This window comes from Paenibacillus sp. UNC499MF (assembly GCF_900107975.1).
In the GTDB taxonomy this organism is placed as follows: Bacteria; Bacillota; Bacilli; order Paenibacillales; family NBRC-103111; genus Paenibacillus_F.
This window is the reverse complement of the sequence record NZ_FNVF01000014.1, coordinates 57,672-114,994: the sequence shown is the minus strand read 5'-3', so window position 1 is coordinate 114,994 and position 57,323 is coordinate 57,672. Positions and strand designations below refer to the sequence as shown.

At 47.8% G+C, this 57,323-nt stretch carries 57 protein-coding genes and 1 tRNA gene (1 of these 58 only partly in view); 9 read left to right on the top strand and 49 right to left on the bottom strand.

Annotated features, from left to right (window positions below; all coding sequences use genetic code 11):
• Both C4S74_RS22010 and C4S74_RS22005 read right to left on the bottom strand, forming a co-directional pair.
• Nucleotides 1–76: transfer RNA gene (locus C4S74_RS22010), tRNA-Asn, on the bottom strand.
• Between the two features lie 18 nt (nucleotides 77–94).
• Nucleotides 95–568, bottom strand: coding sequence for a SprT family protein (locus C4S74_RS22005; RefSeq protein WP_103997485.1), 474 nt, complete (start codon nucleotides 566–568; stop codon nucleotides 95–97).
• 142 nt (nucleotides 569–710) lie between these two features.
• Between C4S74_RS22005 and C4S74_RS22000 the strand changes: the two genes are divergently transcribed.
• Together C4S74_RS22000 and cmpA are read left to right on the top strand one after the other, a co-directional pair.
• A complete protein-coding gene (locus C4S74_RS22000) occupies nucleotides 711–1,076 on the top strand; it encodes a hydrolase/acyltransferase (RefSeq protein ID WP_103997484.1) in 366 nt (121 codons plus the stop codon).
• Between the two features lie 97 nt (nucleotides 1,077–1,173).
• A complete protein-coding gene (gene cmpA, locus C4S74_RS21995; RefSeq protein WP_085981306.1) occupies nucleotides 1,174–1,320 on the top strand; it encodes a cortex morphogenetic protein CmpA in 147 nt (48 codons plus the stop codon).
• Between the two features lie 47 nt (nucleotides 1,321–1,367).
• On the opposite strand, the gene nagZ is transcribed toward cmpA, so the two are convergent.
• From nagZ to C4S74_RS21960, 7 genes are all read right to left on the bottom strand, one after another.
• On the bottom strand, nucleotides 1,368–2,627 hold the full coding sequence (nagZ, locus tag C4S74_RS21990) for a beta-N-acetylhexosaminidase (RefSeq protein WP_103997483.1): 1,260 nt from the start codon (nucleotides 2,625–2,627) through the stop codon (nucleotides 1,368–1,370).
• Between the two features lie 207 nt (nucleotides 2,628–2,834).
• Nucleotides 2,835–5,066: a Tex family protein gene (locus C4S74_RS21985; protein WP_103997482.1), complete on the bottom strand. Its 2,232-nt coding sequence runs from the start codon at nucleotides 5,064–5,066 to the stop codon at nucleotides 2,835–2,837.
• A gap of 179 nt (nucleotides 5,067–5,245) precedes the next feature.
• Nucleotides 5,246–5,596 (bottom strand): type II toxin-antitoxin system PemK/MazF family toxin, encoded by a 351-nt coding sequence (locus C4S74_RS21980; protein WP_009675190.1) that lies wholly within the window; start codon nucleotides 5,594–5,596, stop codon nucleotides 5,246–5,248.
• 4 nt (nucleotides 5,597–5,600) lie between these two features.
• Nucleotides 5,601–5,882, bottom strand: coding sequence for a CopG family ribbon-helix-helix protein (locus C4S74_RS21975; protein WP_036740450.1), 282 nt, complete (start codon nucleotides 5,880–5,882; stop codon nucleotides 5,601–5,603).
• 215 nt (nucleotides 5,883–6,097) lie between these two features.
• Nucleotides 6,098–7,297: an alanine racemase gene (alr, locus tag C4S74_RS21970; RefSeq protein ID WP_103997481.1), complete on the bottom strand. Its 1,200-nt coding sequence runs from the start codon at nucleotides 7,295–7,297 to the stop codon at nucleotides 6,098–6,100.
• Between the two features lie 182 nt (nucleotides 7,298–7,479).
• Entirely contained in the window at nucleotides 7,480–8,913 is a 1,434-nt protein-coding gene (locus C4S74_RS21965) for an outer membrane lipoprotein-sorting protein (RefSeq protein WP_103997480.1), read from the bottom strand.
• A gap of 296 nt (nucleotides 8,914–9,209) precedes the next feature.
• Nucleotides 9,210–10,214 carry a serine hydrolase gene (locus C4S74_RS21960; RefSeq protein WP_103997479.1) on the bottom strand — a complete coding sequence of 335 codons (1,005 nt, stop codon included), beginning with the start codon at nucleotides 10,212–10,214 and terminating at the stop codon, nucleotides 9,210–9,212.
• A 259-nt stretch (nucleotides 10,215–10,473) separates the two neighbouring features.
• Here C4S74_RS21960 and C4S74_RS21955 point away from each other — a divergent pair, with 259 nt between their 5' ends.
• The gene (locus C4S74_RS21955; RefSeq protein ID WP_181024503.1) at nucleotides 10,474–10,935 is read left to right on the top strand and encodes a MarR family winged helix-turn-helix transcriptional regulator; all 462 of its coding nucleotides are present in this window, start codon (nucleotides 10,474–10,476) and stop codon (nucleotides 10,933–10,935) included.
• 52 nt (nucleotides 10,936–10,987) lie between these two features.
• Here C4S74_RS21955 and C4S74_RS21950 read toward each other — a convergent pair whose 3' ends face one another.
• Complete coding sequence (locus C4S74_RS21950) at nucleotides 10,988–11,608, bottom strand: TetR/AcrR family transcriptional regulator (RefSeq protein WP_103997477.1); 621 nt, start codon at nucleotides 11,606–11,608, stop codon at nucleotides 10,988–10,990.
• Between the two features lie 229 nt (nucleotides 11,609–11,837).
• Between C4S74_RS21950 and C4S74_RS21945 the strand changes: the two genes are divergently transcribed.
• Entirely contained in the window at nucleotides 11,838–12,587 is a 750-nt protein-coding gene (locus C4S74_RS21945; RefSeq protein ID WP_103997476.1) for a glucose 1-dehydrogenase, read from the top strand.
• Between the two features lie 181 nt (nucleotides 12,588–12,768).
• Here the strand turns inward: C4S74_RS21945 and C4S74_RS27105 are convergent, their stop codons facing one another.
• The 17 genes from C4S74_RS27105 to C4S74_RS21865 all read right to left on the bottom strand — a co-directional run bounded on the left by C4S74_RS27105 (nucleotide 12,769) and on the right by C4S74_RS21865 (nucleotide 31,119).
• Nucleotides 12,769–12,897: a hypothetical protein gene (locus C4S74_RS27105; RefSeq protein WP_009675220.1), complete on the bottom strand. Its 129-nt coding sequence runs from the start codon at nucleotides 12,895–12,897 to the stop codon at nucleotides 12,769–12,771.
• Nucleotides 12,898–12,960: 63 nt separating this feature from the next.
• Nucleotides 12,961–14,376: an undecaprenyl-phosphate glucose phosphotransferase gene (locus tag C4S74_RS21940; RefSeq protein ID WP_103997475.1), complete on the bottom strand. Its 1,416-nt coding sequence runs from the start codon at nucleotides 14,374–14,376 to the stop codon at nucleotides 12,961–12,963.
• Between the two features lie 134 nt (nucleotides 14,377–14,510).
• Nucleotides 14,511–15,407: a glycosyltransferase family 2 protein gene (locus C4S74_RS21935; protein WP_103997491.1), complete on the bottom strand. Its 897-nt coding sequence runs from the start codon at nucleotides 15,405–15,407 to the stop codon at nucleotides 14,511–14,513.
• A 107-nt stretch (nucleotides 15,408–15,514) separates the two neighbouring features.
• Nucleotides 15,515–16,447 carry a glycosyltransferase family 2 protein gene (locus tag C4S74_RS21930; RefSeq protein ID WP_103997474.1) on the bottom strand — a complete coding sequence of 311 codons (933 nt, stop codon included), beginning with the start codon at nucleotides 16,445–16,447 and terminating at the stop codon, nucleotides 15,515–15,517.
• Nucleotides 16,437–17,288 carry a dTDP-4-dehydrorhamnose reductase gene (gene rfbD, locus C4S74_RS21925; protein ID WP_103997473.1) on the bottom strand — a complete coding sequence of 284 codons (852 nt, stop codon included), beginning with the start codon at nucleotides 17,286–17,288 and terminating at the stop codon, nucleotides 16,437–16,439. The genes C4S74_RS21930 and rfbD overlap by 11 nt, the downstream gene beginning before the upstream one ends.
• A gap of 17 nt (nucleotides 17,289–17,305) precedes the next feature.
• Nucleotides 17,306–18,310 carry a dTDP-glucose 4,6-dehydratase gene (rfbB, locus tag C4S74_RS21920; RefSeq protein ID WP_103997472.1) on the bottom strand — a complete coding sequence of 335 codons (1,005 nt, stop codon included), beginning with the start codon at nucleotides 18,308–18,310 and terminating at the stop codon, nucleotides 17,306–17,308.
• Nucleotides 18,307–18,870: a dTDP-4-dehydrorhamnose 3,5-epimerase gene (gene rfbC, locus C4S74_RS21915; protein ID WP_103997471.1), complete on the bottom strand. Its 564-nt coding sequence runs from the start codon at nucleotides 18,868–18,870 to the stop codon at nucleotides 18,307–18,309. Before rfbC ends, rfbB begins: the two co-directional genes overlap by 4 nt.
• Nucleotides 18,871–18,886: 16 nt before the next feature.
• Entirely contained in the window at nucleotides 18,887–19,630 is a 744-nt protein-coding gene (locus C4S74_RS21910) for a sugar phosphate nucleotidyltransferase (protein WP_103997470.1), read from the bottom strand.
• 33 nt (nucleotides 19,631–19,663) lie between these two features.
• Complete coding sequence (locus C4S74_RS21905; RefSeq protein ID WP_103997469.1) at nucleotides 19,664–21,880, bottom strand: hypothetical protein; 2,217 nt, start codon at nucleotides 21,878–21,880, stop codon at nucleotides 19,664–19,666.
• Complete coding sequence (locus C4S74_RS21900; protein ID WP_181024502.1) at nucleotides 21,877–22,872, bottom strand: acyltransferase family protein; 996 nt, start codon at nucleotides 22,870–22,872, stop codon at nucleotides 21,877–21,879. Before C4S74_RS21900 ends, C4S74_RS21905 begins: the two co-directional genes overlap by 4 nt.
• Before the next feature lie 11 nt (nucleotides 22,873–22,883).
• Nucleotides 22,884–24,257, bottom strand: coding sequence for a sugar phosphate nucleotidyltransferase (locus C4S74_RS21895; protein ID WP_103997467.1), 1,374 nt, complete (start codon nucleotides 24,255–24,257; stop codon nucleotides 22,884–22,886).
• Complete coding sequence (locus C4S74_RS21890) at nucleotides 24,257–25,465, bottom strand: glycosyltransferase family 2 protein (protein WP_103997466.1); 1,209 nt, start codon at nucleotides 25,463–25,465, stop codon at nucleotides 24,257–24,259. The genes C4S74_RS21895 and C4S74_RS21890 overlap by 1 nt, the downstream gene beginning before the upstream one ends.
• Complete coding sequence (locus C4S74_RS21885) at nucleotides 25,455–26,627, bottom strand: glycosyltransferase family 4 protein (protein WP_103997465.1); 1,173 nt, start codon at nucleotides 26,625–26,627, stop codon at nucleotides 25,455–25,457. Before C4S74_RS21885 ends, C4S74_RS21890 begins: the two co-directional genes overlap by 11 nt.
• A 21-nt stretch (nucleotides 26,628–26,648) precedes the next feature.
• The gene (locus tag C4S74_RS21880) at nucleotides 26,649–28,082 is read right to left on the bottom strand and encodes a hypothetical protein (protein WP_103997464.1); all 1,434 of its coding nucleotides are present in this window, start codon (nucleotides 28,080–28,082) and stop codon (nucleotides 26,649–26,651) included.
• Between the two features lie 11 nt (nucleotides 28,083–28,093).
• Nucleotides 28,094–28,996, bottom strand: coding sequence for a bifunctional 2-polyprenyl-6-hydroxyphenol methylase/3-demethylubiquinol 3-O-methyltransferase UbiG (locus tag C4S74_RS21875; protein WP_103997463.1), 903 nt, complete (start codon nucleotides 28,994–28,996; stop codon nucleotides 28,094–28,096).
• A 17-nt stretch (nucleotides 28,997–29,013) separates the two neighbouring features.
• Nucleotides 29,014–30,294, bottom strand: coding sequence for an ABC transporter ATP-binding protein (locus C4S74_RS21870; protein ID WP_103997462.1), 1,281 nt, complete (start codon nucleotides 30,292–30,294; stop codon nucleotides 29,014–29,016).
• A 15-nt stretch (nucleotides 30,295–30,309) separates the two neighbouring features.
• Complete coding sequence (locus tag C4S74_RS21865) at nucleotides 30,310–31,119, bottom strand: ABC transporter permease (RefSeq protein WP_103997461.1); 810 nt, start codon at nucleotides 31,117–31,119, stop codon at nucleotides 30,310–30,312.
• A gap of 154 nt (nucleotides 31,120–31,273) precedes the next feature.
• Here C4S74_RS21865 and C4S74_RS21860 point away from each other — a divergent pair, with 154 nt between their 5' ends.
• Both C4S74_RS21860 and C4S74_RS21855 read left to right on the top strand, forming a co-directional pair.
• Nucleotides 31,274–33,727 carry an O-antigen ligase family protein gene (locus C4S74_RS21860; RefSeq protein WP_103997460.1) on the top strand — a complete coding sequence of 818 codons (2,454 nt, stop codon included), beginning with the start codon at nucleotides 31,274–31,276 and terminating at the stop codon, nucleotides 33,725–33,727.
• 259 nt (nucleotides 33,728–33,986) lie between these two features.
• Nucleotides 33,987–35,684 (top strand): S-layer homology domain-containing protein, encoded by a 1,698-nt coding sequence (locus tag C4S74_RS21855; RefSeq protein ID WP_181024500.1) that lies wholly within the window; start codon nucleotides 33,987–33,989, stop codon nucleotides 35,682–35,684.
• 292 nt (nucleotides 35,685–35,976) lie between these two features.
• Here the strand turns inward: C4S74_RS21855 and C4S74_RS27100 are convergent, their stop codons facing one another.
• The 6 genes from C4S74_RS27100 to C4S74_RS21830 form a co-directional block, all read right to left on the bottom strand.
• On the bottom strand, nucleotides 35,977–36,108 hold the full coding sequence (locus tag C4S74_RS27100) for a hypothetical protein (protein ID WP_258042569.1): 132 nt from the start codon (nucleotides 36,106–36,108) through the stop codon (nucleotides 35,977–35,979).
• A 371-nt stretch (nucleotides 36,109–36,479) separates the two neighbouring features.
• Nucleotides 36,480–37,685 (bottom strand): amidohydrolase family protein, encoded by a 1,206-nt coding sequence (locus C4S74_RS21850; protein ID WP_103997459.1) that lies wholly within the window; start codon nucleotides 37,683–37,685, stop codon nucleotides 36,480–36,482.
• A gap of 1 nt (nucleotide 37,686) precedes the next feature.
• A complete protein-coding gene (locus C4S74_RS21845; protein WP_103997458.1) occupies nucleotides 37,687–39,168 on the bottom strand; it encodes a sodium:solute symporter in 1,482 nt (493 codons plus the stop codon).
• Nucleotides 39,165–39,377, bottom strand: a complete 213-nt coding sequence (locus C4S74_RS21840) for a DUF3311 domain-containing protein (protein ID WP_103997457.1) — start codon at nucleotides 39,375–39,377, stop codon at nucleotides 39,165–39,167. The genes C4S74_RS21845 and C4S74_RS21840 overlap by 4 nt, the downstream gene beginning before the upstream one ends.
• A 35-nt stretch (nucleotides 39,378–39,412) precedes the next feature.
• Nucleotides 39,413–40,654: an amidohydrolase family protein gene (locus C4S74_RS21835; RefSeq protein WP_103997456.1), complete on the bottom strand. Its 1,242-nt coding sequence runs from the start codon at nucleotides 40,652–40,654 to the stop codon at nucleotides 39,413–39,415.
• Nucleotides 40,655–40,716: 62 nt separating this feature from the next.
• Complete coding sequence (locus tag C4S74_RS21830; protein ID WP_103997455.1) at nucleotides 40,717–41,850, bottom strand: aminotransferase class V-fold PLP-dependent enzyme; 1,134 nt, start codon at nucleotides 41,848–41,850, stop codon at nucleotides 40,717–40,719.
• A 41-nt stretch (nucleotides 41,851–41,891) separates the two neighbouring features.
• On the opposite strand from C4S74_RS21830, the gene C4S74_RS21825 reads away from it, so the two are divergent.
• Nucleotides 41,892–42,590, top strand: coding sequence for a Crp/Fnr family transcriptional regulator (locus C4S74_RS21825; RefSeq protein WP_103997454.1), 699 nt, complete (start codon nucleotides 41,892–41,894; stop codon nucleotides 42,588–42,590).
• 227 nt (nucleotides 42,591–42,817) lie between these two features.
• On the opposite strand, the gene C4S74_RS21820 is transcribed toward C4S74_RS21825, so the two are convergent.
• The 8 genes from C4S74_RS21820 to C4S74_RS21790 all read right to left on the bottom strand — a co-directional run bounded on the left by C4S74_RS21820 (nucleotide 42,818) and on the right by C4S74_RS21790 (nucleotide 48,209).
• A complete protein-coding gene (locus C4S74_RS21820) occupies nucleotides 42,818–43,690 on the bottom strand; it encodes a hypothetical protein (RefSeq protein WP_103997453.1) in 873 nt (290 codons plus the stop codon).
• Between the two features lie 90 nt (nucleotides 43,691–43,780).
• On the bottom strand, nucleotides 43,781–44,389 hold the full coding sequence (locus C4S74_RS21815) for a suppressor of fused domain protein (RefSeq protein WP_103997452.1): 609 nt from the start codon (nucleotides 44,387–44,389) through the stop codon (nucleotides 43,781–43,783).
• 729 nt (nucleotides 44,390–45,118) lie between these two features.
• Entirely contained in the window at nucleotides 45,119–46,330 is a 1,212-nt protein-coding gene (locus C4S74_RS21810; protein ID WP_103997451.1) for an acyltransferase, read from the bottom strand.
• Between the two features lie 14 nt (nucleotides 46,331–46,344).
• Nucleotides 46,345–46,509, bottom strand: coding sequence for a hypothetical protein (locus C4S74_RS26705; protein WP_181024499.1), 165 nt, complete (start codon nucleotides 46,507–46,509; stop codon nucleotides 46,345–46,347).
• A 43-nt stretch (nucleotides 46,510–46,552) separates the two neighbouring features.
• Nucleotides 46,553–47,251: an N-acetylmuramoyl-L-alanine amidase gene (locus C4S74_RS21805; protein WP_103997450.1), complete on the bottom strand. Its 699-nt coding sequence runs from the start codon at nucleotides 47,249–47,251 to the stop codon at nucleotides 46,553–46,555.
• A 57-nt stretch (nucleotides 47,252–47,308) separates the two neighbouring features.
• Nucleotides 47,309–47,551 (bottom strand): HK97 gp10 family phage protein, encoded by a 243-nt coding sequence (locus tag C4S74_RS21800; RefSeq protein ID WP_103997449.1) that lies wholly within the window; start codon nucleotides 47,549–47,551, stop codon nucleotides 47,309–47,311.
• Nucleotides 47,551–47,910, bottom strand: coding sequence for an ABC transporter ATP-binding protein (locus C4S74_RS21795; protein ID WP_103997448.1), 360 nt, complete (start codon nucleotides 47,908–47,910; stop codon nucleotides 47,551–47,553). Before C4S74_RS21795 ends, C4S74_RS21800 begins: the two co-directional genes overlap by 1 nt.
• Before the next feature lie 2 nt (nucleotides 47,911–47,912).
• Nucleotides 47,913–48,209: a hypothetical protein gene (locus tag C4S74_RS21790; protein ID WP_103997447.1), complete on the bottom strand. Its 297-nt coding sequence runs from the start codon at nucleotides 48,207–48,209 to the stop codon at nucleotides 47,913–47,915.
• A gap of 1 nt (nucleotide 48,210) precedes the next feature.
• Here C4S74_RS21790 and C4S74_RS21785 point away from each other — a divergent pair, with 1 nt between their 5' ends.
• Nucleotides 48,211–49,152: a site-specific integrase gene (locus C4S74_RS21785; RefSeq protein ID WP_258042568.1), complete on the top strand. Its 942-nt coding sequence runs from the start codon at nucleotides 48,211–48,213 to the stop codon at nucleotides 49,150–49,152.
• A gap of 192 nt (nucleotides 49,153–49,344) precedes the next feature.
• Here the strand turns inward: C4S74_RS21785 and groL are convergent, their stop codons facing one another.
• The 8 genes from groL to C4S74_RS21745 form a co-directional block, all read right to left on the bottom strand.
• On the bottom strand, nucleotides 49,345–50,973 hold the full coding sequence (gene groL / locus C4S74_RS21780; RefSeq protein WP_103997446.1) for a chaperonin GroEL: 1,629 nt from the start codon (nucleotides 50,971–50,973) through the stop codon (nucleotides 49,345–49,347).
• A gap of 143 nt (nucleotides 50,974–51,116) precedes the next feature.
• A complete protein-coding gene (gene groES / locus C4S74_RS21775; RefSeq protein WP_009675186.1) occupies nucleotides 51,117–51,398 on the bottom strand; it encodes a co-chaperone GroES in 282 nt (93 codons plus the stop codon).
• A gap of 415 nt (nucleotides 51,399–51,813) precedes the next feature.
• Nucleotides 51,814–52,569: a twin-arginine translocase subunit TatC gene (tatC, locus tag C4S74_RS21770; protein ID WP_103997445.1), complete on the bottom strand. Its 756-nt coding sequence runs from the start codon at nucleotides 52,567–52,569 to the stop codon at nucleotides 51,814–51,816.
• 43 nt (nucleotides 52,570–52,612) lie between these two features.
• Nucleotides 52,613–52,915, bottom strand: coding sequence for a twin-arginine translocase TatA/TatE family subunit (locus tag C4S74_RS21765; RefSeq protein ID WP_103997444.1), 303 nt, complete (start codon nucleotides 52,913–52,915; stop codon nucleotides 52,613–52,615).
• A gap of 30 nt (nucleotides 52,916–52,945) precedes the next feature.
• Nucleotides 52,946–54,130 (bottom strand): molybdopterin-binding protein, encoded by a 1,185-nt coding sequence (locus C4S74_RS21760; RefSeq protein WP_103997443.1) that lies wholly within the window; start codon nucleotides 54,128–54,130, stop codon nucleotides 52,946–52,948.
• Nucleotides 54,120–54,620 carry a molybdopterin adenylyltransferase gene (gene mog, locus C4S74_RS21755; RefSeq protein ID WP_009675197.1) on the bottom strand — a complete coding sequence of 167 codons (501 nt, stop codon included), beginning with the start codon at nucleotides 54,618–54,620 and terminating at the stop codon, nucleotides 54,120–54,122. Before mog ends, C4S74_RS21760 begins: the two co-directional genes overlap by 11 nt.
• A gap of 36 nt (nucleotides 54,621–54,656) precedes the next feature.
• Nucleotides 54,657–55,151: a cyclic pyranopterin monophosphate synthase MoaC gene (moaC, locus tag C4S74_RS21750; protein ID WP_103997442.1), complete on the bottom strand. Its 495-nt coding sequence runs from the start codon at nucleotides 55,149–55,151 to the stop codon at nucleotides 54,657–54,659.
• The gene (locus C4S74_RS21745; protein ID WP_103997441.1) at nucleotides 55,120–55,959 is read right to left on the bottom strand and encodes a 5-formyltetrahydrofolate cyclo-ligase; all 840 of its coding nucleotides are present in this window, start codon (nucleotides 55,957–55,959) and stop codon (nucleotides 55,120–55,122) included. The genes moaC and C4S74_RS21745 overlap by 32 nt, the downstream gene beginning before the upstream one ends.
• A 329-nt stretch (nucleotides 55,960–56,288) precedes the next feature.
• Between C4S74_RS21745 and C4S74_RS21740 the strand changes: the two genes are divergently transcribed.
• A protein-coding gene (locus tag C4S74_RS21740) for an ABC-F family ATP-binding cassette domain-containing protein (protein ID WP_103997440.1) crosses the window boundary here: on the top strand, nucleotides 56,289–57,323 show its 5' portion. It continues 921 nt past the right edge of the window; 1,035 of the gene's 1,956 nt are visible here — the first part of the coding sequence; the start codon lies at nucleotides 56,289–56,291; its stop codon lies off the right edge, out of view.

Below are 57,323 nucleotides of genomic sequence, written 5' to 3'. Positions count from 1 at the left end.
TGGCTCCCCGAACAGGACTCGAACCTGTGACAACTCGATTAACAGTCGAGTGCTCTACCAACTGAGCTATCAGGGAAAGACAATAATTAATTTATCATGAACGTTTGGGAAAGTCAAGCGTGTAAAGCCGCAGCTTTCCCCGGCATTTTCCGCACGAGTATTTACGCACATCCATCTTTCTTTTCCGGTAGTACTCGGTGCCGCAGGCCACGCACTGGAGCTTGTATTTGTAGGGCGCCGGTTCCTTGCGCTGAGGCAGAGCCCGGCAAAATCGCGTCCCGCCCACTTGCTTGAGCAGCAGCTTGAAATCGGCATCCCGGTGCTGGTACCCTCTTTTCTGCAAATGAAGATGATAGTGGCACAGCTCGTGCTTAATGATTTTTTCGACATCGTCCCTGCCGTAGGTCTCCCATTGGTGCCAGCTGATCTCGATATCGTGAGATTTCGTAAAATAGCGCCCGCCCGTGGCACGAAGCCTGCGGTTAAACCGCGCACGGTGGCGAAACGGCCATCCGAACGCCTGCAGAGAAATCTGTTCCACCCACTCCTGAAGCTGCGCGTCGTCCATAGCGAGCCGCTCCTTTCCCCGCTTGGAAACGGTATTTTCCGTATGTTCCCGCGGATAAGTCTCTCTTGAATTTGTACCTAATGAAGGGCTATACTGTCAAGTAGAAAACGAGAACGTGATGCACGAGAGGAGCACCGCCGCTATGCCGACCAGCGTTATGAAATATGCAATCCTGAAACTGAAGGACCAGCTTGAATTTGTCGAAATGCCCGCTACGCACATGTATCAGCTTACGGCCCTGAACGGCCGGCTGCACAAAGAAATCGAGAAGCTGACCGCCCGCAATGTGCCTGAACTGCCGGTCGTTATCGCCGAGTGCGACAACCTGGAACCGGTGGGTACCGCTTATCCGGTAACCGGAGGTCTGGACTATATCAATAAGCTGGAGGCTTCCTTCGCTTCCATTCAGGAATCCGCCTACCCGCTCGTATCGCTCCTCACCGAAATCCGGGCGCTGCAGGCGCAACTGGAGCAATGGTACGAGGAGTATGAGGAAGACCGCCAGTAAATCTCCGCTTAACCGATAAAAAAAGCCTGCAGGACCTGCACGCCGGGCGCTTCTTCCCCATATGCTGTAAGTAGTCAGTCAGGAAGGGGATGGCGTTATGCCGCAATGGCTCTGCAACCAGCTGATGCGAGCGTTCCAGAACAAAAACCCTCGCCAAATTCGTTTACTTAACGACAGCTGGTTTTTTTACCGGACACGGAGATCGCCCGACGAGCTGTCGGGATCCTTTGAAAAAAGCAGGTAGCTCCGCAACAGCGGAATTACCTGCTTTTTTTGTCGCGTCCGGCGCTTCTATGGAAGACGGGCGTCCAGGACGCGGCCGATCTGCTCGTTAATTTTGCCGACGTCCGGCTGGGGAGCGGGGTGATCGGCTAACGTGTACTTGTATTTCAGCTTCAGAATCCGGTAAACGCTCTCGTCGATTCTGCGCTCCGAGAGAACCCCGGTTTCGGCTGCCTGCTTCAGCGCTTTTACGACACGGACCGTATTGTCGAATTCATGACAGACGAGAGCTACGTCCGTACCGGCCTTCACGGCTTGAACGGCCGCCTCGCCGATTCCGTAGCTCTTGACGATGGCGCCCATCGTCAGGTCGTCCGTGAACACGACACCGCCGAAATTCAGCTCTTTGCGCAGCAAATCGGTAATGACCGCCGGAGACAAGGAAGCCGGATACGTGGCATCCAGCTTCGGAAGCAGGATGTGCGCGACCATGACCGCGTCCGCCCCGCTCTGAAAAGCTTTGACGAACGGGACAAGCTCAAAGGAACGCAGACGGCTCGCGTCGTGCTCCACGACAGGCAGCCCGATATGCGAATCGACGGCGGTATCGCCATGTCCCGGGAAATGTTTCACGACGGGGATCACTTTCTGCGCGGCCATAGCTTTCATCATCTCGACGCCGAGGCTGCCGACAAGCTCGGGTGTCGAGCCGAAAGACCGGTCGCCGATCACCGGATTCTTCGGATTGCTGTTGATATCGAGCACCGGAGCGAAATTCGTGTTAAACCCGAGGGAAACCGCTTCCCGGGCGAGAAGGTCCCCGATCTCCGCAGCGAAGCGCAGGTCCTTCGTATTGCCGATTACCCGGCCCGCGGGTACGTCCGTGTATTCGTCCGGCATACGGCTGACGCGTCCGCCTTCCTCGTCCACGCTCAGCATAAGCGGTATTTTGCTGCCTGTGCGGGCATTCTCTTCTTTGAGCGCATTCAGAAGGGCCACCGCCTGGCCCGCGCTTTTTACGTTCGGCTTAAATAAAATAAAGCCGCCGACCTTATACGTATCGATCAGCTGCCGCGCATGCTCGTCCATTACCAAACCGTCGACGCCGCTGATGACCATCTGCCCGATTTTCTGATCCAGCGTCATCCTAGCGATCTGATCTTTCAGCGGATCCTCGACCGTAGGTGTCGGACTGGGCTGAATATCTTTTCCCCCGCTCTGGCTTGTGTCCGGACCCGCCTGCGGTCCCGGCGTGCCGCATCCGGCCGATATAATCAGCAGAACGGCAAGCGCCAGCGTCCCTCCCTTGCGTAACCATGTGTGAAGCATGGACCTTCCCTCCGCTCTGATCGTCTGCCGGATTCCAGCGGCAGCTATCTTTTCTGTTTTTGCCCATTCGGACAAGAGTTATTCCTGCTCTGCCTTGTCGAGATGCCATGAGGCACCGAGAAGCGGCGCGGAATTCATAAGTAAACATGAGTAAAAAGAAAACCTCAAGCTCTTTGGGATCTTGAGGTTCTTTACGGCAGGTTCCGCTTACTGCGGCTGTTTCATGGTCAGGCCCACACGGCCTTTCTTCACGTCTACGTTCAATACCCAGACCGTTACGTTGTCACCGACGGACACCACGTCCATCGGATGCTTCACGAACTTGTCGCTGAGCTGGGAAATATGAACGAGACCGTCGCTTTTGATGCCGATATCGACAAAAGCGCCGAAATCGATCACGTTGCGCACGGTACCCTGAAGCTCCATGCCCGGCTTCAGATCTTCGATCTGCAGGACGTCGGTCCGGAAGATCGGGGTGCCGAGCTCTTCGCGGGGATCGCGGCCCGGACGCTGCAGGCTGTCCAGAATGTCGCGCAGCGTGGGCACGCCGATACCGAGCTTAGGCGCGAGCTCTTCGGGCTCCTGGCGCTGAAGCAGCTCCTTGAGCTGCTGGGAGCCGATCCCGGCAAGCTCGACTCTCAGCTCGGCCAACAGCTTGTCCACCACACCGTAAGTCTCGGGGTGGATCGGCGTGTTGTCGAGCGGGTTGCCGCTTCCGGGTACCCGAAGGAAGCCGATGCACTGCTCGAACGTTTTCGCGCCGAGGCGGGGCACCTTCTGCAGCTCTTTTCGGCTGCCGAATTTCCCGTTCTCCTCGCGGAACTTCACGATATTCTTCGCGATCGTGCTGTTGATTCCGGAGACGTAGGAAAGCAGCGACGGCGATGCCGTGTTCACGTCGACACCGACATGGTTAACCGCGGATTCGACAACCGCTTTGAGGCTCTCGTCGAGATGCTTCTGCGAGACGTCGTGCTGGTACTGGCCGACGCCGATCGCCTTCGGCTCGATTTTGACAAGCTCCGCGAGCGGGTCCTGCAGGCGGCGCGCGATCGAGATGGCGCTGCGCTCCGCGACGTCGAGGTCCGGGAACTCCGTCTGCGCCAGCTTCGAAGCGGAATACACGCTTGCGCCGGCCTCGTTGACGATAAGGTACTGGAGCTTGCGCGATTTGAGCTCGGCGATCAGATCCGCCACGAACTGCTCGGTTTCGCGCGAAGCGGTACCGTTGCCGATGACGATGAGGCCGACATCGTACGTGTCGATCAGGCGCTTGAAAGCGGCCTTCGCTTCGGCGACTTTGTTGTTCGGCGGCGTCGGATACGTCACCGTGACCTCCAGCATTTTGCCCGTCTCATCCACGACGGCCAGCTTGCAGCCGGTCCGGTAAGCCGGGTCGACGCCGAGCACGGTCTGCCCCTTAACGGGCGCCTGGAGCAGCAGATTCCGCAGATTGCCGGCGAAAATCTGGATCGCGTGCGTTTCCGCCCGTTCCGTCAGCTCTCCGCGGACTTCCCGCTCGATGGACGGCGCGATCAGACGCTTGTAGGCGTCTTCCACGGCCGATTGCAGCGCGTCGCGGGTTACGGACGGCCCCTGGATAACCTGGCGGCCGATGAATTCGTGGATCCGCTCCACGGGAACGTCGAGCGCCACTTTCAGCACATCCTCGCGCTCTCCGCGGTTAATCGCCAGCGTGCGGTGCGGCGGCATTTTTTTCAGCGGTTCCTGGTAGCTGTAATACATCTCGTAAACGGACTCTTCTTCCCGCTTCTTCGCTTCCGTACGCAGAATCCCGTTGTCGTGCGTAAACTTGCGGACCCAGGCCCTGATTTTCGCATCGTCCGCGAGCTGCTCGGCGACGATGTCCTGCGCGCCAAGAAGAGCTTCTTCGGCGGTGGCGACGCCTTTGTCTTCGCGGACATACTTCGCGGCTTCTTCCTGGAGCGAGCCTTTCTGAGGCTGCTTCAGGATGAACTTCGCCAGCGGCTCCAGTCCTTTTTCTTTCGCGACACTCGCGCGTGTTTTGCGCTTCTGGCGGTAAGGACGGTACAAGTCCTCCAGCTCCTGGAGCTTTACCGCTTTTTCAATGGAAGCCTGAAGCTCGCCGGTGAGCTTGTCCTGCTCGTCGATAAGACGCAGCACTTCCAGCTTGCGGTCTTCCAGGCTGCGGAGGTAATTCAGCCGCTCCTCGATATCCCGCAGGAAATTCTCGTCGAGTTCTCCCGTCATTTCTTTCCGGTACCGCGCGATAAACGGGATGGTGTTGCCTTCATCCAGCAGATTTACGGTCGTTTGAACCTGTGAAGCCTTGAGCTGAAGCTCGCCGGCGATTTGTTTGACGATCCGGGCCGCCGTAGCCGCCGTTTTTTCCTCGGTCCGTTCATAGCTCTTAGGTGTTTGCTGCTTGTCTGCGTGCTGGACATCCGTGTTTGCCATCGTTATTCCCCCATGCGTTTTGTAGCTTTCATCCGGGCAGATATGTACTTGGCCCGATCTTGTCACCGAAAATCTCCTAACCATGCCGCCTGGCGCGGCTGATCCCGTTTCCGTATCAACCTTTGTAAAAGAAACGAAAAAACGAGGGCTGTTAGGGCCCCTCGCTCCTCATTTCATCGCTAGAAATCAATCAGTCCCACGCTCACCTGCAGCGCTTCGTCCACCTTGCGCATTGATTCTTCATCCAGATGCGTAATTTTGTCGGTCAGCCGCTGTTTGTCGATCGTACGGATCTGTTCCAGCAAAATGACGGAGTCCCGGTCAAAACCGTGCGTTTCCGCATCGATTTCCACGTGCGTCGGTAGCTTCGCTTTCTGAATCTGCGCCGTAATTGCGGCGACGATGACCGTCGGGCTGAAGCGATTGCCGATGTCGTTCTGGATAATCAGCACCGGACGGACGCCGCCCTGTTCGGAACCGACAACCGGTGAAAGATCTGCGAAGTACACATCGCCACGTTTAACAATCAAATTATTACACCCCGCTTACTAAGCGTACCAGCGTATTGTCCGCCTCTTCCTCCGCTTGAAAAGCTTCGTCCGCTATCGTTAGGTTAATTTTGGCCATCTCCATGTAGCCTTTCTGCATGGATTCGCGAAGACTGCGTTTTTTGCGTTCCAGCAAATACAGCTTCATGGCCTGGCGAATAAACTCGCTTCGGTTGGAGTTCTCTTTCTCCACAATGCCGTCGACCTCCTGTAATAGGTTGTCTGGCAAACTGATCATGATCCTCTTCGTGTTATGAGCATTATTCACCGATTTCGCACCCCCAAGAAACATCCGAAAACACTTTACTACCATTATGTCGATGCAGTAGTAAATTTATACTACTCCAGTATATATGCGTGTGGTATATCATTTATGCCATACGCATCGTCAAGCTCCCTTGTAATCTATTCGAGGGCATACCCTGAAATCCTGTTTTTCCTTCGGGAAAAATTGTGGAATTTTGATTAAGTCCTGTCGATCCGTCAAAAAAGATGTCTGAACAGGGAGTTGACCGCCTTCACTCTGCGGCCGCCGCTTACGTAAACGCGGGGAACCCGGTGAGAGATCATGCAGGTTACTTCGTAATTGATCGTGCCCAGCTTGGCGGCAATTTCTTCCGCTGTTATGCGCTCTTCGCCCTGCTCGCCGAGCAGGACAACCTCGTCCCCGAACGCCGCCTCCGGAATATCGCTTGTATTCAGCATACATTGATCCATGCAGATCCGGCCTACGACCGGAGCTCTTCTGCCGCGGACCAGCCCTTCGGCCTTCCCCGTCAGCAGACGCGAGAAGCCGTCGGCATAGCCGATCGGCAGTGTGGCGATCCGCTCATCGCCCTGGGTGTGATAAATCGTGCCGTAGCTGACTCCCGATCCGGGCGGAAGAGTTTTCAGGTGGACGATTCCCGTTTTGAGGCTCAGTACGGGTTTCAGCCTGATCTGCTCCCGGTTCACCTCTTCCGACGGATAGAGGCCGTACATCGCAATGCCCAGACGTACCATGTTGTAAGTAAGTTCGGGCAAATCAATGGCCGTCGCACTGTTGCCGGCGTGGACAAAAGGAAAACGCGCCCCCGGCAGCTCACCGGCCTTCCGGACGATTCCGGAAAATTTCGCGTGCTGTTCGTACGTATACGTTTTGTCGGTTTCATCCGCATTGGCATAGTGGGTAAAAAGCCCCTCGACCCGGATTCCCGGCGTCTGCAGCGCTTTCGCGATAAACGCGACGGCTTCGTCCTCGTCGTGCAGGCCGATCCGGCCCATGCCGCTGTCGATTTTAATATGAATGTTTAACGGCGGTTTGTTCCCACCCGCTGCGGCGTCACGCTGCGCATAACCGGAAGCCGCTTCAAGAAGCTCTTCCGTATAGACGCTCAGCGTAATATCATGTTCCAGCGCAAGTCCGATCCCTTCCGGCGGCGTGTAGCCCAGAACGAGGATAGGCGCCGTGATGCCGGCGTTCCTCAGCTCCATCGCTTCGTCGAGAAAAGCTACGGCCAGGTAGGTTGCGCCGCATTCCATTGCCACTTTCGAAACCTCTACGGCGCCATGTCCGTAGGCATCGGCTTTCAGAACCGCCATCATGTGTACGCTCCCCGGCAGCACGCGCCTGAAAGTCTCCAGGTTGCTGCGGAGCGCATCCAATGAAATTTCCACGTAAGTCGGACGGTAAAAAGCATCCACGTCAAAGTTCACCTTCTTCAAGACTGTACACGGGACAAGGGAGATCCCGAATAAACAGGGTCTCCCTTCCCTAATTGGCCGGCACTTCCGCCGTCCTCCGTTACACCCATGTTAAAGGCTCCGCTGGATGAAGTCAATGAATTGTTCCGGGCAAAATTCCCCAATCCATGGGGCTTTGCGGGTTATTTGCCCGCTTCTGCGGCAACGGACTGGGCGATTTTGACAAGCTCGTCGTGCGGCAGATCGGCGGTCGCCAGCCGGAATTCGATGCCGTCGTACGTCCACGTCAGCGTCTTCTTCTCGTCGCCGGTGACCACGCCGAGCGTGTAGCCCAGGTCGACGATATCGCCGGGCAGGACCGATACGGTCTGCGTCTGCGGGGCTAACTCCAGCAGCGTGTAGTTGTAGGTCCCCTGGTAGCGGACCATGATGCCCGTGTTCTCGCCGAGCTTCACATCCCGGATGTCCTGCTGCGCGACACCCTTGGGCATGTAGGACGGCTCGATGAGCCCGAAGCCCGCGCTGCTGTTGGCCGCGGCGTTCTTGTCCGCGCCGGCCGCGCCGGCTGCGGGAGTGCCCGCCGCCCCGGGAGCCGGCTGCTTGGCGCCGGTGCCGCCGGCGGAGGCTGTGCCGCCCGCAGCAGGGACGCCTGACGCAGCGGGCGTCTTGCCGGCGTCAGCAGCCGCGCTGCCGGAGCCTGCCGCCGTGGCCGGGGCCTTCGCGGAGCCGTCTGCGGCTTTGCCTGCAGCGGCCGCGTCTTGGCCCGGCGACACGGCCGGGGCCTTGCCGCCGTCGGCGGATGCTCCGGCGCTCGCGCCGGCCGCGGAGGCAGCCGCGTCCTTGCCGGCGGCTGCGCCTGTCTGGGCGGATGCCGGGGCATCTTTACCGGCGGCCGCTTTGCCGTCCGGAGACGCCGCATCCGCGGCCGGATCTTTGAGCGCGCCGGAGACAGGCGCGTCCTTATCCAGCGATTTCAGATCCCAGCTGGTCATGTTGCGCTGCATGTCGAAGCTGTCTTTTTCCAGCTTCTTTCCAAATTCGAACTGCGTGAAATCAAGCTTGACGAGTACGTTCGAGCTGCTGTCGGAAACTTCCACCTTCTGTGGCGCCAGGCTTTTCTGATCCAGCCATATTTTTTGTCTCGCCATTTGTCCGCTGTTGGCATAATTCGCCGCCACGTCGAAGACGAACGAATTGCCGTCTTTCGTAAACTGGCGCTCCGTGTCCAGCAGAATGCTCTGAGCCAGAGACTGGAACAGGTAGACCTGACCCTGATTCTCCGGCCAGTCGCTCTGGAACCGGAAGCTTTTATGCAGATGCGGCGTCAAAACAAACACCCCGTCATCGTTTCGCAGCACAACCTGCGTGATGTCTTTTTTCTCATTGGTCAAGGAAATACGGTAGTAGTGCGGCTGCTGGTACCATACCTCCACCTGGTATTCCTGCGGCTCCTGCCCGGTTTGAAGAACCATGCGTCCCGTGCCCTGATAGCTTTCGAGCTTGCCGATCACATGATCCAAATCTTTTACTACCGATCCTGCATCCTTTTTTCCACAACCGGCCAGAAGCAATGCTGCACTCATCACGATGGCGAGTATCCATGTGACCCGACGCATGTCATCATCCCCTCATCCTTAAGTAAATGTACTGATACATGTCTATGAAAGGACTTGGCCGATTATGCGGACTAGTTTGACAAGCCGTGGTTTTGTCCCTCGTCCGTCTGTTCTTCCGGAACCGGATTGTGTCTGTGCCGGACGGCCGAAAAGCTGCATGCGAAAAAGAGGCCTTCTATATAAGAAAGCCTCTTTTTACTGCCCGGCTGCATCCTGCCATGTGTGTCAGGCGGAGCCTGCCATGTGTGTCAGGCGGAGCCTGCCATGTGTGTCAGGCGGAGCCTGCCGCAATACGGCTAACGGGAACCATCGGCCCGGACGGCAAGCTTGTGAAGCTCACCGGACAGGACGGAAGGAGTTACGGACGCCGTATTGCTGAGCACGATAACCGTAATCCCCCGCTTCAAGTCGCGGACGAATGAAGACGAGAATCCGTTAATTCCGCCGTGATGATACACGGTGCCGTCCGGCTCCGATTGATTGAACCAGCCGTATCCATATCCGGCCGGATTGTGCAGCTGGTACATGTCGGACTGGATATCCTCCGGCAGAAGCCGGTTTTCACGCAGTGCCTTGTCCCACCGGTACAGATCGGCTGCCGTCGAGTACAAACCGCCTGCCGCAAACGCGTTCGACATGTCGATATGGGAAGCGTTGCACAGCATTCCGGAGGCATCGAATTCGTAACCGGCAGCGCGTTTTTGGAGCAGACTCCGGTTATCGTCGAGACCCGAAGCGGACATGCCCGCAGGTTCAAACACATTCTCCTTCATATAGGAGGAGTAAGTGTGCCCGCTTGCCGCTTCAATCACTTTTCCCAGCAGAATATAGCCGGAATTGGAGTACTTGAACCGGGAACCCGGTTCGAATTCGAGCGGCTTTCCGCGGAATAAAGCGATAAGCTCATCCACGCTCCGGCGGGTCTTCGCCTGCTCCGCAAACGAGGGCTGTTCCGTGAGATTCGGGATTCCGGAAGTGTGCATCAGAAGGTGCCGCAGCGTGATCCGGTCCCCTGACGGGAAGCCGGGCACATATTCCGCCACAGGATCCTCGGTGCGGAGCGCTCCTTTTGCCGCAAGCCGCATAACGGCCGCTGCCGTCAGAGGTTTCGTAACGGAACCGATCCGGTACACCGTGTCCGGTCTACTGGCCGCCTCCAGTTCACGATTGGCCCAGCCGTAAGCTTCGTGCAGCACGATATCGCCGTTTACGGCCACCAGCACCGTTCCGTCAAAGCTTCCTCCATCTGCGGATTCCAGTACTTTTTCATCCAACAGCCGGTTCAACCTATTTCTTTTCATTCCAACCACCTCTTATCTTTGATTTCAGCAGACAAAAGGCATACGATTAGGTTGGGTTTCTATCATAAATCATTCACCGCCTAATTAGTAAACAATTATGTACTATTAGTCGAAAATAACATAACCGTTTTGGCCTGTCAAACGAGCGCAGGGCGCCATGACTTGCGGATCGCACTCTCCGCTTTGCGCTTTGCGCTCTGCAACGGCACTGGCTGATCGGCACACGGCCGCATCCGGTAAAGGAGGTTCACACAAGCTTATGAACGACAATCGGCAGGACCGGCAAGAACTCACAGACGAAATGATCGCCACTTGGGCTTTACTGATGCCTTTGCTGGAGAAAAAAATGATGAGGTTGTTTGAACAGCAGGTGAAACAGACTCTCGGTCCCCAGCAGTTCTACGCCCTGGTGATGATAGAAGAAAAAGAGATGCTCCGCATGTCCGGACTCGCCGCCGAGCTGGGCGTTTCCAAACAGCAGCTGACACCTATCGTGGACAAGCTTCTTCAACTGGATTATATCGAACGTGTACCGGATCCGCAGGACAGGCGGGCGTCTCTCCTTCACGCGACGGCGGAGGGTAAGGCTTTTATCAGCGCATACAAGCGGGAGATCGGAAATCTGCTGCGTGTTAAAGCGGACTCTTTCAGCCCTGAACAGCTTGTGCGGTTCAATGGAGCCTTGAAGGATCTCCTTGACGTGCTGGGCACCATAGATTGATCCGGCACTACGGCCGTAGGGATCTGTTATCCCCTTCTGCCGGGAAACCGGCTTATTCTTTTGCCCCGGTAAAAGGATCGTCCACGTAAGGACCGCGGGTCGCCAGGCGCATTAACTTCTCCGCCATATAGGGAGCCGTATACGGCATGCCGCTTTGCAGCCACCACAGGATCACGCCGAGAAAAGCCGAGACTACATAGCTTACGAGCATCTCTCTGGGCACCGCAAGCTGCCGCTCTTCGGGAGCTACCGTTCCGAGCCCTTTGGTCACAAACCCGGTAATCACATCCGTCAATCCGCGGGTAAAATAAGGCATCCGCTGCTCCCCGAGAACCACTTGATAAAACCGCGCATGCCGGGCAATCTCCTCGAACAGCCAGACAAATGTAGGATGCGGCTTCCCGCCGTCAAAACGAAACTCCGACGCATCTTCGAAAAGAGGCTGGAGTCCGTCCACCAGCTCCTTTAATGTATCATCCATGCTTTGTTCCATGAGATCCTGTTTGTCCCGGTAATGGAGGTAAAAGGTCGCCCGGTTTAGCGAGGCGCGGCTGGCGATGTCCCTGACCGTAATTTTCTCGTACCCCTGTTCCCCGATCAAAGCGATCAGCGCGTCCCGCAGCATGAAGCGGGTTCTGATTACCCGCGGGTCCAAGTTATTTTTAATCGACATAAACGCTCTCCTTGTATAAAATCTCAGCCTTCTGCAACAAAGCGCCGGGCATTGTCCATTAAGCGACAAATCCATGAAAGCTGTTGGTTGAGCGTTCCTTGCGGGCTCGGTATTATTATAATTAACGAGATGTCGATTAAACAACATCTTGTCGATAAAATTCACTGGCGCGGGAGCTCGTCGTAATGAATACGCTTCCAAAATTTAGCCGGAAGGATGGTTATTCAAAATGGGACGCTTACAAGATAAAGTCGTGATTATAACGGGAGCCGCTATGGGCCAAGGGGAAACCGAAGCCAAGTTGTTCGCGGCCGAAGGTGCGAAAGTAGTCGCAACCGATCTGCAGGAAGAACAGCTGAACCGTGTTGTGGATGAAATCCGCGGCGCGGGCGGACAGGCTCTCGGCCTTAAGCATAACGTGGCATCGGAAGAAGACTGGAAGCGGGTTGTTGAGAAAGCGGTGGAGCAGTTCGGCAAGGTCGATGTTCTTGTCAATAATGCGGGCATCAGTACGGACAGCACGCTTGATACCTTCACCATGGAGAACTGGGATAAAGTCATGTCGATTAACCTGACGGGCTGCGTCATCGGAATGAAATACGTCGTACCCGAAATGCGGAAAGCCGGCGGAGGCTCCATCGTCAACATTTCATCTATCGCCGGCATTGTCGCCCTCAACTTCACCAACGGTTATACCGCGGCAAAAGGAGCTCTCCGCTCCTTATCGAAAGCATCCGCTGTCGAGCTGGCCCCGGACAAAATCCGCGTGAACTCCGTTCACCCGGGCATCATCGTGACGCCGATGATTCAGGAAGCCCTCGACCAGGGTGCGGGACACATGTTCGAAACGGGTACTCCGCTGCCCCGCCTGGGCAAGCCTGAAGACATCGCGTACGGAGTCCTCTATCTCGCTTCGGACGAGTCTTCGTTCGTCACCGGCACGGAGCTGATCATCGACGGCGGCTGGACGGCGAGATAAATCTTTGATGCCGTCAGGCTGCGACGCGCCGCTTGACGCATCGGTTTAAATCGGCCGTTTCATTACCGCTGAGGCGATTGGGCCGATTAAGCGGAGCGGCCGGGCCGCTTGCCTCCTGCACCAAACGGAAAGACGCCATAACCGGAAAAATCGGTCTGGCGTCTTTTTATTTTTCCCCTCATTAGTTCACCAGGTAAAGAAACCCGCCGATAATGACCGCCCACATGACGGCTCCCATCAGCACTCCGATAATCAGACCGCGCCCCATTGGCATTTGGTCGTCCCGGTAAGCGTCTTCATGATCGATCATAAAAAAAACCTCCCCGTTACCAAGATATGATCCTAGTATCGGGAAGATGCAGGCGGAATATACTTAATAGGCATTTTTGTTTGTAAAGCCGTTGACGATCGTTTTCCAAATAATCTTGATGTCAAAGAGGAACGACCAATTCTCGATATAGAAAATATCGTGCTGAATCCGGTCCGAAATCGAGGTGTCCCCCCGGAGGCCATTGCTCTGCGCCCAGCCTGTAATACCGGGCCGTATATGATGCTTCACCATATATTTCGGAATTTTTTCTTTAAACTGCTCCACGAAAAACGGCCGTTCCGGCCGCGGTCCGACCACACTCATATGCCCGAAAAGCACATTGAAAAACTGCGGTAGCTCATCCAGGCTCGTTTTACGGAGAAAGGCACCCAGTCTCGTTTTACGGGGATCGTCTGCCGTCGTCCAGCCCGTGTCGGACGTGTTCGCCGTCTCCTGGCGCATAGAGCGGAATTTGTACATGTAAAATTTCCGCCGGTTTAACCCTACCCGCTCCTGCTTGAAAATGACCGGCCCGGGCGACGTCAATTTGATTGCCGCGGCAATCACGATCATGACCGGCAGGGTGATCAGAATGGCCGTAAGCGAAAACGCGAGATCGAAGGTCCGTTTGATCATCCGGTTGCTGATCATATCCAGCGGAATATCACGCACATTGATCAAGGGCATTCCCGCAAAGTTATCGAAAAACGGCCGTGCCGGCAAATAGTCGAAGAAGTCGGGAATAATCAGCGTCCGCACGCCCGCCTTCTCGCAAGCCGCAATGATGCGCGGGAATTTGTGATGAACGTCCAGCGGCAGCGCGATAATGACTTCATCGATCAATTTGTCCTGCAAAATTTCTTCCAAATCGTCGAGTGTACCGATAACGGGCTTATAGGGAGCGGCCGGAAGATCCTTGTGCTCCGAATGCTCTCCGTGATCATCAAGAAATCCGATAATTTCATAGCCGAGCTCCGGATGCTGAAGCAGTTTGTCGTGAAAGCGCCGGCCGAGCGTACCCGCGCCCAGAATGAGCACAAACTGCTTGTTGTACCCTTTCTCGCGAAGACGCTTGAGGCTTTCCTTCAAAGCGTAGCGGTACACGGTGATGAGCACAATATCCAGCACAATATACATCCCGAGGAATTCACGGGAAATGTGCACTTCCTTGAAGAAGAAGAGCAAGCTTAGCTGGATGAACAAGCTGATCAGATGCGTCTGTACGATTTTGATCAGCGCATCGGCAAACCGTTTCTTGCGGTTCGGTCCGTACAGTCCGACGAAAAAGCCGACCGCTACGGCTACAGCCCCGTAAACCGCGCTCCAAGCGGCATAAACGGAGATGGGGATCGGCTGGTTGGCATCGAGCCAGCCGCTCTCGAATTTAACCCACCAGGCGATCAGGAAGGCGGTCTGAATCACGGCGAAATCAAAAATCGCATAGACCTGGGTTAGAAATTGTTGATTTCTGCGAAGCATGGAAGATTCACCTCAAAAATCGTTGGTAGGAAACAAGCTAATCGTTGTCTCATCATACATACAATTGAATCCGTGCAGGATAGGGTTAGATTTGCAAGCCCTTAACTACCTGCGCTGTGTGGCCTTCTTGTACGTTACGCTCCGACATCCGTTTGGTTCAAAGACTTCTTGACCGGCAGCGCCTTGTTTTTCAGCAGCGCAAGCCCGAACTTGACCGCCACCCCTATATAAACGGCGGCATTCGTCAGGAACGAGTAATTGCGTTTGTAATGTTTACGATGGAACAAGATCATGGCTCTGTGAAATTCGTAGATGATTTTATATGGCTTGCGCCTGCTGCTTGCGCCTTTATAATGGATAATCTTGGTGCGCGGGTAATAATAAATTTTCCAGCCCGCTTCCTTGATCCGGTAGCACCAGTCCACGTCTTCCCCGTACATAAAAAACTCTTCGTCGAGCATTCCGACTTCCTCGATTGTTTTCCGGCGGACCATCATAAACGCCCCGACCAAGCAATCGATTTCGTATTCCTCATCCGGGTTCAAATACCCGAGCTGATACTGATTAAACCGGGGACGATCCGGGAACAGCTTCGAAAACCCGAACGCATAATAAAAAGACGCCGACGGCGTCGGAAAACCGCGTTTGCACGCTTTATCGAGAGAACCGTCAGGCAGCACCACTTTGCAGCCCGCTGCGCCGACTTCCGGATGCCCGTTCATATAATCCAGCATAATTTGAAACGTATCCGGCTCTACAATCGTGTCCGAATTCAACAATAAAATATATTGGCCCTGCGCCAGTCTTATGCCCTGATTGTTCGCCCGGGAGAAGCCAACGTTTTCCTGGTTCGCAATCAAATCTACCTGCGGAAACTCGTTGCGAATGGACGAAACGGAATCATCCGAAGAGTTGTTATCGATCAAACGTACTTCATATGTATATCCCGTTACGGAAGCATATACCGAATGCAGACAATCCAGCGTCAGCCGGCGGGTATTATAATTAACGATGATAATGCTTAAGTCCATCTGAATCTCCATCCGAATTTACTAGATATTCCTAGTATACCATGCAAAATTGTGAATAGGCCAAAACCGCCTTAAATAAAAAAGACCTCCAATAGAGCTAAAGGTCTTTACGACTTCCAGTTGAGAAATAACCCCAAATTCCGCACAATACCTATTTTTAAAAACCCGTTTTTAAGGAGAGAAGCCCGGCCTCTTAGAAAAGAACTCCTTTCCAGCTTGATAAACTCCCTCAAGTACTGGCGGCTTTCTTCCGGGAGTGCTTCGGAAAACTGTTCCTCAAAAGCCCTCGCTTGCCGTATGTTTTTGTCCAGATATACTGGTTCCAACAGCTTATTTTTGATGTAAGCCGTCCCAAATCGCTTAGCCCCTACGCTGTTTTCACCATGCTGCCGATATAACATCGTCGGCTCCGGCACATGGCCGATCCTGCCGAACGCACTGGCTACGAGACCAATCCACCAATCATGCATAATCGCGTCCCGATGTACGGGAAGGCTGAGCTCGGCCAACCGGCGGTTTATCATCATCGTGCAGCCTGTAATGACATTCTGCATAAGCAGGCGCGGAAAAGCATCCTTAGCAGGATTCAGCTTTTGATAGTTCCAGAAAGACGGGTTAAGCTCCCTCTGCCGTTCATCGACCACTTTTAAATCCGTGTGAATCAATAAGGGCCCCTGCCCGCAAGTCTCTTCCAGCTGCTTCATTCTGGCCAGAGACTTTTCGATTTTGTCCGGAAGCCAGACGTCGTCCTGATCCGCGAACATAAAATAATTCGCCTTTGTTCCCGAGAGGCCTTCCTGAAGCAGCCGGCCGAAGCTTAATTTCGGCCCTTTGTTGTCTTCTTGCGGCATTAGTTGAACACAATCGTACTTCATTTCATACTGCTTCAAAATAAGCAGAGTCGTATCGCTGGACCCGTCATCTCTTACCAAAATGCTCGTATTTGAATGGGTCTGGGCCAATATCGAATTCAGCTGGCTTTCAAGATAGTTAGCCCCGTTATATGTAGATAAAAGAACAACGACCGGGTCATTCCCCATTCCGGTACTCCTTAAGGAAGTCCCTCAATCCGTCCCTCCAGCTTCTTAAATCCTGAAAACCGTTGGAGCGGATACCCATATGATCCATAACGGAATACTTCGGCCGCTCCGCGGGACGCGGAAATTCATCCGTCGTGCAGGGATTCACGGCCACTTTCATATCCGAATCCTCGAATATCGCCTTCGTGAACTCATACCATGTACACGTCCCGCTGTTGGAAGCATGATAAATCCCGAACTTCTCCGTTTGTACAAGTTCCATCAGAAAGGAAGCCAGATCCGCCGCATAAGTCGGGGAGCCCGTTTGATCATGGACTACATTCAAGGAGGCTTTCTCTCCGCCCAGCTTGAGCATGGTCTTTACAAAATTTTGTCCGGTCCGGCCGTACACCCACGATGTCCGCACAATAAAATACCGGCTGCTCAATGTCTGGGCAAGGATTTCTCCGGCCCTTTTGGACTTTCCATAGACCGTCCGGGGGTTCGTGTTGTCATACTCGTTGTAAGGGGTATTACCGCTGCCGTCGAATACGTAATCCGTGCTGACATAACAAAACTTCGCGTTATGTTTCTCCGCTTCCACAGCCAAATTACGCGTCCCGCTTGCATTTACCCGGTATGCCTCGTCGGGTTCGCTTTCCGCTTTGTCTACGGCCGTATAGGCGCCGCAATGAATCAGCACGTCCGGCTTGATTTCCCGAATGATCCGGCCGCATGCCGTCTGATCCGTGAAATCCAGATTTTCTCGACCGAATCCGTAGACGTCATGCCCCTCTGCTTCAAACAGCCTGCAAACTTCGCTTCCAAGCTGTCCCTTTGCTCCGGTAACTAAGATTTTCATAGGAACCTCCGTATTTCTTAAGAACCATACTGCTGTTCATAATAGGATTGGTAAGCTCCCGAACGTATGCGTTCCCACCATTCTTTATTGTCCAGATACCATTGTATGGTCTCCTGGATTCCCGACTCGAAGTTATGCTTAGGCTGCCAGCCCAGCTCTGTCGTTATTTTGCTTGCATCAATTCCATATCTGCGGTCATGTCCCGGACGGTCCTGGATAAACGTAATTAAATCTTCGGATTTGCCGAGTGCGGCCAAGATCGTTTGGATGATGACCAGGTTGGTACGCTCGTTATTTCCTCCGATATTGTACACTTCCCCGTCCCGTCCGCTGTGCAGAACTAGATCGATCGCCGAGCAGTGATCTTCCACGTAAAGCCAGTCCCGTATGTTGAGGCCGTCTCCATAAACGGGAAGAGATTTCCCGTCCAGGGCATTGGCAATCATAAGCGGAATAAGCTTCTCCGGAAACTGATACGGTCCGTAATTGTTGGAACAGCGCGTAATATTAACCGGCAGCCCGAATGTTTCGTGATAAGCGCGAACGAGCAAGTCTCCCCCTGCCTTACTAGCCGAATAAGGACTGTTAGGAGCAAGCGGCGTCGTTTCCGAAAATAGCCCGGTTTCCCCAAGAGAGCCGTACACTTCATCCGTAGAAACCTGTATAAATTTAGTAATCCCATGGGCTTTGGCGGCATCCAGCAGTACCTGAGTCCCCATAACATTGGCTTGAACAAAAATGCCGGGATCCAGAATACTGCGATCCACGTGAGACTCGGCCGCAAAGTTTACGACCACGTCAACGCCAAGCTCAAAAGCCCGCTCTACTGCGTTCCGGTCGGAAATATCCCCTTTCATGAACCGGTAGTTGGGATGGTTTTCGACTGATTTTAAATTCTCCAGATTTCCGGCATAAGTCAAGGCATCCAAATTGATGATTTGGTAATCCGGGTATTTTTTAAGCATATAAAGCACAAAGTTGCTTCCGATAAAACCCGCTCCGCCTGTTACGAGAAGTTTCATGACCCGACCTCCTCTTCAAAGTTGTTATCCGCGTCCGCCAAGCTCGGGTGTTTTTCATCTTTTGCCGAAAGTATAGGACTGGATGTGGGCCAATCGATAGCAAGTGCGGGATCGTTCCACATGATCCCCCTATCATTTTCAGGGGAGTAATACTCGTCTACCTTATACAATACTTCCGTGTTCGGCACCAGCGTGCAAAAACCGTGAGCGAAACCTCGCGGAACAAGAAGCTGGCGCTTATTTTCCGAGCTTAATATAAAACCTTGCCACTGGCCGTACGTCCGTGATTTTTTACGTATGTCAACGATAACGTCGTAAATGGCTCCGGCAAGCACGCGGATAAGCTTGGTCTGCGCTTTAGGATTGAGCTGATAATGAAGCCCCCGGAGAACGCCGGTTTCGGAAGAAAGCGAGTGGTTATCTTGAATAAAGTGATAGGAGATTCCCAGTTTTTCAAACACCTGTTGGTTATAGCTTTCCATGAAGAATCCACGGCTGTCGCCATGGACTGTAGGTTCGATAAGAAACGCTTCAGAAAACTTGGTTTTGATTAGTTTCATTGTCCAAGCTCCTTTATTACAATTTTAATTTCCCGAATTCGTCACCGAACGTAATTTCTTTAGCCAATTCATTCGCCAACGCAAGCGATGAGTGAGTGCCTGCATCCGTCCACCAACCCTGGAGCACATCATACGTCAGTTGCTTCTTTGCAATATAAGCGTTGTTAACATCGGTTATTTCAAGCTCCCCACGTTTAGAAGGGTGCAGCGTTTTAATAATATCGAAAACTTGGCTGTCATACATATAGATTCCCGTAACAGCATAGTCGCTTTTGGGGGTCAACGGTTTTTCTTCGATCGACACAATCCGGTCATCATCCAGCTCAGGCACTCCGTATCTTTGGGGATCATGCACTTTTTGAATTAAAATCTTAGCGCCTTCGGATTGTACCTTGAAATTACTAACATATGCTGAGATATCGTCTTGAAATACATTGTCACCCAAAATGACGGCGATTTGTTCTCCGGCAGCAAATTGTTCGGCCAGACCCAGCGCTTGTGCGATCCCGCCTGCGTCGTCTTGGACTTTATAGGTAAATGAAACTTCCAAGTCTGATCCGCTGCCGAGCAAATTGACCACATCTCCCATATGATCTTTTCCCGTTACAACCAGAATATCTGAAATACCCGCTTTTTTTAACTTCTGTACGGAATAAAAAATCATTGGATATTTACCTACAGGCAGTAAATGTTTATTGGTGACTTTGGTCAACGGATATAGTCTTGATCCCGTTCCTCCAGCTAGAATAACACCTTTCATTTCATGTTCCTCCCTATTGCTTATCTGCTGCTGCTAATACTCATTCATTACAACGTTGTCAAATTCAATATTATACTTCTCATGAGAGTTGATCATAACGACCCCATTGGTCGCCCCTTCCGGAGCAACTTCATACATTTCATAATTATTCCACTGGGGTGTGCTTTGCACAAGTTTTATCGAAGTCGATACCAATTGATTAGAATCATTAAACCAGTTAATTTGAAGCCTGGTCGCAGAATTATTCAGCACCTCTGTTCGGCTGTAAAACGAAAGCTTGTAGATTTTTAAAGCTTCGACTTTTACTCTTTGCATGATAGGGGTTTCAGCAGCCGCTCTTACATATATCTTACCATCTTGCGCATCTTCTTGAACGATAGCACTTTTGCGAAGGTTTTGTGATTCCCAGGAAGTTTTTTCTAAAACAGATTCAAAAGACCCATCCTTCACTAAATTCCCTTCGTTATGAGGAACCCCATTACTTTGTTCAATCCTCATTAGATATATGATTTGTCCTTCTAGTAGATAAGGGTGCTTAATTGGTTTACTGCCGGTAATGCGCAAGTTATATTGGCTTAGTTTTTTTACAATTTCCGTAAGGTTTCCGTTATGCGGGTTATAGACGGTGTATATTTTTTTTGATTGATTTTTAGCAAAAAACTCATTTGTTTTGCTAACAATAGCTTCATTCGCCGTAGCCTTCCACCATTCAAATTGAAGATTAATTGTAGGTATATTCGGCTTTAAAGAAATTGCGTAACCGGACGGTCCGGTTAGCACCCAGGCCTCCACATCCTGGACCGTGTCTTTATCAACTCTGTCGTTAAAAATTAGAGAAAAATTATTTTTCAAAGCCTGTTTGCTGGTTCGGAAAGAAGGCTTATCTCCCAAGTTAAAATCTTTGGCTAAAATCAGATGATAACTTGAAAGCACTTGTCCGATAAGTAAGATAGCAAAAATATAACCTAACATATTTGAAGCGATTTTTTTTGAATGGACACATTTAAATATAACCGTAACAATGAGAATCCCGGATAAAACTTCTAAATATAATCCGTATCTTATGTAGCCTGTACTTATCGTCCATATATAAAGACAGCAGATAAAAAGAATACTTAGAAACAGTTCAGAAAGTTTTCTTGGTTTTTTGAATCTGACCAGTTCAACTATAAGCAGGAATATTGCTGCCATAAATCCTAAACTGATTCTTCCTGTGTAGGCTGCTTTTTCAGAAAGTATTTCAGGATGAAAATACATATAAACGGGCCAAAACAAAATCTGAAGAAAGGAATGAGGCCCCCATCGATCGTCTTTGAAATTGCTATCCATATAAAAATATTCAGATTTAAAGATTTGATTGTAGAAAGGAAATAACGGATTTCCGGTATTCAAATAAGTATATAAGAAATAGGGGATGCATGGTATGCAAGCCAAAAGTACAGAGATTCCGAACTGTTTAAGAGTAATATTTCTTATGTGTTTGATAACATATATAAACAGAAGCACGAAAGAAAAGATAGCAAAAGTTAATTTTAAAGCTACGCAAAATCCAAACAGCGCCGCAAAGTAATAGGACGTGTTTCTGCTATACGATTTCCCATTGGTTAAGAGCTTTAACTGCTCAAGCAGAATGGGGATAGCGATCAAGTCAATCATGTATACGCCAATATTGGCGAGAATAAATTCTGTGGAAACCAAAAATGCAGCTAATAAGCTAAGCAAGGCTACATTCAATTTATGCTGATGCAAGGCCGCTTTTAAAATTCCTTTTAATTGATAAAAAATCACAACAATTAATAAAGTATTTAAAAGGGTTCCTGCACGATATCCGAATAAACTTCGAAACACTTTATAAAGCCCGTCCGGGAAGAACGGAAAAAAGGTTACATATGAGGATGGAAGAAAATTCTCGTTAATATTATCCATGAAACGTAAGTCTTGCATAGGCAAGTGAAAGTTAACGGTATCCCCGCCGTAATCCGGAAAGGGAAGCGCCAAAAATGTGAATGCAATTAATACGCCCATAAATATAAGATCGGAATGTGCATATAAAAAGGGTTCCATGCTAAAAAATCTTTTGAACAACCAAACAATGCCGATCATAAAAACGGGACTGAGCACGACAAAATTAAATGCAATATTCACGTTTAATAAGAATGTAATGAAATTAAGAATATCACCTAAAAAAACAGCACCAAGAAACGAAAAAAATAAGAAAGAGAGAAGGTGTGTATGGATTTGTTTATTCATAGGGAACTCTCTCCTCTACCCAGTAACTGTTTTTTTGAATTTGCTATTCTACTCTTCACAAAATAAAAGATTTCCTGAAGAATAACTGGCAAACACACACCGATCAAAACAAATACATAGACGCTGGTGTATAAACCTATTCTGTACAATTCAATTGCGGTAACCAAATGGAGATACATAATAATTTGTGAATTCCTGCCTATGTAGACCATGAGATTTTTAAAAGGAGAATTCACAAACATTCGCCCTATAGTAAAAATTACAACTGTTCCTAAAAGAGGAATTAAAATATCTAGCAGAATATTCCCGTACTTATGCTGTTTCATATCGAGGAAATACTCGAAATACCCTTTTCTTACTAAGTAAATAACGAGTAAAAGCAGAGGAAAAGCGGCAAATTGAATGCTTTCTTTCTTAATAAGATGCTTTGTATAGAAACCCATTGCATAAAAAAACAGAGCAAAAAAGGCAACATCTATGTTCATTGGTATCTTTAAGCCGGGAAATAAATAAGACTCCAGATGGGCCGCCATGAAGAACAGAAAAATAATAGAAAATTGAAGAAACTTGCTTTTTATAAACATTGAAAGCAAACAGAAAATTAATTGGCAAAAGAAGAGACAAGTTATAAACCAAATAGGCGCATAATAACCATCTATGTACCTTCCGCCAGCTAAAATATGAAGCAGTTCATTTCCAAATTGCTGCTGGTTGATTGGAGTAAACAGATATCGGTAAACTGTGATCAGAGTGATGATAAAAAAATACGGAACAAAAAACCGGGTTGCAGTTTTTCTTATCCATGCCCCTAGATGTTCTCTTTCAACGGGTTTAAAAAAGTAACCGCTCATATAGATAAAAGCAGGCATATGAAACCAATAAATAAGAGTATGCAAATTAGAATAATACTGGATAAAAGCCGAGTGCCCAAATACGACTAAAATAATTAATAAACCTTTCGTAATGTCAGCTACATCATCTCTGTTTTTCAATGTTTTTCTCCTTATAGCTTGCTTACCTGGATATTATTTATGATTTCTTCCCACTCCATTAATAAACGATAAACATCGTCTTCCCTAATGAATGGGCCTTTTTGTATTTCTATGAATTCCAATTCTTCTTCACTGTATATACTATGTACGGCTCCAGCGGGAATATTAATTATATCACCGGCCTGTATCGTACTGTATACACCATCCAGAATAAGGTGCCCTTTGCCGGAAAGAACACTCCAAACTTCGGTTCTGCACTTATGATAATGATAAGATAAGTTTTTCCCCTTATTTATGTGAACTCTTTTTGTAAGCACTTCTTTTCCATCCGGATAACTCACGTAATCCAAAACACGGTACCATCCCCATCGCCTTTCTACAAACATGGGTCTTCCGTCTATTTCTTTAATAATTTCCTTTAGCTTCGGACTCGCCGACTTTTCTGTTACGAGTACACCGTCAGGACTGACTGCAACCACCAGATTACTGCAGCCTAACACAACTACCGGAATCTCCAGTTCATTTACAATATGAGTGTTTTTTGACTCTTCATCCATCAAGCCTTGGCCTAATATGGAGTTCCCCATTTCTTCGGATAAGGTATTCCAGGTGCCCAGGTCTTTCCATGTACCTTTATACTCCGTTACGATAACTTGGCTTAACTTCTCCACTACTTCATAATCTAAAGATATTTTGGGTAGTTCCGAATAGTTTTTTTTCATCAAATCGAAATCCGCTACAATTCCTTTGCTTTCCAATATTTCCATAAAAGTTCCAAGTTTAAATGAAAATATGCCGCAGTTCCAAAGTGCATTTTGGGAGATTAGCTGCTCAGCTTTTTGCATGTTTGGCTTTTCGACGAATGAATCTACCCAAGAATAGGGGCCTTCCTGACCAAGGCTAGGTACAATATAACCGTATTTCTCCGACGGAAAGGTAGGTGTTACTCCAATTAAAGCAAGATGCGCCTTTGTGCGTTCCAGCAAAAAATCCAGTTCTTTTATCTTATGGTAGAACTCATTCTCTACATAGGGATCAACCGGTAAAATAACGATTGTCTCATCCCCCGAAACTCTAAGCTCGCTATGTAAGTAGGTCGCCGCAAGCGAAACAGCGGGAAAAGTATCCCGCGAGGAAGGCTCGATAATAACAGGCACCTCCGGACCGAGTTGAGAGACAATGCTTTCATATTGACCTCGGTTTGTTGTTATAAAAGCCTCCTGACTTAACCCCGCGGCCGAAAGCTGCTTCCACACTCGTTGAACCATGGATTCGGCTTGGCCCTCTTCATTTTTAAGGACTTTAAGAAATTGTTTGGATCTTGAATCATTTGACAGTGGCCAGAGACGTTTACCCGATCCGCCTGACAGGAGAATAATTTTCATTAAGCTCTTCCTTTAGAAGCCATTTTTTTATAACGCGTAATATTTTGCCTTAAGGAACGTAAAGAATCCCATTTCGCTTTTTTAACTTCCTGTTGCTCTTTTGAAACGGCCGACTTAAGAACGGAAGCTATGAATCTGATATATTCTTTTATAAATATACTTTTCGAAAAATTTTTGAGTATGAATAACATTCTATTGCGATATACGTGGAAAATAAAAAAGGGAGACCATTCTTTGCTGCTTCCGGTATGAATATGTCTGACTACGGCGGAAGGACAGTAGATCAATCTTTTTCCCATTTTTTTTATTCTAAAAGCAAGGTCCGTATCCTCATAATACATAAAAAATAGTTCGTCAAACATGCCTGCACTTATGAAATCATCCTTCTTCATCATCATGGCTGCGCCGCAAGTTGTCTCTACTTCCCTAATTTGTTCATACTGGCCTTTATCTTCTTCACAGAATCCGATATCATACCCGTTAAACCCTTGATCGATACCCGAACCGACGTTTTGAATTAATTTAATGGAGGAATGGGCCGCTTCACTCGACGACAGGTGAATTGCTTTTCCAGGTTCATATTCACTACCGTTATCCATGAATAAACTTCCATGTGTTTCCGGGTCTTTCTTTTTTATCAAAATGTCATGAGAATCGATTCCGTCTAGTAATGGCAAGTAAAAATAAGAATGTCCGAAACAGACCGAATGATCCTCATAAACGAGCATATTTTTGCAAAATTTAGGATCTAGTTTATAGGTTTTACTATTAATGATAACCTCGTTATCAATGATGAGTTTATCATTTGTATGTACACCTATTTTCACAAAATCATAAAAGAAAAGAAGCTTGGAGGTAACGATTCCGGCTTTCTCATCCATCATACAAGTATATAAATTAGACAGCCATTCCGGATCCACCTTAGTATCATTGTTTAAAAAAACGATGTAGTCTCCCGAAGCATGCTGAACACCAAGGTTATTGCCGCCGGCAAAGCCTAAGTTTTTATCCGATTCTACGATCTTCAAACAATCCTGCGCATAATTTTCCTTTAAATAAGTAATGGAATCATCAGATGAATGATTATCTACAAATATAATTTCATAATTAAAGTGTTCGGCCTGTAAAGATTTAAAGGACTGGAAAAGCTGATCTATATATTTTAACCCATTATAATTAACTATAATTATGGAGATATTATAATGCATCGAATACCTCCTTTGTTTGTTTATAGAAATTATCAATCGAAAACTTTTGAGAACGTTCAAATGCTTTTTCAGTAAGTTGAACTCTCAGGTTATCGTCAAACAAATCTATCGTCTTTCGGATGCATTCTTCTTTGGAGTCCCAAAGATAGCCGCTTACCCCTTCTTTCACGATTTCAGGTTGACCGCCTTTACGAATAACAACGGGAATAACTCCGTAACTCATCGCTTCAACAGTGGTAATTCCGAAATGTTCCATTTTCTCGGGAAACAGATCATCTTTCTCGTTGTATCCAGTCGCATGCCAGAAAATCTTCGCTTCCCTGTACAGAGTTTCAAGTTCACTTAACGGCGCATTTAAATGAAGATAAATCGGATAGCCTTCTATTTTCGATTTAATTTTTTCCACATATTCCATATCTTCCGAATAATTAGATAAGGCTCCAACCAAATGAAATTCCCAGCCTTTTAGCCGATTGCTGTTTTCAATATAAAAATCGACAAGCTCATCTTGTTTTTTGTTGTGAGCCCCAACGAAAAACCGCCCTACCGAAAGGATAATATTTTTCTTTTGATTGAATTCCTGATCCCTAAGTGATTCCGTAAAGAATACCGGAGGATAGATAATCTTATTTTTGTGCTGTGTATGCCATATGCTCTCCTGCCAGTGATTCGTGAACTCCGAGTTTGTCATAAAATAATCGTAACTGTTTTTAAATCTGAAATCTAAATACCGTCCCATAATTTTTTTGGAAAGCTCATCAAACTGGAAACGCTTAGCCGGAAACATGCATGAATAAAGATTCTTTTTCGCTTTCCCGATATGTTTGCTCTGGTACATAAAATTGATAAACAAATCATATTTAGAAGTCATATTTTCAATTAACCGTTTATTTTGAAAATGCTCTCTCAAAGTTTCTGGTTTCGTAAGATCTATCTTTAGTAATTTGGTCTTTTCTAACTTAAGATCAAATCTAGCTTCCAGTTGGCTTAAATCAGGATAATCTTCCGAATGAACATCGATATTATTATAATTATGAACGAGTATGTCGATCTCAACCGCATCATAATATTCCTCAATGAACTTACATAAGTAACCCATATGCTTTTCGCCGCCACCTAATGTAGGAAGATAAGGATTTAGGATTAAGACTTTTTTTTTCATTTTGCCACCTCGATGAACCACTCATTTATATTTTTGAAGTTCTTGAAAAGCCTCATGATAAGATTTTTTTAACTCCTCGTAGAGAGTTTGTACATGTAACTGCTCTTCATAAAGATTCTTAAAATGTTGCATTGCTACGAAGTTAACATGATTTTGCTGGAGTATCTTTTCATATTCACTCTGCTGCTGAATAGTAAGACGCGTTAAGTCATCCACTTTTCCCGAATTCTCATGAAGGAGAACCGAAAGGTGGTTTAACTTCGCATGAATTTCTTTTTCATAAGTTTCGTTCTTTATTAGGTATTCATCGAATAACCGCTGCAAGTCAGCTACAATATTTGATATGATCGATTTTTCACTCTCGCTTTTATTTAATTTCAATACTTTCAAAAATCGCTTTTCAGTTAACTGGCGCAACAATTTTTCTAATAAATTCTTCGTATCATGCCAATCTTGACTTTGTTCCGTCACTTGGCTTAACAGGATTGATTTCGCTTCTTGGTTTTCTAAACGAATTAACAACTCTTCGGTTTTCTTTTTTTCTTCATGAAGAGAAAGCTCCAACTTATTTTGCACCAAAAGTGACTGGTTTGCTTGTTTCGCAAGCTCCCTGTTAAGAACTTTCATTTTCTCCAGCTCAGTCTCCTGTAAAATTAAATCATCTTCTAATTTGTTCATCGCTAATTCCGAATCATTCAACTTACTCTTGAGCATTGTCAAACTCTGGGCCGGCTGTAGATATTGTTTAGAGTAGGCATACTCATAGGTATTCCCCATCACATATCTTTGAAAAGCCTTCTCCATCGAATCAAAAACCGTTAATTCCGATGGATTTATTTGCCAAGCTTCCATTTGCTCTTCCAGGGATATAAAGTGACCAAGCTCTTCTCGATGCTTATGATAAAACAGAAGAAAACTTCGATAAAGCAAGTAATTTAAAGGTATCGCACATTCAAAAACCCACTCATAATCAATCATGGTAAACGCGTTTTGATATCTAATCAGGTTTTCAAAAATCAAATCTATATTGGCTATTTTAATGAGTTCCAACGGTTCTAAAAAAGTAACTTCAAAAAAAGGAGTTTTGATAGCCGCGTTAGTTTCTTTTGTAACACCAAACTGTCTTACAAAAGATAAATAGCTGTTTATAAGTTCATTAAATGAATGAACGTCATTTTTTCTTGCCGCATCCAAAAGCAAAGCATCTAAACTTTCGCCTTCCAGAAATTCGAAAGAGACCTGTTTGTCTATTAAATTACATTCAACGAGACTGATATAATCGTACTCTGTTTTTATCCAATTATAGGTTTCAGACATTTTTGCCACATGTGCTTCCGCCTCTTCTCTAAGAGGCTTCTTTAACACTATTTTCTTCCCTTGATCCACAGCAAAGTAAGTGGCAATTTGATAGTTCGGTAAACGCTCTCGAGTGTATTTAGCGAAAATCACATCCAATAAACTCACCTCTAATTTCGACATATCACTAGAAAAGAGTTAGAGAAATCTTCTGCTAACCCGCTGCTGACCAATCCTTCAAACACTTTCTTTTCATTGAACAGTACAAGTCTCTCTGAATCATAGTTGGGAGTGTGTTCAAAATATATACCTGGATCGGGTTTACAGGCATCCGAATATATATAAACAGGCAATTTATAATCCGGATATGGATAGTAAAAGGTATTCTCAGTAAAGCCCGCAACAGATATAAGGTCTGTTAATTCTCTTTTAGAGAAGGTCCGTACTTTCTTATCTTCCGGGTAATTATGCAGGCTATCAAAAAGCTCATTTGTATGATCTTCTCTTGCACCAGCCCAGTATTTCAAACCCAGTCTATTTTCTATTGCTATAATTAATTTACCGTTAGGTTTTAAGAGTTCTTTTATTTGTTTCAAAAAAAATTCATATGGATTATCGTGCTTAGTAAAGCGCGCGGCATATTCTAAAACCCCTATGAGCGTAATATAGTCAAATTTTTCTTTAAACCGGATGTCATTTAAGTTGCCTACGACTAATTCCAAGTTCGCTTGATTTTTATTCCGGTAGGCATTTATTTGAGCCCTTTTTTTAGAAAGCTCTACGGCCACAACCTTGTTAGCCTTCTTACACATTAAACCGGTAAGGGCCCCGCATCCCGCACCGATTTCAAGCACATTTGCATTTTTTTCAATGGGAAGCCACTCCAACAAATTTTCTCTTGCTGGTGATAAATGATACAAAATAGGCCAGCGGGAATCTTGTTTAAGAACTTTCTCAACCTCGTTTTCTTTCACTATTGCTAATAATTCATCTTCAATCGGACCGTCGCTATAAGTAATGGTGTCGTCATAAAATTCATAATTTAAGATGACGTTACCAATTTGCTCATTCATAAAAGAATCCTCCCTTCTCATGTTTCAAGTTCGATAGCAGATTGAAGATCATATATCCCAACAATTTTATTTACGCTATGGACCTCAAAAGAAAGAACGTCATAAAGACGATGATATACAACAAGGTCATCAGACTGATGACCCGTACACCCGAGCGATAAAGTATACACCCCGTTTTGAAGTAGAAGTTTTTGCTTGAATTTGACGGTCGCGGTATCACCGGGGGCAAAAGAACCAGTCGGCACATCTTGGAACCAGGTATTCGTTCCTGCTAATTCGTGTCCCTTTAAATCTTTAATAGTGAAAGCAAAAATCGGTTCTTCTATCTTTTCTTGAAAATGTACCTTCATTCGAAACTCCATGACTTCATCGCTTAAAATTTTAGAGGTCGGTTGTCCTTTTTCATCAAAAATACCGAAATCAACAATTTCCACCGCTTTACTTCCGTATTCAAGAACCGCACTATTAACCGGAAAGTATTGTTTCCATTTTCCTTGGACGGATTCTGCATAAGTTTCCTTGTTGACCTTTAAATCATCCTCTATGTCATACAAGTTTACTAATATTCTTTTGAAAACATCTACCATTTCGCGAGTTTTTCCTTCAGCAACCATCTCACCGTCATTTATAACAACCGCACGGGAACAATATTTTAAAATACTATCTAACGAGTGAGAAACGAATAGGATAGTTTTTCCGGCATTCTGAAATTCCGAAAACTTACGAAAACATTTCGTTTGAAAAGCTACGTCTCCGACAGAAAGAGCCTCATCTACGATCAGGATATCCGGGTCCACGTTAACCGCTACAGCAAAGGCAAGCCTTGCGAACATCCCGCTCGAATAACTCTTCACCGGTTGATTAATGAAATCTCCTATATCGGCAAAGTCTATGATGCTCTGGACTTTATTATCCATCTCTTCTTTCGAGTATCCCATTATAGCCCCATTGAAATACACATTTTCTAATCCGGACAGATCCGGATTGAAGCCGGCACCTAGTTCTAATAAGGCAGAAATTTTGCCCTCAACTTCTATAGTTCCAGATGTAGGAGTCAACACACCCGTAATCATTTTGAGCAGCGTAGATTTCCCCGCCCCATTTTTACCTAAAATTCCGATTGTTTCTCCCTTATATATATCAAAACTTATATTGTTTACAGCATGGAATATCTTATGTCTTGTTTTTCCTGAAGGATGAAAAGTTTCTATTACTCGGTCAACAGGTTTATTGTAGAGCCTGTACGTTTTCGATAGATTTCTTATTTTTATTGAGATTTGTTGTTCACTACCAGCCATTATTTTTTCTCCCTTTTATAGCACATCGGCGAAATGCGGCCGCAATTTTTTAAATGAAATGTAAGCAATCACCAATAAAATGAATGTTTCCGTCCAGAAAACAATCGTCAGCTTTGGATGTTCCCAAAACCAGTGCTGATAAATAAATGAGTCCCGGTATCCCTCTACGATGTAAAACATAGGGTTTAATTTCATGAACGGTTGGAATTTTTCAGGAATTTGGGCAAAAGAATAAAAGACCGGGGTCAACCAGAATCCAAACTGCAAAATCATCGAGACTACTTGCCCGACATCTTTAAAAAACACAGTCAAAGATGACGTAATCCACGAAATTGCCAATACTAGCATGAAGAGTGCAAATAAATAATAAATAGTTTGCAGAACATATAAAGTCGGATAAATACCATAAGCAATAAAAATAACGAAAAGAACCAAAATAAAAAATAAATGAACCACAAAAGATGAGTATATCTTAATTACAGGCAGCACACTGACTTTAAAAACGATTTTTTTTACAAGGTAACTGTTTTCGACAATGCTTTGCGTTCCGCCACTAACACTATCCGCAAAAAAGTTCCAAACGATCATTCCTGTTGCCAGCCAGAGAATGAATGGGAAATTATCTATTGGAGTAGCTTTAAAACCAACTTGGAAAACAAACCAAAAAATCAGTAGACTTATAAGGGGCTGCAAAAATGCCCAGGTAATTCCAAGCACAGAACCTAAATATTTATTTTTGAAGTCCTTTTTCGCAAGCATAATAATCATCTTCTGTGACTTAAAAAAATCTTTTAAGCTGTCTAACATCTTTTTAAAAAAAATCATACTCTTAACCCCTCGGTCATGATCATTTGAATATGGCAATTCTACATTCGTCCGCCCTACATCAAACCTAACTGTACCCCATCCAATCACAAATTGGAATATTTTCTCCGCTATGATAAAATATTGTCGAGATTTATCGGAGAGGGAGACTGTGATGTACGCGTATAAAAAGCCAAAGCTAGACGAAAGAGAACAGGCTGAAAAGAGTTCTATCATCTTTTGGCTGTTGATCGGGTTCGTAACCCTGTTTTTGTTCTGGGCCCCGTTTCAGAAGGCCTTGTTTAACGGAAATTCGCTGAACTTTGAAAGACCTATTTATTCCGCCGTGATATGGGCCTCCATTTTTCTGTTCCTGACGGGAATCTACTTCTTCTACTTCTGGAAGCTTCGGGAACGCAAAGATCTTCTGAGTTTGTTTATCTTCTTAATTCCGCTCAGTTACCTGATTTCCTTGCTGCCGGCCGCTTCCAAATATTCGGCGGTAAACCTCCTGCTTATTCAGATCGTGCTCGTAACGCTATTCCTAATCGGAGCCTATCTGACCAAATCGGCGTTGGGAAATAAAATCATTCATATCGGGCTCCTGACCAGCGGTTATGTAATTGTGATCTTTGGTATCATGAACTGGCTTGGAAACGGCAAGCTCGCCGGAACGCTGGTAAGCTGGTTTGCCTCGATAGATGCTACCGGCATCTACAAGGACGCTGTCATGACGGATTCAAACGGTTTGCGGTTGACCTCCGTGTTCCAGTACGCCAATACGTATGCGGGCTTCTTGATCGCGCTGTGGGGCGCAGGACTATTCCTAGTATCGAAGAACCGCGGCTGGTCCAAAGTTCTGGTACACGCCCTGTTCATCGTACCGGTCCTGGTTTCCTTTATGCTGACCCTCTCACGCGGTGCGATTGTCTTTCTGCCCATTATTTTCTTCCTTATTCTAATCTTTCAGAAGCCGTCTAGGCAAATCCTGCTGCTTATTCATGCGGTATTGTCGACTCTCGCTTCGTTTGCAGTTTTAAGCAAAATTACAACGATAGGCATTGATGTGAACAAGGAGTTTTCGGCCTCTCTTTCGGGCAAAGGCTGGCTGCTGCTTATCGGGTCCAGTGTCATTTACGGAATCCTTGCCTTGTTGGTGCAGCGTTTTGTCGCTCCGTTACTGGAAAGCAAGCTGGAGAAATTCTCCTCCAAAAAATGGTCGTTTTTCGCTATTCCTGCGGGTTCCATTGTCCTAGGTCTCTTAGGGTTCTTCGTGGTCATGGCCACTTCGCTTAAAAATCTGCTTCCCGAAAACGTACGGATCCGGCTGGAGACGATCAATTTCGGCCAACACAGCGTACTGGAGAGAATAACCTTCTACAAAGACGCTTCCAAGCTGTTCGCGGACTATCCGTTGTTCGGCGCAGGCGGCGGCGCTTGGTCGAGTTTGTACGAGCAATATCAGAACAACCCCTACACAAGCCGCCAGGCGCATAACTTCTTCATGCAGTATCTCGTTGAAGTCGGGGCTATCGGTATCGTGATCCTGGCCGTACTGCTGATTGCCATTTTTGCGATTTACATTCGTAACTATATCCGCAGCACGGAACAGGAACGTGACAAACATTTCGTTTATTTCATCTTTGTCATTGCTATTCTGGGGCACAGCGTACTCGACTTTGATATGAGTTACGTGTATATTGGAGCGCTAGTATTCCTTTGCTTAGGAGCCATGGTTGCCGGCGTTAAAACGAAGGAATTTGCCAAACAAGTTCCATCGGTGAAATATGTATACCCATCGGTTATTATTGTTTTGTCAATTGTTACTCTGTTCATTTCCGCCCGTTATCTGAGTGCAAACAGTTCTTATAATAAAACGCTGGAAGTGGCTAAAACTTCGAAAAACTATACGGAAATTGTAACGCCGCTAGATAATGCATTAAGTTTAAGAGCAAATCATCCTGAATATGTTTTGCTGAAAGTGGACCTTTTGGCACAAATTTATAAACAAACTCAAGATGAAAAATATTTAAATGAAGAAATAGCGTTAATCAATACTGCACGAGCTAAAGAACCTTACAATAAATCTCTTCTGGACCGTGAACTAAACACCCTTCAGATTAAAGGGCAGCAAGAGCAAGTCGAGAAGCTTATCCAAAATGGCCTTAGCTATTATCCATGGGACATTAGCTTCTACGAAAGAAGTATTCAATATCATGTTACGGCCGGTTTTGAAGGATATGCCGCCAAGGATAAGACTGCTGCAGATAAGGAGTGGAATCAGGCTCTCCAAGTTTACCAGCAAGTTCTCGATCGCATGAAGGAACTGGCCAAGCTTCCTGAAGGACAGCTCCAGGGCCGTGAATTTAACGTAACGGAACCCATCAGACTTTATCTGGGTCAAATGTACTTTGCTCAAGGCAAGTACGCCGATGCGGAAGCCTTATTGAAACCTTTCATTGCCGGTGAACTTAAAGACGAGAATGCCCAGACAGGTGCCCGCTATTATCTGGCAGCTCTAAAAAAGCAAAACAAAACCGATCAACCGGCTATGGATAAGGTAAAAGCATTAACTCCGACTGTCGAGCAAGAGATTGATCAAATTATCGCAAACACACCCCCGCTATAAGATAAAAGGTAAAAGCCTGCTCTCCCGTTAACGTGGAGAACAGGCTTTTTATTTTAGAATCAATTAGGCCAATTGGGAAGTTTAAAAAGCAAATTGTCCTTATTTTTCACCGCACGATACAAAAAAGTCCCAGCATGCAAATAGTATTCTGGTGCTTTTAGCACATTTTTTGTTTCATTTTTCCAATGTTCGGATAATTATTCTTGTTAAATACTTACATGGATGAACTATCATCGCGAAGGAGGTGAATCGACAAAAGATGAAACTTAAGATCAAGATTACAGACAAAAAACAAAAGAGAGAATGGAGCGTTGCCCCGATGAATCAATGGTTCACCAAAACAGCCCAAATGCTGTGCTTGACGCTGATGCTTTCAGCTCTAATGCCGATTCTTGCTTCTGCACAAACAAGTTATTCCGGTGTCTCCTTCAACAACGGAACGGTTAAGGGTTCCGTATACTTAGACCACAAAAGCGGCGATGAAACAGAACTACGCCTCTATGGTCCGGACGGTCAATATGTGGGGGTAGTCAAAGCTACTTACGCGAATTATTTCGATGAAGCCAAACAGCAGTATAAATACGATTTCCAAACGGTTGTCGACTCCGCTTACCGTTATGTTAAATTGTATTCGGTAGTGGATTCCGTGTATGAAACTGTTAACAATGCAGCCTATAACAACGACAACGATAACGACAATGATTCCGATAACGGTTCCACTACTCCCGGCGGAAGCACTGGTGGCGGTGGCGGGAACGGTGGAGGAGTGACCACTCCTGGCGACGGAAGCACAGCCGTAAATTCCATTAAAGCCGGCGCTGACGGTTCTCTGGACGCGCAGGCGTTGAAGGATGCCCTTGCCAAAGGGGATACGCTGGAGATTGTTCTGAACGGTGATATGGTAAATATCCCGGCATGGGTGCTGAAAGAGAACAGCGACAACAAGCAAATTACAGTCAGAAACGGCAGCGCCGTTTACTATGTTCCTCTTGCGGCAATAAATTACGATTCCCTTGCTTCCTCCCTATCTGTCGGAACAACTGACCTTTATATCCGTGTTACCGTGAAGTTCGTTTCCGAAAGCATGCGCAGCACGATGCAAACGGAAGCGGCCGCAATGGGCGGTAAAATTATCGGTACTCCGGCTGATTTCAACCTTGAAGCAGCTACTTCTGCCGGTAAGACTTCCATGATCAATACAGGCAATGTCTATGTGCCTCGCAGCCTGAACTTCGATACCGTTCTGAATCAGGCAAAAACAACAGCCTTCCTGTATAACGAGACGACCAAAACCATGACGTTCGTTCCGGCTTTCTACACGTTTAGCGACGGCAAAACAGACGTAATGGTAAAACGTCAAGGCAACAGCGTTTACGGTGTGCTTGAGCTTAACAAAACTTTCTCGGACATCAAAGGACATTGGGCAGAATCGAACATTACGATGCTGGCTAACAAGCTTGTTATCGACGGGGTAACTAACACGACCTTCCAGCCAGACCGCAGCGTAACTCGCGCCGAATTCGCAGCTATGCTCGTTCGTTCGCTGGGTATTCAGAACACTGGCGCATCCTCCACGTTCAAAGACGTAGCCTCCAACCAGTGGTATGCGGATGTTGTAGCGACAGCAGCCAAGCTGAAGCTGGTAGACGGCTATGAAGACGGTACGTTCCGTCCGAACAGTCAGATTACTCGTGAAGAGCTTTCTGCCATGGTCGTTCGTGCTCTTAGCTACGCCGGGGTAAACACCAGCACGGAAATCACTAAGGGACAAGCCATGCTGACTAAATTCAACGATTCTCATAAAATCGTTTGGGCCAAAGATGAAATTGCTGCGGCACTGAGCCTCGGTATCATCGACGGCATGACTTCTACTACGATCGAGCCTCTTCAGCAGGCTACACGCGCACAAAGCGCAACGATGCTGAAGCGTTTCCTGACGGCGGCTAAATTTATTTAAGCAACCCACAAAGACAGTTCCTGCAAAGGAACTGTCTTTTACTTTTTATGCCTTTTATGACTACCGCTTTAGCTTAATTTTCTTGCCCATAAATCGGCCGATTGCTACCCGAACAAAATCTTTGGCGGCTACAGGCACGCCAAGGATTCTATAACCGGCAGCGGATAGGCCCGGGTTCACCTTGTGTTTTGCACCCTTCTTTATTTACCACTTCAAGGCACGTAACTGGTCATCAGAAATCCCCTTTTCAAGACTATAGACATAAAAAAAGACCGCCTTTTTATCCGGCAGTCTAATTCGTATTTTCTTCCCGCTGAGGTACTTTCCAATCGGTCTTGTCGATCTTCTTCTGTAAAAAGAAATTGCCTACGGCCAGGAGCAGATTGCTGATCAAGGGAATGATTCCTTTGATGATTTCCGTCATCCTTAAGCGCCTCCTTTTGCTTCCTCACTCTTTTAGTATACCAGAAAAATCCAAATGTGATTCAAAAAGAAAAACACGTCAGCCGATCATCTTCTATTCCATACGCGAGATCTCCCATAATCGTTTCACTTTTTGCAGCGGAGATCGTACTCCTGGATTGTGTCTCCGGTATAAGCAGCTTACGATGGCATTCCCCGCTCAGGGGGAAGCGTATCTGGCAGAAAGACCCTATACCACTTGCCCGCCGCATGACTTCTTCCGGTAAGTTACCAAGCCCCTAAGCCACAGGGATAGGGCATACAGTTAAAGAAGCCATGCTTCGTCAAGTGTCTAATCGGTCTTCTTCGTGGACAAATCTTGTCAAAGTGCGATCAGCCTTTATCCCTAACTTCCAAAGCAAGCGTGTGCATGCTTACTCCGCTTTTGAATACATGGGTTACCCTGCGAAAAGCAGAGAAATCCGCTTCGGGATCGCCTTCGAGGAGAATGACATCCGCCCATTTCCCGATCTCTAAGCTGCCGGTCTCCCCCTCGATGCCAAGCGCTTCGGCAGCCATATAGGTAGCGGCGTGTATGACTTCTTGCAGGGACATGCCTTCTTCTTTCATGAGCTCAAGCTCCGTCGCAAAATCTCCATGCAGGTTAAACGGGGTACCCGCATCCGTACCGGCGGCAATTTTTATGTTCTCTTTATGTGCCTTTCGAAAGCTTTCACGATGGGGAATCATGGCTTCCTCATTTTTTCTTACCGCAAACTCCGGTATGCCGGCAGCCATTCCATGCTTTACAATCTGATAGGGAGCTGCCAATGTCGGGACGAGATACGTGTTTCGTTCCTTCATTAATCGGATCGCTTCATCATCCAGCTCAACTCCGTGCTCAATCGTTGTCACGCCTGCACGAATCGCATTTTTGATCCCCTCGTTGCCTTGGGCGTGTGCGGCTGTTCGTTTTCCGGCCTCTTTGGCAACTTGGCAAGCGACAGCTAATTCTTCTTCAGTTAACTGGGAAGCTCCTGCCTTTACCCCGGGTGTCAATCCACCGCCTGTAGCCATGAGCTTAAGAAAGTCGGCCCCTTCTTTTATTTTGCTTCTCGCCGCTTTTCTAACTTCCTCGATGCCATCTGCCTCAGTACCGAACATATGGCAGTGGCCGCCTGTCATCGTAATCGGTTGACCGCAAGCAAAAATCCTCGGGCCTTTTACAATCCCCTCTGAAATCGCTTTTCGCAGTTCAATATCTATATTGTATTTCGAACCGCAATTTCTAACGGTGACTACGCCTGATTGAATCTGTTTCCCTGCATGAACAAGTGCGCGATAGGCGGCAACACCGACCGAATCTCCTATTGTTTTGCCCATGGAATCGGGACTGCCATCCATCGTTAAATGAACATGCAGATCGATGAGACCGGGTAGTGCGGTTAATCCTGTGCCATCAATGACCAGATCAGCCTGATTCGCTAGATCATGGCTGCCTAACCCAAGAATTCCGGTTTCATCAAAAAGGAGATTGGCACCTTCCGTTTTGCTGCCTCGCCCGTTATATAAAGTAACATTCCGAATATAGGTTTTCATGCTAAGCCCCCTTCTCTAAACCAACGTTATTCGTTTGAATGGCTTGATTACGTGTAAGCATACTGACGAGGATTAATGCAGCCGTATTTAGAAGTACGGCGATGAACCCGATATTTAATTCTTGAATGGCTTGCGGCAGACCCGGGAATAGCTGAGCTATCGTAAGATCGTTCAGCGTAATAAGAATGACAGTGAGAACACCGACGAGCATTCCGGCCGCAGCGCCCTGCTTGGTGAAGAATCTCTTATTGACCAGAGAAGCGAGCAAGGGCGGGAATAACTGGGTCACAAAATTATAGCCCATCAGGAGCAGGGTCATGATCGTGCTGCTGTTGAAAATGGCGTAAAACATGCAAACGAGAGCGATAATCGGAACGAGCAGCTTGGCAACCCTGCTAAGCCCCGCATCAGTGGTTGCAGGAAAAATGACTTGGTAGATGTTTTTCGCGACAGCTGTTGAAGCGGCCATGAGCAGCAAGGAGCCGGGAACGATCCCTGTCAATAATCCTGCAGCTCCGATAAAACCGACGAACCAAGGGTCGAACGTTTGGATCGATATTTTTAACAGCGCCAAATCCCCATTGGGACCGGTTAATCCCGGAACCTGTAGAATCGCCGTGAACCCGACGATTAATACGAATGGCAGCATCAGTGTATAAAGGGGCATGATAATCGTATTTTTCTTAAATACATTCGTGCTTTTTGCGGAAAAATAGGCGGCGAAAGTATGGGGCCACATGCTGAAGCCAATCACAGTGAGCAAGGTTGTCGAAATGAACCAGGAGAAAGATAAGCCCTTATCAGGAACAAGCAGAAAGTTCGGTTTCGCTTCATTGACTGCCTCAAACATCGATTGAATACCGCCATAATAGTGGTAAGGGAGATAGATACCTAAAAAGAGAACGATTATAAAGATTAAGATATCTTTGATGACGGCCGTCCATGCCGATCCATGAATACCGGAAACGCTTACATAAATCGTAATGACGATGGTAGAGATGACAATGGCAAGAGAGGGCGAAATCGAACCGTATGAGGCTGCGGATACGATAATCCCCAATCCTTTAAATTGCAAGATCAGATACGGGATGAGTGCCAAGACACCTACAATCGCTACCAATACACCTAAACCTTTGCTTTTGTATTTGATAGCGAAGAAATCAGATTGTGAAACAAGTTTGTGCTCTTTTGCATATCTCCAAATCGGCGGCAGCAGCCAATACCCGAGTAAATAGCTTAAGGAAGAGGTGCATAGGATATAAAATGCCGGGCCGCCTTTGGAATAGGACCAGCCGCTTGTCCCGAGGAAAGTAGAAGTGGTGTAAATCTCCCCGGCGAGTAATAGAAAAACGAATACGGTGCCAAATCCCCGTCCGCCTACAGCCCACTGTTCCATATTCATATCTTTTCCTCTTCTCGCCATTAACCCGAGAAAGAGACACAGCAGAAGAAACCCAAACATAATGAGCAGAGCCGTATTCATACCTCATCGCCCTCCCTATCGAGCAATCCGTTTGATTTATCCAGCTGATAAATAACCAGCATCGTAAGCGAAGAGAGAACGATCCACAGCAAGATCCAGAAGAGCAGGAATGGCATACCTAATACGTAAGGAGTAACTTGATTAAAGACAACGGCGCCTCCGAGCATTCCGATAAACGGAATAATAACGAGCCAATAATAACTTCTCATTCCAGTTAACCCCCTCAAGCTTTTTCCAATCTCAATCAGCAATCCGCAGAATTCGTATGAACGAGCTGCCCTCCTTTAAAGACCCGCTTGATTCTCGCTTTATCTTGAAGGATTTTGATATCATGCAGCGGATTCCCGTCGACGACGATCATATCCGCGATTTTCCCCGGCTCGATGACCCCTAGCTCCGTTAAACGAAGTGCTTCCGCCGCTACTTGCGTAGCGCTTTTAATCGCATCCATTTCAGACAAACCGTTTCTCACGAGACACTCCAGTTCATACGCATTTTCCCCGTGGTAATTAAAAGGGGTTCCCGCATCCGTACCGGCGACGATTTTGACGCCTGCCGCAATCGCCTTTTGTAAATTGGCTTCATGGGCGGTCTGGTAGTATTCCACCTTTTTAATATGGTGTTCAGGGACGCCGCCCGCTCGGCCGTATTTAATCGTTTTGAAAGCAGACAGAGTCGGAACGAGATAAGCGTTTTTCTCCAAAAAGAGCTCAATCCCTCGATTATCCAAGAATGTCCCATGCTCAATGGTCCGGACACCGGCTTTCAAAGCATTATGAATTCCCTCTACGCCAATGGCATGGGCGGCTGTGACTTTCTCGAATTTCACCGCTTCTTCTACGGCAGCCTGCATTTCATCAATGGTTAATTGAGCGATCGTTCCCGGACCTGGCGACATCCCTCCGCCCGTAGCCATCATTTTAATGTTGTCGGCACCCAGCTTTAGCTGCTCGCGGGCCGCTCTTCTTGCCTGGTCCACACCGTCCAAGACGATGCCGATTCCATCTATATTGACGCCCTCAGGAAACATATCTCCGTGTCCGCCCGTTATGGTCAAGGCTTTCCCGCTGGCAAAAATCGTCGGGCCGACGATAATTCCTTGTTCGACTGCCTTTTTAATGGCGATATCAATATGTCCCTTTTCGCCCATGGTACGAAGTGTCGTAAACCCCGCTTGAAGCGAGCGCTTGGCTCTCTCTACACCTTTAATTGCGGCGAACGCTGCCGTATCCATGACCATGTCGGTGAAGGTGCTCGGCTCGCCTGCCATACACAGATGGACGTGGGTATCAATCATTCCCGGCATCAAGGTCATGCCTTTTAGATCGAACAGCTCTGCATCACCGGCTTGGAGCACAATGGTTTCATCGTAGCGGCCGACATACGTGATTTTCTCGTTTTCCACAATGACCAGAGCTTCTTTTTGCACTGTGTCGCTTTTTCCATCTATGAGCAAAGCGTTCTTGAAAATTTTCTTGTTCGTCATCTGGCATTCTCCCTTATTCATAATTTTCGGTAAAAGTAAGCGTATACAATTAAGAAATCAAATTACGATTTCAGTTCACACAGCATATCGATTGCAAGGGCCACTTCTTCTTTTTTATTGTAAAAATGAGGTGCCATCCGAATCACATCATTGCGCGCTGACACAATAACTCCTCTTTCCCTCATTTTCAATTCAATCCTTGATGCGTCCGGGCATTGAAAGGCCGTGTTAGCCGCTTTTCGCTTGAGATCCAGCGGGCTTGCAATGGCTAGTCCCTTTTCTTGTCCATAAGAGATGGCAAAGTTCGATAATTCGTTAAGATAGGATTCAATTCGATTTACACCTATCTGATTCATCAGTTCCAGGGCTGCATTAGCGGCGTAAGCGTTGATCATTGGAGGAGTTCCCGTATCGAATCGCCTGGTTCCTTCCGCATAATCCAATGATTTAACATCAAAGGAAAAAGGATCTATCCGGCCGAACCAGCCGGTAATGGAAGGCTGCAGCTCATCGGCAAGTTCCTTCTTCACATATAAGAAAGCGATTCCCGGTATCCCCAGCAAATACTTCTGGGCTCCTGCCGCAAGGAAATCTACGTCCATCTCCTTCACATCTATAGCGACACAGCCCGCTGACTGATACGCATCGACAAACAGCCGTGCCCCTTTATCGTGCACAAGGGAGGAAATCTGTTTTAAATCTTGTTTAAGTCCATTATAATAAGCAACATGCGACATGGAGACGATCAAAGTTTGTTCATCCACACATTGATCATAAAATTCAATCGGAATCTCGTTGTTTTCACTCGGAACGAAGGCGATTTGGGCCCCCCGGGATTGTTGAGCTAACCAGACATGCCCGATTGAAGGGAAATCCATTTCGGTGGTCACGATTTTATTTCTGGGTGTTGTAAAATGCAGCGCCGATGCAACTGCTGCCGCCGCTAATGAAACGGACGGAAGCACTGCAATTTCATCCGATGACGCATTAATCAGGGTGGCAAAAGATTGTTTAGCCATCTCTACCCGATCCACCCAGGCCGTCCAGTCCATTCCTTCCGCTAACCAGCCGTCGGTATACTCTTTCATGGCCGCCTCCACTTGAAGGCTCATTGCGCTTTGAGAACAACTGGACAGCTGAATCTTATTTTTCAATATCGGAAAATATTGTCTTTCCTTATCAAAAGGATATTCCACAAAAATCGCCCGCTTTCAATTTATATTTGAGGAGAATGACTATGACCAAGATAGAAAGCGCTATCAATTCTTCGGTAACATCTTGGCTGGACAGCTTGGCTTTTCATTGGCATCCGCTCCCTCAACTTGGACAAAAACTGGTTTTACAAAAGCATGCTTTTATCTTTCTGGAAAATCAGCCTAACGATTTTGTCTATCTGGTTCTGAACGGCCGTATCCGATTATATGTGACCTCCCTTAATGGCGTCGAAAAAACGATCGCAATCATTGGAAAAAACGGGATGATCGGTGAAAACGGCATTTTTGACAATGCCGCATCGTACAACCATAGCGCTATTGCCGCCAGTAAAGCCACTGTCATTAAAATTGACCGCAAAAAATTCGAAGAAACGTTAAAAGGTGATTTCGAGCTTACGCGGCAGGTTTTGGTTTTGGTAAACTTAAAAATGAGAATCATGTCGTCCCAATTGCTGCAACTAAGCTCTTATTCCGCTATCCAGCGAATTTGTCACACGCTTTTACAATTAGTGGATACGTATGGGATAAAAAGCGGCGACAAAGAGTTCATTGGAATCCGCTTCACCCACCAAGAATTGGCCAATCTGGTGAGCACATCGAGAGTGACAGCGGCAAACACCCTAAAAAAACTGGAACTAACCGGCGTCATTTCCAAACAAAACGGCAAGTATGTGATTGAAGACAAGGCGCGCCTGATTTCGTTGGGAACCCATCACAACTAATTGGATATGCATTCATTTTATTAATTACTCCCTAAATATTCTGTAAAGTAGTTTACAATCTATAAAATTTCTCACATCTGATAAAGATTTTTTAAAACCCTATCGCATAAAAAGTGAAAAAGACGCAAAAAGGCCTCTCAGATATAAACTCTGAGAGGCCTTATTAACAGATCCGGTCAAACGGTCTTCCCCTTACGGGAAACCTTAATTCACAAGGCTTTGGAGCATTATATTTTGGGTATGTCGAGACATAATCGTAGACCTGCTAACTGGCCAGGCATATTTTTTACAGGTACTTGCAACTCGGTCAATAGCATTGCCCATTGCGAAGGGTGTTGAAACGGGTAGAATCCGGCAGCGCCTCCACGAACTATTATTTCATCGCTCGCTCCTCCAATGCGGGTGAATGCCGCAATGGCAAGACCTGCTATGCCAAAAATATTGGCAGCTGCATTATTGAGCCTGCTATCACCAAATTGTGTCAGGCAGATGTCATCGGATAAATCTCGTGATGGAATTTCTTCTCCACAAATGAATAAATTATTGTTGAACTCCTTAGAGACATACTCCCACTCGAAGTCCCATGGCATTCTATACCCGGTTTTTTCCAAAAACGACTTTGCTTCTTGTAAGTTAACATAGGCGGGGAACGGACCATCTTCGCTATAAAAATCAGGCCGTTCTTCATCATTGGATAGATTAATGTTCTCCTCTAATACCCACTCGTAAACAGGGAAACGGCTCATAAGGAATGGGTTTATACGAGTATTTTCATTATCCTCAGATTGATGGATAAGTTGAGAAATCATGGACCAATCGTTAGGTGTGCATATATTTCTGATGCTCTCAATATGTTGAGAGGATGCACCATAAATAAAGTCTCCTCCAAATATTAAATTTAAAGGTGTTTCGTAAAGCTCATCATAAAAACAGGGTATTTCTATTTCTTTACCATTTTGAGGATTTTTTATTATATAGGGTTTAGCGAGCTTGAATCTTTCTGGTAATTTATTGATTATCGAATTGCAAATATCTTCGCGGCGTTCACGTGAAGCATTTTGCCAATTTTCTAGGCTATTGATTTCCGTAATGTTGGTCATTGGGTGCACCAGCCCCTTCAGCTTATTTTCCTCGGCCCCTTATCGCCGTTCACTGGCGCTGGAAACCGAAATATATGGAACTGCTTACTACTAAGGACGAGTGGGATCTATTATTGAATACGGAGACTTTTCTATGTAAATATCAAAAGCATCTATACCTTCTTGTAAAATTATATGTGCTTCTTTATGAGTAATTGGTACAACCCACAAGACACTAATTGTTTCTTCACCTATTTTTATTTCTTCTAAATCCTCACTCTCTCCTCTTAGTTCATCAATCATAAGGGCTTTTGTAGTCCAGTTCTCTGGTGCGAGTGCGCTCTCAGTCATTACGCGTGGTGCTTCCGAAGATTTTATATGTTCAATATTATGGGCAATCAGGTCGCAGAAATAGGAGATTATACGATCCATGCTTTCTTGTCCCAAATCGGGTTCTAAAGCTAGCATCCATTCAGTCTCAGTAGGTTTTCCGGTTTTTCGAATGGAATTAGATAGGCCGACTGTTGCGAATCTAGCAGGAGTTTTATCATTCATTGATGGGAAATAATAGATCTCAATATATACGCCAATCTCCGGTTTTGTCATGATGACTCTATATTCTGGCATAGACCATTCTTTAATATATAAATTAAGAATGATTGTTCTTCTGATGTCGAAGTTCAGCATTTTTTCTTTGCTTGACTCTCTCTTGTTCTGCATATCCATCACCTCTTAAGGACAGTATCATCCACACCGGAAAACTGACGCTCCATAAATGCTAGCGCCTTTAATAAAAAAAGGCCAAGATTTTTATCTCCAAAGCATAATTCCGTTTCGGCGAAAAATTCGATGTCTTCGAGTTTTTCTAAATTTTTATTATTGATGTTCTCAGGAACCATTTTCCAATAGTTTTATATCTTGAGACCACTATACACGACTTCCTTTTTCAAACACAAGGTGTTCAAATTAAAACTTCAAAAATCAAAACTCAAAACAGGCCCCTTTGCAAGAAGAGTGATTTTATTGTGATTATAAAAAAACAGGCCCCTTGTAGGAGCCTGTTTTTACTGGTATTACAGGGTTTTTGAGACCCTTCTTACATCATGCCGCCCATACTTTTGCGTAGCTGTTCCATATGTAATAAAATGCCACGGAAGCCCGTAAAATCAAGGTTTTCAGCGTTTGTTAATTGTTCTATGTGACACATGATATTACGGTTTTTCCGTGGCTTCCGTTACCCATTTGTTACCCCTATCTTTTTCTTGGTACTATAGCAGCCAAATTTCTGGATACTCTGTGCTTGATACCGGTTTATCCTCAGCCCGTTCTCACGGCTCAATGATAACAGCTTCCGGTAACCAGTCACCCATAATGTATACACTAGCCCGGCCATTAGGCACGGGGGTATACAATCGACAGAATGCAAACGAGAACGAAAGACAATCATTTCTAAAAAGTAATCTTATCTTTTATAGTGTTCATTGAAGCCATCCCGTCTTCATGTTTTTTAGTTAATGAAGATGATAAGTCCATGAAATATTTCTCCACTAAGATAAACATAAAAAATGAAAACGGTATAATCACAAGTAATGAAAATGGTATTAACCGATAAAATTTTTCCCAACCTTCCGTACTGTTAATGAAATTTGTCTTATTCAAACTATCCATTAAAGGAAGGTGCCAGATATAAACACTATAACCTATTACCCCTATTATTCTTAAATACGTATTACTAAGAATAGAGGTTAATAGGCTTTTCTGAAATAGCACATATAAGAATATTAAAGCGAATAAAATATACAGAAAGAAATCAAAACCAAAAGAAAAAAAGAACCAACTGAAATGTGAGTTTTGTTTAAATCTCCAAGAGTAATATGTATAAAACAGCATTCCAAAAAACAAAGGCGTCAACCAAGTAAGGTATCTTGCTGAAATAATAAGATTATCTATGTGACGATTTCTCCCAATCTTTTTGTAGTAAAATATACTGGAAATTGTCATCCCAATTGTAAAGTTGTCTATGCATCCTAAAATATTATATTCCGTCAGATAGTAATATTTCCAATCAATCGAGTCAATGTTTGGATTATAAATAAAGAAACAAACTATCCGGTAGATGATTACTAAAGCTAATGTAGCAGGAAACGCAATCAAGGCTCTTCTGCCAATAAAGTAACGAGCTATAAATGGAAGCAAAATATAAAATTGAACTTCATTAGATAAGGTCCATGTTACCCCATTGATCATATGTTCCGGAAAAAAACCTTGTAGAAAAAAAATGTTGATAAAAAGTTTCTTTATTCCCTCTGTTGATAGAATAGTAATATTGTTTGTCAACAAAATACTTAAAACCAAAAAAACATAATAAACAGGAAGTATACGTAACGCTCTACGAATGAAATATTTTTTTAAACTTGGTGGAGTATCACATTTATTTGCGTTGTAATAATAATTCGCAAAAGGTATAAATAATAAGAAGCCACTAAGAACATAAAACAAATTAACACCAGGGTGACCCCAACTGAGTAAAAAAGTAATGTCCCACCCGAATATATTTAACTCGGGTATACCTGAATTGCCCCACGCGTGATATATAAACACCATTAAAACTGCTATTGCACGAATCCCGTCTAACTCAGGAATATGAACGGACCTATCCATCCCCAATATTCCTCTTATTTTTTTCCCCAACAAAAAGTGGCACCACTTTCCAATATATTTGTTATCTTGACACCACTATACATGAATTCCTTTTTCAAACACAAGGTATTCAAATTAAAAATTCGAAAACCAAGACTTAAAATCCCCCCGGCTATTATACCGGGGGGATCATTATTCACAGACATTACCTCCTCCCTCGTTTAAAAAATATCGGCTATACGTTTAATCAGCAGCGCAGCAAACTCGCCATTGACCGTACCGCCGGCCCGCGCGTTTGGCAGCCCAGAAGTCGGGCGAATCCATTACGCCGGCCGCGTGGAGCTTTGCCAGCGCCCTCTCCAGGTCCGCATCCGGCCCCGCCGGCGCGGGAGCTGCGGGCAGACCGAAAGCTTCCGTCAAGCCGTCCGCCGTTGCGCGGGCCAGCTCGTCGATGAAACTATCGTCTTTAAGCAGCCCAGCGTCTGCAGCCGTGTCAATAAAGCCGTACTCCAGGAGCACCGCTGGCATATTGGTTTGACGCAAAACGGCCAGGTCGCCGGACTTACGGCCACGGTCCCGCAGGCCACGGCGGGCAAGCACCGGTGCTACGTGGTTATGAATGATGGACCGTAGTTTTTCCGTCGATGAACCCGCTTTAATAGACGTATACACGAAAGATTCGAAACCAGTCCCGCCGCCCGCGTTGATATGGACAGACAGAAAATAATCCGCCCCCACACTGTTTGCGTATGCTGCCCGCGCTGAAAGGTCTACAAATTTATCACCGGTTCGCGTGTAGCGAACGTCTACCCGGTCCCCCAAGAACGCCCCGATGCGCTTACCAATTTCGAGTGTAAGCTCCTTTTCACGTAATCCGTTACCCTTGGCTCCCGGGTCTGTGCCGCCGTGGCCGAAATCAATGACAATTAAAAATTTCTTCATGACTAACCTCCCATAAATAAGAGCTCTCCGGTCTGCATCGGAAAGCCTCACTCTGATTTATTGCACCCCTTGCTCCACATAAGCATTTCCGTGTTTCTCGACCCTGCTGACGGTCCAGTTTCTCCTCAGCTCCCCCGAATCAACCGGTGTACGCTTCTTGATCTTCCGCTCGGCTCTAAAGGCCATCTCAAGGAGAAAATCACGAAAAAATCCATCGATAATTCTTTGGTCGAGAGCTTGCTTCAAGTTATCGGCAATCCGGGATAATTCCCCAAAGTCAAAGTTTCCCCACTTTGCCACTATGCCGCCCCCTTCCGCTGCAAGACCACTTCCTGGTGAGTGGGATAAAGGTACGGCTCACCAGCTACAAAGGTCAGCTCCCGCTCTACATGCTTAACGGTAACTTCATCCCCCTGCAGGATGGTCAGCTCCGGCGCGATAAACAGCTTTGTCTCATAGGCGATGTTGTTCTGGGCCTCCGTCTGATCGTTTACAGCAAGCGCTTTTTGAGAAAGCTGGCAAGGCTGATCCAAGTAAGCTGGACTGAAATCCTGCACCGTCTCGCCAGATGGCTTTTCCAGCTCAATCACACGGCTGATCGTGCAGCGGTCGGTGTAATGCTGTTCGATCGCTCGACGATACTTGTCGTAGTCAATCACGCTTACCACCTCAGCCTTCGGTAAGCATTCAAATCCGCTTTATATCCGAGCAACTCCGTGTCGATGGCTGCCACGGTCGGCCGGATCGACGGCGGGCTCTCCGGTGCTTTGATCGGCTTGATCGATGTGTCTCCAAGACTCACCACGAAAGCCTCCACCGGTTGAGCCTGCGGAAATATAATGGCCGACTGCTCTTTGGTAAGAGCGCCGGCCGTGATTGCTGCCCATGTATGCTTGAGTCCCTCCGGGATGTCGCGGTTGATATAGTGCCGGATCCGCTGGCCGGATGCCGCTGCCATAGTGTTTTCCGAACTTGTACAGGGAACCTTTGTACAGGAGAAAAAGATAACTTTTGAAGATTTCTCCCAGGAATGGCTACTGGGTTATCAATCAACCGGAAAAGTGAAAATCAGCACGGTCAGGGTAAGACAGCATGAAATCAGCCTCTTAAAGCCGTATTTCGCCAAATTAAAGATGTCTGATATCACCAAGAAACAGTATCAAGACGCTCTAAATTCTCTTCAAAAGAAAGGTTACGCCAATAACACTATTGACGGAGCCCACCGAACCGGACGAATGATATTCAAGCGTGCCGTCGAACTCGACGTAATTAAGACGGATCCGACGACAAATGCCATCGTGCCGAGAAAGCAGTTAACAGTTGAAGAATTGGAGCAGGGGATTGAGATTCCGAAATATATGGAAAAAGAAGAACTAGCTCTGTTTTTACAAGCCGCAAAGAAATTTGGTCTCGAGCGTGATTACCCTCTATTCCTTACTCATGCATACACGAGCATGCGCAGCGGTGAATTATGTGCGCTTAAATGGGGAGATATTGACTTTGATGAACAAACGATTAGCATCACTAAGACCTACTATAATCCTAGAAATATATTGAATGATTATATGCTGCTGACTCCCAAGACAAAAAAATCAAAACGAGTGATCGATGTGGAGGATTTAGTTCTTGAGGAGTTAAAGAATTTGCAGGCTGCACAATTAAAATTCAGAGAGCTACAATCTAAAGATAATAAGCCGTACCATGATAAGAATTTCGTCTTTGCTCAACTTGATGGTAGAAATCCAGGTTACCCCATGTATTTGAAGCTGGTGGCGATCCGAATGGCACGCCTACTGAAAATTAGCAAGCTGAATGATAAACTGACCCCACACTCATTGAGACATACGCACACATCGCTTCTTGCTGTGGCCGAGGTAAGCTTGGAGCAAATCATGCAGTGACTCGGTCACAGTGACGACGATACCACAAGAAACATTTACCTTCACGTAACCAAGCCGAACAAGAAAGAAGCTTCCCACAAGTTCGCAGAACTCATGAGAAGCTTTTAAATTACGGACCAATGTTACTCAAATGTTACCCTTGCTATGTCGCTTCACTAAAAACACTTGATGAATAAGGGGTTGAAGCCCTTATTACATCATGCCGCCCATTCCACCCATGCCGCCCATGTCAGGCATAGCAGGTTTGTCTTTCTCAGGCTTGTCGGCGATAACCGCTTCGGTTGTCAGGAACATAGCCGCAACGGATGCCGCGTTTTGCAGAGCGGAACGCGTTACTTTCGCCGGATCGACGATACCGGCTTCGATCATGTTCACCCACTCGCCAGTAGCGGCGTTGTAGCCGATACCGGTCGTTTCTTTCTTCAGACGCTCTACGATTACGGAGCCCTCTTGACCAGCGTTCGCGGCAATCGTGCGAACCGGCTCTTCCAGAGCGCGCAGAACGATGTTTACGCCCGTTTTCTCGTCGCCGTCGGAGCCTACAGCGGCAACAGCGTTGTACACGCTCACGAGAGCCGTACCGCCGCCTGCCACGATACCTTCTTCAACCGCAGCACGAGTAGCGTTCAGTGCGTCTTCGATACGCAGTTTGCGCTCTTTCAGCTCGGTTTCGGTAGCGGCGCCGACTTTGATTACGGCTACGCCGCCGGCAAGTTTAGCCAGACGCTCTTGCAGTTTTTCTTTATCGAACTCGGAAGTGGTTTCTTCCAGCTGCGCTTTGATTTGGGAAACACGCGCATCGATGTCTTCTTTAGCGCCAGCGCCGTCGACAACGATCGTGTTTTCTTTCGTTACACGGATTTGACGAGCCGTACCCAGCTGTTGTACCGTAGCGGATTTCAGCTCAAGGCCGAGTTCCTCGGTAATTACTTGGCCGCCGGTCAGGGCAGCGATGTCCTGCAGCATAGCTTTGCGGCGGTCGCCGAAGCCAGGAGCTTTGACAGCCACGCAAGTGAACGTACCGCGCAGACGGTTAACGACCAGCGTAGCGAGTGCTTCGCCTTCTACGTCTTCAGCGATGATCAGGAGCTGCTTGCCTTGTTGAACCACTTTTTCAAGAACCGGCAGGATTTCCTGGATGTTCGTGATCTTCTTGTCAGTGATCAGAACGTAAGGGTTCTCCAGAACGGCTTCCATTTTGTCCGTGTCCGTGATCATGTACGGGGAGATGTATCCGCGGTCGAACTGCATGCCTTCAACCACTTCAAGCTCAGTCGCGAATCCTTTGGATTCTTCAACGGTGATAACGCCGTCTTTGCCGACTTTCTCCATCGCTTCGGCGATCAGTTCGCCGACTTCGTCGTCAGCAGCGGAGATAGCCGCTACTTGAGCGATGCTTTGCTTGCCTTCGATAGGCTTCGCGATGCTTGCAAGCTCTTCGACAGCCGCACGAACGGCTTTGTCGATGCCTTTGCGGATAACCATCGGGTTAGCGCCCGCGGTCACGTTTTTCAGACCTTCGCGAATCATCGCTTGAGCCAGAACCGTAGCCGTAGTCGTACCGTCACCGGCAACATCGTTAGTTTTGGTCGCGACTTCTTTTACAAGCTGTGCGCCCATGTTCTCGAAAGCGTCTTCGAGTTCGATTTCTTTCGCGATCGTCACACCGTCATTGGTAATGAGCGGGCTTCCGAATTTTTTCTCCAGTACTACGTTGCGGCCTTTAGGTCCGAGTGTTACTTTAACTGCGTTCGCCAGAGCGTCCACACCACGAAGCATTGCGCGGCGCGCGTCTTCACTAAACATAATGTCTTTTGCCATCGTTAAAACCCTCCCTGAAATGTTGATTCTGCTTGCATGTTATTCTTCACGTGCATCTATATCGGTTCCGATAACCGGCCTTCGGCCGCAGCGTCAGGCGGTAAGTATTCAAATGAGTGGCTTAAGTATGTGAATCCGCTAAATTAGGCTAAGATAGCGAGGATATCGCTCTCACGCATAATCAACAGCTCGCGGCCCTCGTATTTCACTTCAGTCCCTGCGTATTTGGAGAAAATAACGCGGTCGCCTTCTTTAACTTCCAGCTCAACGCGCTCGCCGTCTTTCAGCGTGCCGCTTCCAACTGCTACAACTTTGCCTTCCTGCGGCTTTTCTTTAGCTGTGTCCGGAAGCACGATGCCACTAGCAGTCGTCTCCTCTTTCGCAATGGCTTCAATGATAACGCGATCACCCAACGGTTTGATCATGGATAAATAGCCTCCTTCAGTTTAGTTTGTAGTCAATGGATTTCGAGATTTTAGCACTCAAACATCTTAAGTGCTAACAACACTTTTAATGATAATGATTTTGCCATCGTTTTGCAAGTGGGTTTTGTTAAATTTTATTGTTTTTGCCGCAAAAAGCAGAATGGAAGCCATTCCCAAGGAAACGCCTCACCCATTGTTCCCCGGCTGCCGGAATTTCATTCCTCCTGTAAAAGAGTTTTACCGGACCCGGGCGAAAAAAACGGTTCCAACTTCGTATCCTATGCGGTGCAGGCTGTCTTAAGACGAGGGAAATGCTGCATTTTCCGGCAGAGCCTTGTCCTACAAAGGGCTCCCCCGTCCGCTGCGCCGCCCTTTGCCTATCCCGATAAAAAAAGGGCCGTCTTCCGACAGCCCGTTACTTTTGTTCCCCGTATTCCGCTTCCCAGGCCGCGTCCTGGACAAGCTGTTTGCGATAAATAAAACCCGAAAGCAAGACGCTGAACTCATACAGCACAATCATCGGCAGCGCCACAAGAATAGCGGAGATCGCATCCGGCGGCGTGATGACGGTCGAGAGAATGACCAGAACCATGTAAGCGTACCGGCGCATTTTGGCCAGCCTTTTGGGATTCAGAATGCGCAGTTTAGTCAGAAACATCACCACGATCGGCAGTTCGAAAAGAACCGAAAGCGGCAAAATGATGTTAAACATGAACGAAAAATATTGGGCCGCCCCGTAGAGCTCGGTTATTCCCATGGACCGGCTGATTGCCGTCGTAAAGTAAAAAGCCATCGGAAACACGACAAAATAGCCGAAAGCAAGACCGGCCAGGAACAGGACGACCGCTCCCGGAATGTAGAGAATCGAAGCTTTCTGCTCGGTTTCCCGGAGACCCGGACTTACAAACGCCCAGATGTGGTAAAGGATCACCGGCAGTGTAATGAGCAGAGCGACGACGAAGCCGAAGTTCATGTATAAACGGAGAGCGTCCCACGGCGAAAATACATGCCACGCGATTTTATCGGCGGGAGGCACGGATTTCAGAAAAAGGATGACGTTCTTGGCGAAAACAAGGCCGATGACGAGGCCGATGATCAGGACTCCCAGCACCCAGAAGATCCGCTTGCGCAGCTCCGCCAGATGCTCGACCAAAGGTTGTTCTTTATCCATGCAGCACCAACCTATCTACGTATAGCTTCACTGAACCGGAACCTTAGTCCGGAAGGCGACGGGGATTGTCCGAAACCGCCCGTTCACTGACCGACGGTGCGGGAGCGGCTTCCGTTAAAGAGGCCGGCGCCGGCACTTCTTCGGGCGCTGCGGCGGCGGATTTGATTTCGGCCGCTTTCTTGTCCGCCTGGTCATGGTCGGACATCATATCGCGCGCGCCCTTCTTGAACTCGCTCAAGGTGCGTCCGAAAGCTCTCCCGAGCTCGGGAAGCTTGCTCGGTCCGAACAGCAGCAGGCACACGACGGCAACAAGCAAAATTTCGGTAAAGCCTATATTTTGGAACATCCGGAATGTTTCCTCCTTCAAAATGTGTAATCAGCAGCCCAGCAGGCCGCCGTAGCCCATCTCCGTAATGTCTTCGCGGAAAATCTCTTCCCCTGCGCATATCCGGGGAAGAAGCACGTCGAAAGACGTGTACGGGTCGTGCATCACGCAGCCCGGCAGTCCCATTACGGGGACGCTGCCGATATAAGCCATCATCAGCATCGAGCCGGGCAGCATCGGCGTCCCGTAGCTGACGATGCGGGCGCCCGCCCGGGATATCGCCCCGGGCGTGCGGTCGTCGGGATCGACCGACATGCCGCCGGTGACCAGGATGAGATCCGCGCCGAGTCCGAGGAAATGCCGGATCTCGGCCACGATCGCATCCATGTCGTCCGGCGTGAACCGCTGGTCGATCACCCGCGAGCCAAGCGCTTCGACTTTGGCTCGCACGGCAGGGCCGAATTTGTCCCGGATTCGGCCCTTGAACACTTCGCTGCCGGTGGTAATCAACCCCACCCGGAGGCTGCGGAACGGCTTCACGGCGACAAGCCCCGCCGCTGCCGCCGGAGCCTCTTCACGCCGGACGGCAGCATCGCGAGCCGCGCTGTTGACCGCCGGAACCGGCGTCGGGGCAAGCGGGCCGGCCTCTGCCGGGAGCGTCGCCCTCGCCGCGTCAACGGCCGGTCCGCCGCTCTGCGGCTCCAAGCTCCCGGCGTCCGCGTGCAAGGTCCCGCCGCTTCTTCGCAGCGCAGCCAGCCGCTCCACGCGGGCGACGGGCTCCTCCTCGATGACGAGCGGAATGACCCGGGTGCCGGCCAGAGCTTGCCCGGGTTGTACGACCGTGTTCGTGCGGATGGTCGACATCACGATACGGCCCATGCCGTTGACCTGATCGACAAACGCTTTGTCGATCTTGGCCAGGCCGTGAATCGCCGATTTCAGGGTCACTTTGCCTTCATGCGGTTCCGTCTTGTCCGTATTCGCTCCCCGCACGGCATTCGCCAGACGGAGAGCCGCCTCGTCCTCGTGAAGGTAGCCTTCGACAAGCTCCAGCACGTAAATATGCTCCTTGCCGATGCTCAGCAAATCGGGAATATCCTCTTCCGCAATCTGGTGGCCTTTACGGAACAAGCGGCCTTTGAACTCCCCCGGGATAATCCGGGTCAAGTCGTGAGCGAGGACCAGACCGATCGCATCCTCCACTTTCAACTCACGAAGCATGGAGTCAGCTTTCATCCGCATGCTCCTGCTCCCGGCCCGTCAGAATCGACAAGGCATGAGGAAGCACGTCAATAATGGCCATGAGACTTTCATGGACACCCTTCGGGCTTCCAGGCAGGTTGATGATCAGCGTAGAGCCCCGGATTCCGGTCACAGCCCGGGAAAGCATAGCCCGGGGAGACTTCTCGATCGATTTCATCCGCATGGCTTCGGCAAAGCCGGGCGCCGAACGGTCGATGACGCTCAAGGTCGCTTCCGGGGTAACGTCCCGGGCGGCGAGGCCCGTTCCGCCTGTCGTCAAGATGAGATCCGCCTGAAAGTAGTCGGTCATTTCTATAAGAGCCGCCATAATTTCGTCCATTTCATCCGGTACGACGCGGTATTCAATGATATCTCCTTGAATCTCTTCCTCTACCAGCTCGCGGATGACTTGAGCGCTCGTATCTTCCCGTTCTCCTCTGGATCCGCGGTCACTGGCAGTTAGAATCGCAACTTTCCAGCGCATTCCTCTCACCTCTTCCTCTACTGTAACAAAATTTGATTAAGAATGGGTATCAAATCTGTGAAAATCTCCATTTTTACCGCCGGTTTTGGATACGAGCATCGTAGGCCCGATCACCATGTCCTTCTGGAGGGCTTTGCACATATCATACACGGTCAGGGCCGCGGCGGATACGGCCGTCAGCGCCTCCATTTCCACGCCCGTAGGCCCGGTTGTGCGCACTTCGGCTTCGATGCCGAGCTCCGTCCCGCTTTCGTAAATAAAGCGGATATCCACTCCGGACAGCGCAAGCGGATGACACATCGGAATCCAGTCGGCGGTTTTCTTCGCCGCCATGATGCCCGCCACCTGGGCGACAGCGAGCACATCGCCTTTGGCGAGACGGCCTTCCCGGATACGCAGCAGCGTGTCCGGCAGCATCGTGACGCTGGTACGGGCAACGGCGGTCCGTCTGGTCTCCTTCTTTTCGCTGATGTCGACCATTCTGGCCCGGCCTTGTTCATTAAAATGAGTCAGTTTGTCCGGATGCTCCATCCGATCCTCTCCCCTCTTCCGGTCCGCTGCCGGATCCCGGGTTATATGCGGCGCTCTCCGTAATCAGCACGTCCAGACGGATATCGTGCGGTTCCACGGGAAGGTGCTCCACAAGCTGCACGTCAAAAGCCGCGGCCGCAAAAAAAGGCGCAGCCCGTCCTTCCTCCCTGGCGGTTGTCAACAGCTTTTGGAGAAAGCGGTCGTAGTAGCCGCCCCCGTAACCGAGCCTTCCGCAAGCGGTGTCGAAAGCAAGCCCCGGCACGAGAACGGCTGAAGCGGCAAGGGGATCCTCCAAAGCCGGGCTCAGAGGGTCCGGCTCCATGATGCCGTGCATCCCTTCCTGCAGATCTTCCCATCGCCTTATTTCGTGAAAAAGCAGCTCTCTCGTCACATGCAGCGAACGAGGCGCGTAAACGCGGATGCCCGCTTCCCAGCAGGCTTCGACGGTTTCGTGAATCCGGCATTCCGTGCGAAAGGGAACATACGCAAGAACAATCGGGATATCCGGAGCCCCGGATGTACCGAAGCTTCCCGCTATTTCCCGGTTCGCAGGTAATCGTATGCCGGAAGCTCCGTCTTCCGGACAGGCTCCTTCCAAGCGGGCCGTGTCTTCCGGCCTTTTTGCCGGGGCAGGCAGGGCACCGGCGAAGGCACCCGGTGAAAGGTTCCGGCCGGCGATTACGCCTTTCAGCCAGGCTGTCAATCTTTCGTTGATCCGGCGTTCCCGGCCCGCTCTCTCTTCAGGCGTTAATGCCGAGCGGAGCCTTTCGATGCGCCGGCGGAGTTCTTTTTTGTCGGTGTTATTCATGTATAAAGCTGCAACCTCTTTCCGGCTGGGGCTGTTAGTTTGGACTGATTGGCGGAATTTCGCAGATGGTTGTCTGCCTGCGGGGCAAAGGACCTTCTTTATATAGTAGGCACGTGCAGACAGTAGTTTACATTATTTTATCACATTGCCGGGAAGTTTGAAAAAAATGTGTTCAGTTTTCCTGAGGGCGTTTTTCCTGTACACTAAAAAGAGCCTTTCTTAACCGCGGCAGAACCCACTTGCAGAAATTCCGCCGGAGTATTTGCCCGGCTTAACTAAACAGCCGTACAATGAAGAAAATTGTGGAATCATGGAGGTAATAACGAAAGATGCTTCTCCAAGTGAACGGAATCGGTAAAAGCTACGGCACCTCGTCCGTGCTTTCTAACATATCCCTGCAAATCGAAGACCGCGAAAGAATCGGACTCGTCGGTGTGAACGGAGCCGGCAAATCGACTCTCCTGCAAATTATCGCGGGCGATCTTTCTTACGATGAGGGCGACATTTTTAAAGCCAAAGAAACCAGAATCGGCTATCTCCGCCAGAACGGCGGCCTGCAGACGGACAAAACGATCGCCGAAGAAATGCGCACGGTCTTTACGGCGCTCTATGCCGTCGAGAGAGAACTGCGCGAGCTGGAACAGCAGATGGCGGATCCGAAGCTGATCGATAACGCCAAGGCGTACGAGGATACGATGAACCGGTATTCTACCAGATCCGAGTGGTTCCGTGAGCAGGGCGGGTACGAGATCGAAGCCAGAATACGCGGTATTCTTCACGGCATGGGATTCGGCGAGTTTCCGCCCGATACGCTCATCCAGACGCTGAGCGGCGGGCAGAAAACCCGTCTCGCGCTCGCCAAAATGCTTCTGGAAGAGCCGGACCTGCTTCTTCTCGACGAGCCGACCAACCATCTGGACATCCGCACGCTGACGTGGCTGGAGTCCTACCTGCGCGGGTATCCCGGCGCTATTCTGGTCGTATCCCACGACCGCTACTTCCTCGACTCGCTCGTTACGGCGATCTACGAAATCGAACGGACGTCCTCCAAGCGTTACACGGGCAACTATTCCCGCTTCGTCGAACTGAAGGAAGCGGACTACGAAATCCGCATGAAGCAGTTTGAGAAGCAGCAGGAAGAGATTTCCCGCATGGAAGACTTCGTGCAGAAAAATATCGTCCGCGCCACCACGACCAAACGCGCGCAGAGCCGGCGCAAAGCGCTGGAGCGGATGGAACGGATCGACAAGCCGCTCGGCGATCTCAAACGCGCCAGCTTCTCCTTCCAGATCGATCAGACATCCGGCAAGGAAGTTTTGCAGGTGAGGGATCTGGCGCTTTCCGTGGGCGAAGGCAAACGCCTT

Coding starts and splice junctions, on each gene's coding strand:
- C4S74_RS22005 (WP_103997485.1), bottom strand. CDS start 568: ATGGACGACGCGCAGCTTCAGGAGTGGGTGGAACAGATTTCTCTGCAG.
- C4S74_RS22000 (WP_103997484.1), top strand. CDS start 711: ATGCCGACCAGCGTTATGAAATATGCAATCCTGAAACTGAAGGACCAG.
- cmpA (WP_085981306.1), top strand. CDS start 1,174: ATGCCGCAATGGCTCTGCAACCAGCTGATGCGAGCGTTCCAGAACAAA.
- nagZ (WP_103997483.1), bottom strand. CDS start 2,627: ATGCTTCACACATGGTTACGCAAGGGAGGGACGCTGGCGCTTGCCGTT.
- C4S74_RS21985 (WP_103997482.1), bottom strand. CDS start 5,066: ATGGCAAACACGGATGTCCAGCACGCAGACAAGCAGCAAACACCTAAG.
- C4S74_RS21965 (WP_103997480.1), bottom strand. CDS start 8,913: ATGCGTCGGGTCACATGGATACTCGCCATCGTGATGAGTGCAGCATTG.
- C4S74_RS21960 (WP_103997479.1), bottom strand. CDS start 10,214: ATGAAAAGAAATAGGTTGAACCGGCTGTTGGATGAAAAAGTACTGGAA.
- C4S74_RS21955 (WP_181024503.1), top strand. CDS start 10,474: ATGAACGACAATCGGCAGGACCGGCAAGAACTCACAGACGAAATGATC.
- C4S74_RS21950 (WP_103997477.1), bottom strand. CDS start 11,608: ATGTCGATTAAAAATAACTTGGACCCGCGGGTAATCAGAACCCGCTTC.
- C4S74_RS21945 (WP_103997476.1), top strand. CDS start 11,838: ATGGGACGCTTACAAGATAAAGTCGTGATTATAACGGGAGCCGCTATG.
- C4S74_RS27105 (WP_009675220.1), bottom strand. CDS start 12,897: ATGATCGATCATGAAGACGCTTACCGGGACGACCAAATGCCAATGGGG.
- C4S74_RS21940 (WP_103997475.1), bottom strand. CDS start 14,376: ATGCTTCGCAGAAATCAACAATTTCTAACCCAGGTCTATGCGATTTTT.
- C4S74_RS21935 (WP_103997491.1), bottom strand. CDS start 15,407: ATGGACTTAAGCATTATCATCGTTAATTATAATACCCGCCGGCTGACG.
- C4S74_RS21930 (WP_103997474.1), bottom strand. CDS start 16,447: ATGGGGAATGACCCGGTCGTTGTTCTTTTATCTACATATAACGGGGCT.
- rfbD (WP_103997473.1), bottom strand. CDS start 17,288: ATGAAAATCTTAGTTACCGGAGCAAAGGGACAGCTTGGAAGCGAAGTT.
- rfbB (WP_103997472.1), bottom strand. CDS start 18,310: ATGAAACTTCTCGTAACAGGCGGAGCGGGTTTTATCGGAAGCAACTTT.
- rfbC (WP_103997471.1), bottom strand. CDS start 18,870: ATGAAACTAATCAAAACCAAGTTTTCTGAAGCGTTTCTTATCGAACCT.
- C4S74_RS21910 (WP_103997470.1), bottom strand. CDS start 19,630: ATGAAAGGTGTTATTCTAGCTGGAGGAACGGGATCAAGACTATATCCG.
- C4S74_RS21905 (WP_103997469.1), bottom strand. CDS start 21,880: ATGAATAAACAAATCCATACACACCTTCTCTCTTTCTTATTTTTTTCG.
- C4S74_RS21895 (WP_103997467.1), bottom strand. CDS start 24,257: ATGAAAATTATTCTCCTGTCAGGCGGATCGGGTAAACGTCTCTGGCCA.
- C4S74_RS21890 (WP_103997466.1), bottom strand. CDS start 25,465: ATGCATTATAATATCTCCATAATTATAGTTAATTATAATGGGTTAAAA.
- C4S74_RS21885 (WP_103997465.1), bottom strand. CDS start 26,627: ATGAAAAAAAAAGTCTTAATCCTAAATCCTTATCTTCCTACATTAGGT.
- C4S74_RS21875 (WP_103997463.1), bottom strand. CDS start 28,996: ATGAATGAGCAAATTGGTAACGTCATCTTAAATTATGAATTTTATGAC.
- C4S74_RS21870 (WP_103997462.1), bottom strand. CDS start 30,294: ATGGCTGGTAGTGAACAACAAATCTCAATAAAAATAAGAAATCTATCG.
- C4S74_RS21865 (WP_103997461.1), bottom strand. CDS start 31,119: ATGATTTTTTTTAAAAAGATGTTAGACAGCTTAAAAGATTTTTTTAAG.
- C4S74_RS21860 (WP_103997460.1), top strand. CDS start 31,274: ATGTACGCGTATAAAAAGCCAAAGCTAGACGAAAGAGAACAGGCTGAA.
- C4S74_RS21855 (WP_181024500.1), top strand. CDS start 33,987: ATGAAACTTAAGATCAAGATTACAGACAAAAAACAAAAGAGAGAATGG.
- C4S74_RS27100 (WP_258042569.1), bottom strand. CDS start 36,108: ATGACGGAAATCATCAAAGGAATCATTCCCTTGATCAGCAATCTGCTC.
- C4S74_RS21850 (WP_103997459.1), bottom strand. CDS start 37,685: ATGAAAACCTATATTCGGAATGTTACTTTATATAACGGGCGAGGCAGC.
- C4S74_RS21845 (WP_103997458.1), bottom strand. CDS start 39,168: ATGAATACGGCTCTGCTCATTATGTTTGGGTTTCTTCTGCTGTGTCTC.
- C4S74_RS21840 (WP_103997457.1), bottom strand. CDS start 39,377: ATGAGAAGTTATTATTGGCTCGTTATTATTCCGTTTATCGGAATGCTC.
- C4S74_RS21835 (WP_103997456.1), bottom strand. CDS start 40,654: ATGACGAACAAGAAAATTTTCAAGAACGCTTTGCTCATAGATGGAAAA.
- C4S74_RS21825 (WP_103997454.1), top strand. CDS start 41,892: ATGACCAAGATAGAAAGCGCTATCAATTCTTCGGTAACATCTTGGCTG.
- C4S74_RS21820 (WP_103997453.1), bottom strand. CDS start 43,690: ATGACCAACATTACGGAAATCAATAGCCTAGAAAATTGGCAAAATGCT.
- C4S74_RS21815 (WP_103997452.1), bottom strand. CDS start 44,389: ATGCAGAACAAGAGAGAGTCAAGCAAAGAAAAAATGCTGAACTTCGAC.
- C4S74_RS21810 (WP_103997451.1), bottom strand. CDS start 46,330: ATGGATAGGTCCGTTCATATTCCTGAGTTAGACGGGATTCGTGCAATA.
- C4S74_RS21805 (WP_103997450.1), bottom strand. CDS start 47,251: ATGAAGAAATTTTTAATTGTCATTGATTTCGGCCACGGCGGCACAGAC.
- C4S74_RS21790 (WP_103997447.1), bottom strand. CDS start 48,209: ATGGCAGCGGCATCCGGCCAGCGGATCCGGCACTATATCAACCGCGAC.
- groL (WP_103997446.1), bottom strand. CDS start 50,973: ATGGCAAAAGACATTATGTTTAGTGAAGACGCGCGCCGCGCAATGCTT.
- groES (WP_009675186.1), bottom strand. CDS start 51,398: ATGATCAAACCGTTGGGTGATCGCGTTATCATTGAAGCCATTGCGAAA.
- tatC (WP_103997445.1), bottom strand. CDS start 52,569: ATGGATAAAGAACAACCTTTGGTCGAGCATCTGGCGGAGCTGCGCAAG.
- C4S74_RS21765 (WP_103997444.1), bottom strand. CDS start 52,915: ATGTTCCAAAATATAGGCTTTACCGAAATTTTGCTTGTTGCCGTCGTG.
- C4S74_RS21760 (WP_103997443.1), bottom strand. CDS start 54,130: ATGAAAGCTGACTCCATGCTTCGTGAGTTGAAAGTGGAGGATGCGATC.
- mog (WP_009675197.1), bottom strand. CDS start 54,620: ATGCGCTGGAAAGTTGCGATTCTAACTGCCAGTGACCGCGGATCCAGA.
- moaC (WP_103997442.1), bottom strand. CDS start 55,151: ATGGAGCATCCGGACAAACTGACTCATTTTAATGAACAAGGCCGGGCC.
- C4S74_RS21745 (WP_103997441.1), bottom strand. CDS start 55,959: ATGAATAACACCGACAAAAAAGAACTCCGCCGGCGCATCGAAAGGCTC.